This is a genomic window from Fibrobacter sp. UWH5 (genome assembly GCF_900142505.1).
In the GTDB taxonomy this organism is placed as follows: Bacteria; Fibrobacterota; Fibrobacteria; order Fibrobacterales; family Fibrobacteraceae; genus Fibrobacter.
The window spans coordinates 1-57,671 of record NZ_FRBB01000009.1 but is presented as its reverse complement, the minus strand read 5'-3'; the positions used below and the strand labels follow the sequence as shown (position 1 = coordinate 57,671).

At 48.2% G+C, this 57,671-nt stretch carries 52 protein-coding genes and 1 tRNA gene (1 of these 53 running past the window's edge); 14 read left to right on the top strand and 39 right to left on the bottom strand.

The genetic code is table 11. The features are described 5' to 3' along the window. The 6 genes from BUB38_RS09080 to BUB38_RS09055 all read right to left on the bottom strand — a co-directional run. Positions 1 to 156 carry the 5' end (the start) of a hypothetical protein gene (locus BUB38_RS09080; protein WP_073159769.1) on the bottom strand. 315 nt of this gene lie to the left of the window's left edge, so only the first 156 of its 471 coding nucleotides appear in the window; its start codon is at positions 154 to 156; the stop codon falls past the left edge of the window. Positions 157 to 212: 56 nt separating this feature from the next. After that, a complete protein-coding gene (locus BUB38_RS09075; protein WP_249269377.1) occupies positions 213 to 1,394 on the bottom strand; it encodes a glycosyltransferase family 2 protein in 1,182 nt (393 codons plus the stop codon). Then, complete coding sequence (locus BUB38_RS09070; protein ID WP_088658847.1) at positions 1,379 to 1,843, bottom strand: thioredoxin family protein; 465 nt, start codon at positions 1,841 to 1,843, stop codon at positions 1,379 to 1,381. Before BUB38_RS09070 ends, BUB38_RS09075 begins: the two co-directional genes overlap by 16 nt. Beyond that, positions 1,843 to 2,148, bottom strand: coding sequence for a hypothetical protein (locus BUB38_RS09065; RefSeq protein WP_139258366.1), 306 nt, complete (start codon positions 2,146 to 2,148; stop codon positions 1,843 to 1,845). Before BUB38_RS09065 ends, BUB38_RS09070 begins: the two co-directional genes overlap by 1 nt. A gap of 167 nt (positions 2,149 to 2,315) precedes the next feature. Further along, positions 2,316 to 3,242, bottom strand: coding sequence for a signal recognition particle-docking protein FtsY (ftsY, locus tag BUB38_RS09060; RefSeq protein WP_073159763.1), 927 nt, complete (start codon positions 3,240 to 3,242; stop codon positions 2,316 to 2,318). Between the two features lie 21 nt (positions 3,243 to 3,263). Next, positions 3,264 to 3,845, bottom strand: a complete 582-nt coding sequence (locus BUB38_RS09055; protein ID WP_073159761.1) for an ATP-dependent Clp protease proteolytic subunit — start codon at positions 3,843 to 3,845, stop codon at positions 3,264 to 3,266. A gap of 527 nt (positions 3,846 to 4,372) precedes the next feature. Here BUB38_RS09055 and BUB38_RS09050 point away from each other — a divergent pair. The 4 genes from BUB38_RS09050 to BUB38_RS09035 all read left to right on the top strand — a co-directional run bounded on the left by BUB38_RS09050 (position 4,373) and on the right by BUB38_RS09035 (position 7,279). Continuing rightward, positions 4,373 to 5,128, top strand: coding sequence for a type I 3-dehydroquinate dehydratase (locus tag BUB38_RS09050; protein WP_073159759.1), 756 nt, complete (start codon positions 4,373 to 4,375; stop codon positions 5,126 to 5,128). Positions 5,129 to 5,240: 112 nt separating this feature from the next. Continuing rightward, positions 5,241 to 5,705, top strand: a complete 465-nt coding sequence (locus BUB38_RS09045) for a PTS sugar transporter subunit IIA (protein ID WP_073159757.1) — start codon at positions 5,241 to 5,243, stop codon at positions 5,703 to 5,705. 62 nt (positions 5,706 to 5,767) lie between these two features. Then, positions 5,768 to 5,842 (top strand) — tRNA-Val (locus tag BUB38_RS09040). Positions 5,843 to 5,977: 135 nt separating this feature from the next. Next, on the top strand, positions 5,978 to 7,279 hold the full coding sequence (locus BUB38_RS09035; RefSeq protein ID WP_073159755.1) for a TolC family protein: 1,302 nt from the start codon (positions 5,978 to 5,980) through the stop codon (positions 7,277 to 7,279). On the opposite strand, the gene BUB38_RS09030 is transcribed toward BUB38_RS09035, so the two are convergent. Further along, a complete protein-coding gene (locus BUB38_RS09030; protein WP_073159753.1) occupies positions 7,280 to 10,264 on the bottom strand; it encodes a diguanylate cyclase domain-containing protein in 2,985 nt (994 codons plus the stop codon). A 108-nt stretch (positions 10,265 to 10,372) separates the two neighbouring features. Further along, entirely contained in the window at positions 10,373 to 11,707 is a 1,335-nt protein-coding gene (locus BUB38_RS09025; protein WP_073159751.1) for an MATE family efflux transporter, read from the bottom strand. A gap of 234 nt (positions 11,708 to 11,941) precedes the next feature. Here BUB38_RS09025 and BUB38_RS09020 point away from each other — a divergent pair, with 234 nt between their 5' ends. Together BUB38_RS09020 and BUB38_RS09015 are read left to right on the top strand one after the other, a co-directional pair. Further along, complete coding sequence (locus tag BUB38_RS09020; RefSeq protein WP_073159749.1) at positions 11,942 to 12,319, top strand: Hsp20/alpha crystallin family protein; 378 nt, start codon at positions 11,942 to 11,944, stop codon at positions 12,317 to 12,319. Positions 12,320 to 12,654: 335 nt separating this feature from the next. Next, positions 12,655 to 14,013: a hypothetical protein gene (locus BUB38_RS09015; RefSeq protein WP_073159747.1), complete on the top strand. Its 1,359-nt coding sequence runs from the start codon at positions 12,655 to 12,657 to the stop codon at positions 14,011 to 14,013. Positions 14,014 to 14,091: 78 nt separating this feature from the next. Here BUB38_RS09015 and BUB38_RS09010 read toward each other — a convergent pair whose 3' ends face one another. Both BUB38_RS09010 and glmM read right to left on the bottom strand, forming a co-directional pair. Further along, a complete protein-coding gene (locus BUB38_RS09010; protein WP_073159871.1) occupies positions 14,092 to 15,186 on the bottom strand; it encodes an MBL fold metallo-hydrolase in 1,095 nt (364 codons plus the stop codon). 203 nt (positions 15,187 to 15,389) lie between these two features. Then, the gene (gene glmM / locus BUB38_RS09005; protein ID WP_073159744.1) at positions 15,390 to 16,730 is read right to left on the bottom strand and encodes a phosphoglucosamine mutase; all 1,341 of its coding nucleotides are present in this window, start codon (positions 16,728 to 16,730) and stop codon (positions 15,390 to 15,392) included. Positions 16,731 to 16,852: 122 nt separating this feature from the next. On the opposite strand from glmM, the gene BUB38_RS09000 reads away from it, so the two are divergent. Both BUB38_RS09000 and BUB38_RS08995 read left to right on the top strand, forming a co-directional pair. Beyond that, positions 16,853 to 17,974 carry a GGDEF domain-containing protein gene (locus BUB38_RS09000; protein WP_083542051.1) on the top strand — a complete coding sequence of 374 codons (1,122 nt, stop codon included), beginning with the start codon at positions 16,853 to 16,855 and terminating at the stop codon, positions 17,972 to 17,974. After that, a complete protein-coding gene (locus BUB38_RS08995) occupies positions 17,971 to 18,915 on the top strand; it encodes a DHH family phosphoesterase (RefSeq protein ID WP_073159740.1) in 945 nt (314 codons plus the stop codon). Before BUB38_RS09000 ends, BUB38_RS08995 begins: the two co-directional genes overlap by 4 nt. A 54-nt stretch (positions 18,916 to 18,969) precedes the next feature. On the opposite strand, the gene BUB38_RS08990 is transcribed toward BUB38_RS08995, so the two are convergent. Beyond that, positions 18,970 to 20,961, bottom strand: a complete 1,992-nt coding sequence (locus BUB38_RS08990; protein WP_083539767.1) for a cellulase family glycosylhydrolase — start codon at positions 20,959 to 20,961, stop codon at positions 18,970 to 18,972. Between the two features lie 204 nt (positions 20,962 to 21,165). Between BUB38_RS08990 and BUB38_RS08985 the strand changes: the two genes are divergently transcribed. Further along, positions 21,166 to 22,305, top strand: a complete 1,140-nt coding sequence (locus tag BUB38_RS08985; RefSeq protein ID WP_083538194.1) for a diguanylate cyclase domain-containing protein — start codon at positions 21,166 to 21,168, stop codon at positions 22,303 to 22,305. A gap of 68 nt (positions 22,306 to 22,373) precedes the next feature. Further along, entirely contained in the window at positions 22,374 to 23,432 is a 1,059-nt protein-coding gene (locus BUB38_RS08980) for a GGDEF domain-containing protein (protein WP_073159738.1), read from the top strand. Positions 23,433 to 23,458: 26 nt separating this feature from the next. Here the strand turns inward: BUB38_RS08980 and BUB38_RS08975 are convergent, their stop codons facing one another. The 13 genes from BUB38_RS08975 to BUB38_RS08915 form a co-directional block, all read right to left on the bottom strand. Next, positions 23,459 to 24,511 carry a tetratricopeptide repeat protein gene (locus BUB38_RS08975; RefSeq protein ID WP_254794918.1) on the bottom strand — a complete coding sequence of 351 codons (1,053 nt, stop codon included), beginning with the start codon at positions 24,509 to 24,511 and terminating at the stop codon, positions 23,459 to 23,461. Next, a complete protein-coding gene (locus BUB38_RS08970) occupies positions 24,504 to 25,151 on the bottom strand; it encodes an energy transducer TonB (protein ID WP_249269373.1) in 648 nt (215 codons plus the stop codon). The genes BUB38_RS08975 and BUB38_RS08970 overlap by 8 nt, the downstream gene beginning before the upstream one ends. A 142-nt stretch (positions 25,152 to 25,293) precedes the next feature. Then, positions 25,294 to 25,698: an ExbD/TolR family protein gene (locus BUB38_RS08965; RefSeq protein WP_073159736.1), complete on the bottom strand. Its 405-nt coding sequence runs from the start codon at positions 25,696 to 25,698 to the stop codon at positions 25,294 to 25,296. A gap of 53 nt (positions 25,699 to 25,751) precedes the next feature. Further along, a complete protein-coding gene (locus BUB38_RS08960; protein WP_175547664.1) occupies positions 25,752 to 26,390 on the bottom strand; it encodes an FISUMP domain-containing protein in 639 nt (212 codons plus the stop codon). Between the two features lie 11 nt (positions 26,391 to 26,401). Continuing rightward, complete coding sequence (locus tag BUB38_RS08955) at positions 26,402 to 27,055, bottom strand: MotA/TolQ/ExbB proton channel family protein (RefSeq protein ID WP_073159731.1); 654 nt, start codon at positions 27,053 to 27,055, stop codon at positions 26,402 to 26,404. Between the two features lie 2 nt (positions 27,056 to 27,057). Next, a complete protein-coding gene (locus tag BUB38_RS08950) occupies positions 27,058 to 28,593 on the bottom strand; it encodes a MotA/TolQ/ExbB proton channel family protein (protein ID WP_073159729.1) in 1,536 nt (511 codons plus the stop codon). After that, on the bottom strand, positions 28,593 to 29,444 hold the full coding sequence (locus BUB38_RS08945) for a DUF3450 family protein (RefSeq protein WP_073159861.1): 852 nt from the start codon (positions 29,442 to 29,444) through the stop codon (positions 28,593 to 28,595). The genes BUB38_RS08950 and BUB38_RS08945 overlap by 1 nt, the downstream gene beginning before the upstream one ends. 42 nt (positions 29,445 to 29,486) lie before the next feature. After that, positions 29,487 to 31,091, bottom strand: a complete 1,605-nt coding sequence (locus BUB38_RS08940) for a hypothetical protein (protein ID WP_073159727.1) — start codon at positions 31,089 to 31,091, stop codon at positions 29,487 to 29,489. Positions 31,092 to 31,134: 43 nt separating this feature from the next. Beyond that, positions 31,135 to 33,591 (bottom strand): TonB-dependent receptor plug domain-containing protein, encoded by a 2,457-nt coding sequence (locus BUB38_RS08935; RefSeq protein WP_254794922.1) that lies wholly within the window; start codon positions 33,589 to 33,591, stop codon positions 31,135 to 31,137. Positions 33,592 to 33,735: 144 nt separating this feature from the next. Continuing rightward, a complete protein-coding gene (locus BUB38_RS08930) occupies positions 33,736 to 34,953 on the bottom strand; it encodes an HD-GYP domain-containing protein (protein ID WP_083542049.1) in 1,218 nt (405 codons plus the stop codon). 145 nt (positions 34,954 to 35,098) lie between these two features. Next, positions 35,099 to 37,396: a caspase family protein gene (locus BUB38_RS08925; RefSeq protein WP_139258364.1), complete on the bottom strand. Its 2,298-nt coding sequence runs from the start codon at positions 37,394 to 37,396 to the stop codon at positions 35,099 to 35,101. A 12-nt stretch (positions 37,397 to 37,408) separates the two neighbouring features. Further along, on the bottom strand, positions 37,409 to 38,194 hold the full coding sequence (locus BUB38_RS08920; RefSeq protein ID WP_073236058.1) for a hypothetical protein: 786 nt from the start codon (positions 38,192 to 38,194) through the stop codon (positions 37,409 to 37,411). Continuing rightward, entirely contained in the window at positions 38,194 to 38,697 is a 504-nt protein-coding gene (locus BUB38_RS08915) for an RNA polymerase sigma factor (protein WP_073159717.1), read from the bottom strand. The genes BUB38_RS08920 and BUB38_RS08915 overlap by 1 nt, the downstream gene beginning before the upstream one ends. A gap of 201 nt (positions 38,698 to 38,898) precedes the next feature. On the opposite strand from BUB38_RS08915, the gene BUB38_RS08910 reads away from it, so the two are divergent. Beyond that, positions 38,899 to 40,554 (top strand): putative bifunctional diguanylate cyclase/phosphodiesterase, encoded by a 1,656-nt coding sequence (locus tag BUB38_RS08910; protein ID WP_073159715.1) that lies wholly within the window; start codon positions 38,899 to 38,901, stop codon positions 40,552 to 40,554. Continuing rightward, positions 40,554 to 40,910: an Hpt domain-containing protein gene (locus BUB38_RS08905; protein WP_073159713.1), complete on the top strand. Its 357-nt coding sequence runs from the start codon at positions 40,554 to 40,556 to the stop codon at positions 40,908 to 40,910. Before BUB38_RS08910 ends, BUB38_RS08905 begins: the two co-directional genes overlap by 1 nt. An 87-nt stretch (positions 40,911 to 40,997) precedes the next feature. On the opposite strand, the gene BUB38_RS08900 is transcribed toward BUB38_RS08905, so the two are convergent. Then, a complete protein-coding gene (locus BUB38_RS08900; RefSeq protein WP_073159711.1) occupies positions 40,998 to 41,321 on the bottom strand; it encodes a hypothetical protein in 324 nt (107 codons plus the stop codon). Between the two features lie 45 nt (positions 41,322 to 41,366). Further along, the gene (locus BUB38_RS08895; protein WP_073159709.1) at positions 41,367 to 42,116 is read right to left on the bottom strand and encodes a hypothetical protein; all 750 of its coding nucleotides are present in this window, start codon (positions 42,114 to 42,116) and stop codon (positions 41,367 to 41,369) included. A 130-nt stretch (positions 42,117 to 42,246) separates the two neighbouring features. Between BUB38_RS08895 and uvrC the strand changes: the two genes are divergently transcribed. Beyond that, complete coding sequence (gene uvrC, locus BUB38_RS08890) at positions 42,247 to 44,127, top strand: excinuclease ABC subunit UvrC (RefSeq protein ID WP_073159707.1); 1,881 nt, start codon at positions 42,247 to 42,249, stop codon at positions 44,125 to 44,127. Positions 44,128 to 44,132: 5 nt separating this feature from the next. Here the strand turns inward: uvrC and BUB38_RS08885 are convergent, their stop codons facing one another. Beyond that, on the bottom strand, positions 44,133 to 46,838 hold the full coding sequence (locus BUB38_RS08885; RefSeq protein ID WP_073159704.1) for a TIGR02171 family lipoprotein: 2,706 nt from the start codon (positions 46,836 to 46,838) through the stop codon (positions 44,133 to 44,135). Positions 46,839 to 47,429: 591 nt separating this feature from the next. Here BUB38_RS08885 and BUB38_RS08880 point away from each other — a divergent pair. Next, the gene (locus BUB38_RS08880; RefSeq protein WP_083542059.1) at positions 47,430 to 48,074 is read left to right on the top strand and encodes a formate/nitrite transporter family protein; all 645 of its coding nucleotides are present in this window, start codon (positions 47,430 to 47,432) and stop codon (positions 48,072 to 48,074) included. Between the two features lie 91 nt (positions 48,075 to 48,165). Here BUB38_RS08880 and BUB38_RS08875 read toward each other — a convergent pair whose 3' ends face one another. The 12 genes from BUB38_RS08875 to BUB38_RS08825 all read right to left on the bottom strand — a co-directional run bounded on the left by BUB38_RS08875 (position 48,166) and on the right by BUB38_RS08825 (position 57,442). Further along, the gene (locus BUB38_RS08875; RefSeq protein ID WP_073159700.1) at positions 48,166 to 49,161 is read right to left on the bottom strand and encodes a bile acid:sodium symporter family protein; all 996 of its coding nucleotides are present in this window, start codon (positions 49,159 to 49,161) and stop codon (positions 48,166 to 48,168) included. A 25-nt stretch (positions 49,162 to 49,186) separates the two neighbouring features. Then, complete coding sequence (locus BUB38_RS08870; protein WP_217650872.1) at positions 49,187 to 50,116, bottom strand: ADP-ribosylglycohydrolase family protein; 930 nt, start codon at positions 50,114 to 50,116, stop codon at positions 49,187 to 49,189. Between the two features lie 187 nt (positions 50,117 to 50,303). Next, complete coding sequence (locus BUB38_RS08865; protein ID WP_139258362.1) at positions 50,304 to 51,062, bottom strand: MBL fold metallo-hydrolase; 759 nt, start codon at positions 51,060 to 51,062, stop codon at positions 50,304 to 50,306. 110 nt (positions 51,063 to 51,172) lie between these two features. After that, positions 51,173 to 51,370 carry a hypothetical protein gene (locus tag BUB38_RS08860; RefSeq protein ID WP_073159696.1) on the bottom strand — a complete coding sequence of 66 codons (198 nt, stop codon included), beginning with the start codon at positions 51,368 to 51,370 and terminating at the stop codon, positions 51,173 to 51,175. 14 nt (positions 51,371 to 51,384) lie between these two features. After that, a complete protein-coding gene (locus BUB38_RS08855) occupies positions 51,385 to 51,780 on the bottom strand; it encodes an ATP-binding protein (protein ID WP_254794916.1) in 396 nt (131 codons plus the stop codon). Between the two features lie 14 nt (positions 51,781 to 51,794). Next, positions 51,795 to 52,076 (bottom strand): hypothetical protein, encoded by a 282-nt coding sequence (locus BUB38_RS08850; RefSeq protein ID WP_073159692.1) that lies wholly within the window; start codon positions 52,074 to 52,076, stop codon positions 51,795 to 51,797. Next, positions 52,069 to 53,181, bottom strand: coding sequence for a PDDEXK nuclease domain-containing protein (locus tag BUB38_RS08845; protein ID WP_073159690.1), 1,113 nt, complete (start codon positions 53,179 to 53,181; stop codon positions 52,069 to 52,071). The genes BUB38_RS08850 and BUB38_RS08845 overlap by 8 nt, the downstream gene beginning before the upstream one ends. Positions 53,182 to 53,473: 292 nt before the next feature. Continuing rightward, positions 53,474 to 53,650 carry a hypothetical protein gene (locus BUB38_RS16340; protein ID WP_175547663.1) on the bottom strand — a complete coding sequence of 59 codons (177 nt, stop codon included), beginning with the start codon at positions 53,648 to 53,650 and terminating at the stop codon, positions 53,474 to 53,476. 79 nt (positions 53,651 to 53,729) lie between these two features. Beyond that, complete coding sequence (locus BUB38_RS08840) at positions 53,730 to 54,512, bottom strand: hypothetical protein (protein ID WP_073159688.1); 783 nt, start codon at positions 54,510 to 54,512, stop codon at positions 53,730 to 53,732. Beyond that, positions 54,500 to 55,042: a hypothetical protein gene (locus tag BUB38_RS08835; RefSeq protein ID WP_073159686.1), complete on the bottom strand. Its 543-nt coding sequence runs from the start codon at positions 55,040 to 55,042 to the stop codon at positions 54,500 to 54,502. Before BUB38_RS08835 ends, BUB38_RS08840 begins: the two co-directional genes overlap by 13 nt. An 80-nt stretch (positions 55,043 to 55,122) precedes the next feature. Next, on the bottom strand, positions 55,123 to 56,565 hold the full coding sequence (locus BUB38_RS08830; protein ID WP_139258360.1) for a hypothetical protein: 1,443 nt from the start codon (positions 56,563 to 56,565) through the stop codon (positions 55,123 to 55,125). Between the two features lie 124 nt (positions 56,566 to 56,689). Beyond that, positions 56,690 to 57,442, bottom strand: coding sequence for an abortive infection family protein (locus BUB38_RS08825; RefSeq protein WP_073159682.1), 753 nt, complete (start codon positions 57,440 to 57,442; stop codon positions 56,690 to 56,692). Between the last annotated feature and the right edge of the window lie 229 nt (positions 57,443 to 57,671).

Below are 57,671 nucleotides of genomic sequence, written 5' to 3'. Positions count from 1 at the left end.
GAAATGGCCGTAAATGTTCAGGTTAAAACTGGTAATGTCGCTCCAGGCGTTTACCACACCGCCCTGCACATCCATGGTAAAGGCTCGGGCAGGAGTTGCGCCAAATCCGGCAACCAGTGTGAGCGCCAAGGCAAGACTCGCAAGCAGACGTTTCATACAAATTCCTTCTCGTTTTAAAATCAGACGTTCCGATCTAGCGATTCCACAAAAAACTAGGCTTCATCATCGCTTCGGGCTTCGCGTGCCCAGCCGCCACTTTTCTCGCGACCAAAGGCCATAAAGAATCCCTTAAGCATGGCGAAGTTCATCAAGAGGAAATAGTATCCGCTAGGAACAATCTTGAAGATCGCCACAAGAAGTCCAAGGACAAAGGCACCAAAGAAAATCTGGTACACCAGGCCGCTGGTCAGCAGAAGAACGTTGGAGATAAACAGCAAGATAAAGATGTGCGCAGAGAACCAACGCAGAATTTTATGAGAAAAAAAGAGGTAGGCGGTCAGGGGTCGGAACGGGTTCAGCAAAGGCAAGTAGGAGAACAGGAAGTTGAAATTGGCGCGGCCGATACGGACCTTGCGGCGGTATTCACCTGTAGATTCCTTGGAGGTCTGTTCCGTGCCGATAGCACTAGAAACGAAGGTGCAATAGTAACCCTTCTGCAAGACCTTGGTGGCAATAAAGAAGTCATCCATGACGCTCTTCTTCACCGGCAGTTCCGTATAAAGTTTACGGCGGATGGCATAGAGAGCGCCGTTGCCGCCAATCAGACGGTCCAGCACACCTTCGAACTTCTTGATTTCAGATTCCAGATCCCAGTAGGAGCTTTCGCCGCGGCCAAGAACGCTTCCGCTCTTGTCAGAAAGAATCAGGTGACCGCAGGCGCAGCCGATCTTTTCATCCTGGAAGGCGCGGACAAGTTTACGGACTACGTTAGGGAAAAACATGGTGTTGGCATCGCAAAGCAAGAGGATGTCATTCTTGGCGATTCCGTTAAGACGGTTCAGCATGGCGGCCTTGCCTGCATTCTTGGGAGCCTTCACCAAAGTGATTCCCTGGTCGGCATAGCGGGCGACAATTTCTGCAGTGCGGTCCGCAGAACCGTCATCGCCGATCAGAACTTCCAGCTTTTCCTTGGGGTAATCAATCTCAAGAATGTTCTGGATCTTGCGTTCGATAACAGCCTCTTCGTTGTAGGCAGAAATCAGGATAGACACCGTAGGCAGCTCACCGTCAGAGGCATCGCAGGACTTCTTGCGCTTGAAAAGCTCGCTGACAAAAGGAAGCGTTACAGGGAACAGCAGATAGCAGTGGATCAACAGCACCAGCATCGTCCAAAAGACAATCTGAACACCAAAGAGGAAATTTTCACCCATCAATTCGCTCATCGGGATATCCATTCCTTTTCTTTTTCTAGAAACTTGAGAAGCAATTCAAGCATCTCCTGGGGCGACATGGAATCCGTCACCGTCAGAATGCTCATGCCTTTCGGAGCCACCAACACAAAGGCGGGCAATGCGTTCAGCTCCCACACATCAAAATAACAACGTTGCACGGTATTCTTCTGACCGTCGCACATAATGGAATCCTGGGAATCCGCATCAAGCTTCACCGGGTAGAAGTACCGGTTCAGCGCATCAGCCACCATAGGATTCATATACACGTTCTTGTCCATGACACGACAGGGAACGCACCAGTCCGCATATAAGTCCACGAACACCAGCTTGGGTTTGGACTTAGCCAGCGCGAAGGCCTCGCTGTACCCCATCCAATGGACCAGGCTCTTAGGTTCCTGCGGGTCGGCAAAGGCGCAGACCGCGGCAAACAAGATCAAGAACAGGAGTCGCATCAGTCATCACCTCCCTTAGGCTTCCTTTGCTGAAGCATAGGATTCGCGGGCTTAACCGGAGGAGAATGGGGAACCGATTTGGAAGCCCTGACATTATCTTCCTTGCGGTCCGCCAACAAAGTGTCTAACTGAGCCACCACGGCCTTCTGGAATACGACCCACTGCCTTTCATCGTCCAGCAGTTTTTCGGTCTCGGCCAGGAACTGTTCGCGGGTATAGCCATGCTTCTTGATGATTTCCTGACGCAGAATACGGGCCGACGGAGAATCTGCCCCAAACGTCATTTCCACCACGCGCATTTCCACAAAGGCGTCCACAAAATTCGAATTATACGATTCTTCTTTTTGGCATGACGTCAGAAAGGGTAACGCAAACAATAAAACAACGGCGCCAAGGCGCCTAGCAAAAAACGCAAAAGAAGGGGCGGCAAGACGCCCCTCCTCAAAACATGCTTTTTTGCAAGACAAAAACATTAGCCTTCGCTCTTTTCGTCCAGTGCGTTTTCGAAGAGTCCGTCTACGTATTCACGCTTGTTGAACTCCACCAGCTGGTCGATGCGTTCGCCCATGCCAATCCAGCGGATAGGAATCTGCAGGGAGCTGGCGATAGAAAGCACGGCGCCACCGCGGGCGGTACCATCCAACTTGGTCACCACCAGGCCCGTCAGCGGGAAACTCTGGTTGAAGATCTTGGTCTGGTTGATGGTGTTCTGTCCGGTATTGCCGTCGATGACCAGCCACATGTCGTGGGGCATATCCGGATTTACCTTCTTGATGACGCGGACAATCTTCTTCAGTTCTTCCATCAGGTAGTCTTTATTGTGCAGACGTCCAGCCGTATCGATCAGAACCACGTCGCAACCGCGGGCCTGGGCAGCCTGGCAGGCGTCATAGGCAACCGCAGCCGGGTCAGAGCCTTCCTGATGCTTCACGAATTCCGCACCGGAACGTTCGGCCCAGGTTTCCAGCTGGTCGATGGCAGCAGCACGGAAGGTATCGCAGGCAGCGATCATCACCTTCTTGCCTTCGCCAATAAGACGAGCCGCAAGCTTGCCGATGGTCGTGGTCTTTCCGGCGCCGTTCACGCCAATCACCAGAACCACATGGGGCTTACCCTTCAGTTCGAACTTGGGAGGATCCTTCAGAAGGCGTTCCGCCTCGTTACGCATAATATCAAGGACCTGCTCCGTAGTCAGGGACTTGCCCAGGGCGTTTTCGCGGAGGGCGTCGGTCAGGAGGAATGCCGCCTCCACGCCAACGTCGGCCTTGATCAGATGTTCTTCAAGATCTTCCAGGGTGTCGTCGGTAATCTTACCGGCGCCAACAATACCCTTCAACTCCCCGATCAGGGCGTCGCGGGTCTTGGCAAGACCATTCTTAATGGCTGAAAAAAATCCCATAGTTTTCTCGCGGGCAATAAATTAAAGCTTGCTTTCGACGATATCAACCAGGCCGTACTTCTTGGCCTCTTCGGCACTCATGAAGTTGTCGCGTTCTGTATCGCGGTCGATTTCTTCGATGGTGTGGCCAGAAGTTTCTGCAAGAATCTTGCCGGTGATGTTACGGATGCGCAGCATTTCTTCGGCCTGAATCTGGATATCGCTTGCGGGGGCAACGATTTCGCCGTGGATCAGGGGCTGGTGAATCATGATGCGGGCATTGGGCCATGCATAGCGCTTGCCCTTGGCACCGGAAGTCAGCAACACGGCACCCATAGAGGCAGCCTGGCCACAGCAAACGGTAACCACATCGCTCTGGATGGCGTTCATGCAGTCATAAATAGCGAGACCACTAGAAATAACGCCACCGGGGCTGTTGATATAAAGAGTAATATCGTCGTGATTCAGGGAATCCAGGTAAAGAAGCTGCTTCACGATACGTTCGGCACTTTCATCATCCACGCCGCCCCAAAGGAAAATGCGACGGTTGTTGGCCAAGTATTCCTCGGCCTTCTTCATCATGTCCGGAGTCTGGGCTTCTTTCTTTTCGTTACAATCTGCCATAAATAGCATCCTTTAATGCAATCTTTTTGTTCAAGGTTAATATTAGCAATTTATATATCGTCAGATTTTTAAGAACTGTCAAAAAGGAGTGAATAGTGAAGGGAGGGTGTCATTCTGAACTCGTTTCAGGATCCCACTGTTTTTAATTATGAATTACGAGATATGAATTGCAAATTATAAAGTTAGGCACCACCGACGCGATTATCTAGCCATGAACACATGGGTATGTGTGTGCAATAGTGAATCCGCTATAAATTACGATTATGAACCTCATAATTCATATCTCGTATCTGATATCTAGATCCTTCGCTTCGCTCAGGATGACAGCCAAGCGCCTGTAGCCTGTTGCCTCATACCTGACACCTAATTCCGGCACCACCGACGCGATTATTAAACTCATGGCTCAAAGCTGAACGCTCATGGCTGAACAAGTCGCCTCCGGCGCGATTATCTAGCTCACCGCTCACAACTCATCGCTCATCACTAAAGGCGCCCCCTCCCCCCGCTCCTTTGCTATATTTACGCCCATGACCAGTTCAACCAAGTATCTTGTCGGCCTCATTGGCCCCGCCGCCCTAGAAGCCGCAGAAAAAGACGCCAACCATCCGGTTCGCAAGGATTTTGACCGCTGCACCGCCGTAGAAATCCGTTACGATTTCTTTGAAGAAAGCCAGTGGCCAGGCCTCTCCACCCGCGTCCGCAAGGTAGCTCCCGGCAAGCTGCAGATCGGCACCATCCGTCTCAAGCACGACGGCGGCACCTTCCCCGATGCCCGCGTGGTAGACCGCATGGAACTGTGGAGCAAGATTCTGGATGCCGCCGAAGTCCCCGAATGGCTGGACCTGGAACGAGACTACCTGGCCAACTACAGCAAGCTGCACGACATGGCCGCCCTCCGCAGGGTCAAGCTGCTCATTTCGGAACACAACTTCGAAAGGGTTCCTAGCGACGCCGAACTGGAAGAATACGCCAAGGAACTGTTGCAGTTCAAGGCACCCGGTCTGAAGATCGCCGCCATGAGCAATTCCGAAAACGACTGCGACCGCCTCTACAAGTTCATCAAGAAGAATTTCAAGAAATTCGAACTTTTCGCCGCCTTCGGCATGGGCGAAACCGGCAAGGTCAGCCGCCTCTGGAGCCTAAAAGAGGGCGCAAATCTGACCTACGGCGCCATCGGAAAGGCCGAAGCACCCGGCCAAATTGATGTCTTGACCATGAAAAACGCCCTGGAAAGCGAAACTGCACTCAACTCGCAGACAGAATTATTGGCTTTTTTACGTTAAAAACGGCAATTTTTAATATTTTCTGACTACATCTGCATTTGGGGACTCCCCAAATGCGATTTTTTTTCTAAAATATCTATTTATAGACATTTACAAAAGGACTAAGGACAATATGCGTCTTTCCGAAAGATTTGTTGACAATTGCATCTTGATCAATTCCGCCAGCACCACCAAGGAAGCTATCCTGAACGAGCTGGTGGACACGCTCTGCAGTGCCTACAAACTGGATCACCGCAACGAAATTTTCGATGCAGTATGGAACCGCGAGCAGAGCCGTTCTACCGGTATCGGTTGCGGACTGGCCGTACCCCACGCCAAGATTGACTACGTGGACCGCATGTGCATGGTGGCAGCCACCATCGAAAACGGTCTGGACTTCGCTTCTTTCGATGGCGAACCGGTCTACCTGATCATCCTCATTGTCAGCCCGGGCAACACCGTTGGCCCCCACCTGAAGGCCCTGTCCTCCGTCAGCCGTCTGCTAGCCGATGGCGGCGTCCGTAAGGATTTGATTGCCTCCAAGACCCCGGCTGAATTCCTGACCATCCTCAAGGCCGCCGAAGATAAGTACCTGTAAGGCAAAACTCATCTTGTCCCTTGACAACCCCAAAAGTTGTTTATATATTTGGCTCACACTTCGGACGGTTAGCTCAGTTGGTTTAGAGCGCTGCTTTCACACGGCAGAGGTCATTGGTTCAAATCCAATACCGTCCACTGAAAAAAGACCTGGCAATACGCCGGGTCTTTTTCTTATTGCCACCATAGCCACACCACTTTTTCTATTTTGTATTCGCCGTTCGCCACGATTGCCCGAGGCAACGAAACCGCCACCTCAGGCATCCAAAGGTCATGATCAACTCGAAAGCATTTTTCTACGGATTTATCGCCAGTGCAACCGCGCTCTGGGCAGCAAACGGCACATGGACCCTCGAAGAATGCCTTGATCAGGCCAAAAAGGCAAGCCTCTCCCTGGAAGCAGCCAAGCTCAGGGAACAGTCCGCCGACATTTCTGTAAGGCAGGCCCAGGCTAGCGGCGGCCCCACTGTCAGCGCAAGCATCGGCAACTCCATTTACGACCGCCCCCTGGCCGCCCACCCCCAGGACCACTACCGTTTTTCTGTAGGCGTTTCCGGCTCCTATACCCTCTGGGATGGCGGATCCTCCAAGCTGAACACCGAAGCGTCTCAGCTGTCCAAGGAAGCCACAGTCCTCGCCACCAAGCAGACCGAGCGTTCCATTCAAGAAAGTGTGCTGAACGCCTACATGAGCCTGCTGGCCGCCCAGGAAAACCTGCGCACCGCCGACGCCTCCGTCGAACTGGCCCAAGCCGAATTTGAAAATTACGGTAAGCTGTACGAAGCGGGCTCCGTCACCAAGAAGGATTTGACCCAGTCCCAGTCCAGCGTTTTGCAGAAACAAGTTTCCCAGCTGACCGCCCAGCTGAATGTCAGCACCGCCAAGACCACCCTGCGCCAGCTTATGGAAGTGGACGCCAGCGACAGCATGAACGTGGTGGCCCTAGAGGCTAACGTTTCTACCCCCGACTCCCTAGAGGCTCTTCCGCCCTACGAACAATTACAGGCAGACGCACGTATTGCGAACCCGGGTCTAAAATCAGACAGTATTTCCGTGAAGGCCGCCAAGAAGAACACCGAAGTGGCCGGCAAGAATAGCTCCATTACCGTCACTCTGGGCGCAAGCTCCACAACAGGATTTACAGGTTTTGAGTCAGACCAGTACGGCAAACAGATGAAGGAAGGCTGGACAAACACGCTTTCCCTGAACATCAATATTCCCATCATCGATAACGGCTCCACCGAAAACAAGGTGCTGCAGGCCCAGGTGAACGAAGCCTCTTCCCAGGTAGCCCTCCAGGAATCCGCAAAAAATCTGGAGAACAACATCGAGAAGCTGTACATCAACGCCATGAGTGCCGATATGCAGTGGAAGGCCGCCAGCCTCCAGGTCGATGCCGAAACAGAAGCCCTGGCCGTCGCCGAAGAACAGCGCAACGCAGGCGCCCTCACTTATACCGATTATCTTTCCCAGAAAAACAACTTGGAAAAAGCCAAGGTCACCTTGACCAACGCCAAGTACACAAGCCTTCTGGCCCGCAAGCTCCTGGAACTTTACCAGGGCAAGCTGGACTAATTACTGGCGAACAGAAAGTCTGGAACGACCGTTTTCCTTAGACTTGTACAGAAGCCTATCAGCAGACTGATACAGTTCATTGAAGGTGTTCATCTCTTCGTTAGAGATAATGGCACCCATAGAAAGGCTGGTTCCCTTTGCAGCCATCTTCAAGGTCATGTTGATCTTATCGAAAATCTGCTGGGCGCGTTCATACATAAATTCATCGGAGCTTTCTTTCTTAAAGAACAGGGCTGCCGCAAATTCATCGCCGCCCATACGTCCGGCAATGTCATCTCGACGCAAGGAAGAAAGCAAGGTCTGACCGATAAGATTCAGGAACTCGTCACCGGCGACATGGCCATAGGTGTCGTTGTATTCCTTGAATTTGTCTACATCCAGCATCAACAGCATCACCTTGCACTTGCCTTCCAGCAACTTGAATTCCGTATCACTCTTGAAGGCGTTTCGGGTCAACAGGCCGGTCAGGGAATCCCTGCGGTAAGCATTTTCCCACTGAGCCTGCTGACGGCGAACCTTGTTACGTTCCATGTCAGCCATGATACGCAAAGTATAGGTGTCCGCCACATCGGCCACAATGACCTCGGCACGACCGGACCTGGTGGCAGAATCAAAATAACGACGACCGTAGCACAGCACGTAAATAACAGAACCGTCCTTACGCATGATACGATGTTCAAAGAACGCACTGGGATTCTTGCCAAGCGCTTCTGTAATCTGGCAGACATATTCGGTACGGTCTTCAGGCGGCAGCAAGTCCGTCTGGTTCATGCGATTCTTTTGAATATCCAACGCATTAAATCCAGTTAGACGTTCAAAGTCCTTGTCAAAATCAATAATGTTATTCTGCTCGTCCAGGGTATAGCGGACATAGCGCAGGTTATGCACACTATGGAAGGAATTGGCAGAACTTGCACCTTGAGTCAATTCATCCCTGACCACTTCACGGACTTCTTCGGAAACCGCCTCGGCCACTTCCGAAGCCTTGGAAGGCAGCGCCTCGATCATCTGGATGAATTCAGAAACAATGTTGGGGTCGAACTGAGTACCGGCGCAGCGCTTCAGTTCCTCGATAGCCACATCCTGAGGCAGGGCCTTACGATAGGCACGGGTATTCACCATGGCATCAAAGGCATCCACCACCGCAATAATTCTAGAAAGCAGGGGGATCGATTCGCGGGCCAGACCATCCGGGTAACCGGCACCATCCCAACGTTCATGATGGTGCAAAATCATATCGGCGATACCGCAAAGTTCCGGAGAACTCTGGGCAATCTGATAACCCTTCACCGGATGAGTTCGCAGAGTATCCCATTCTTCGGCAGTCAGCTTGCCGGGCTTGTTCAAAATTTCAAGGGGAACACCGATCTTGCCAATATCATGCAGGAGGCACAGCAGGGAAAGGTCGCTCAACTGCACGTCGTTCAGGCCGATACGGCGGCCAAGTTCCGCGCCCATCAGCTGAGTTCTGCGGACATGTTCCTCGGTATCGTTGTCACTTTCCTGCAGGGCCTGCACCAGGGAATTCAGGATTACGGAATGGTTGGATTCCTTACACAGCAGTTTTTTCTGCTTAAGTCCCTTTATGGCAAGACCTATGCCTTCCAGCATATTGTCGGAACTTCTACATACGCTGACACCATACTGGATTTTAGGTTCAAACTTTTCTTCCAGCGCCTTCAAGGAGTCAACAACTATTTCTTCGGACCCACCGGCGCAGAATGCAATGAGAATAGCATCTTGACCGCGAACAAAATAGGCATCATCCGGGAAATAGTTACGCATCAAGTCTGCCAGTTCCTTAATGCAACGGTCACCGGCATGCCGGCCCTTAGAGCCGTTAATAAACGACAAGCCCATAATGTCGCAGGCAAGAACAACCAGGTCTCCGCGAGCAACGTCCTTGTTTTCTTCGGAACAGAAAACGAAATCATCCCAGTTATGGAAACCGGTCAGAGGATCCGTCGCGAGAACCGCATTGGAGAACATGAACAGTCGGCCGATGATGCGGCCACGCTTATTACGCAACGTTCTAAAGTCGCAACGCAGAGGCTTCTTGCCGGCATCTGTTTCGGCATAGCACTGTACCACGTAATTCTCGTAATTGTCCTTGATGTTCACGCCGCACATATCGGTGAATTCACGCAGCGGCAGCATATCCCTAAATTTAAGCCTAGGGAACTGCTTATACACCATATCGTTGTAGAGAATCAGACGGTTTTCGTAATCAAACAGCATGAGCCCCTGGTCGATATTCTCGAAGACACTCATCTTGAACAGATTTGTCATGCCCTTGATAGAATACTGGAAGCAGGCCCAATAGAACGCATAGGCGCCAATGCTATAGCCAAGAATGGAATAATCAAGGAAGTTGTACTTGGAAAGACCCGGCAGGAACAGGAATACGGCATTGATCGCCACAATGGAAACTACACCTGCGACGGCATAAAGGAACTGCCTCTTATATTCCAGGGGAACACTGACCAACTTATAAAGCAAGAAGTAAACGCAAGTCGCCACCATGGCGTAGCAGAAAAACAGATGCACGTAGAAAAGGCCATGCATGTTATAGCTGTACTTGGCGAATTCCGTTGCACGGGGAACATAGCTTATGGCGATTTCACAGAAGGGATTAATGGCAAAGACAATGATATCGACAAGAATAATGAAATGGGCGGCCATGAAATGCCCCCTACCAACAGCCGAGTTCCTAAACTTGCAAAAATCACGAATGAACATCACGAGGCAGAGCAGCATGATGTCGATACACACGAAATAGACGCTGGACAGGCAGGAATATACGAAGTAATCGTCAACAAGAACGCTAACCAGATAGCTCAAGTCCACAAAGGCGCAGCCAACACAGGTCGCACCCAAGGCCTTCCCCTGAACGCCACCCTTTCTAAAAGAGACAATGGCCAGGAGAGAATCCAACACCGCAATAAACAGCGAGGCAACAATATATCCAATCAGGAAATTAGACAAAAAAACTCCGCAAAACAAAAATCACCCAATTTATAAGTATAAAAATAAAATCTCGTGGCCAAAAATGCGTTTACCACAATGGGAAATTTTTGTGTTTTAATTCTGTTTCTAGCGGCGGCGACGTTCTAACCAAGCGTAGACTGTGACACAAATCACAACCGATAGGAAGGACCCCGACAAAGTGGCGATTCCCATAGGGAACAGGGTATCCGGATACCAGACCGAAGCGAGGTAGGCTCCGGGCACCCTGAGAGTCACAATGGACACGGCATTGTGAATAAACGAAACAAACGAAAGCCCGCAGGCACAGAAGTATCCGCTGAAGCAGAAATGAATTCCCGCCACCATGCAGTCAAAAACGTAAGCGTGCAGATACTGGGCCCCAAACTTTACAACCTGGAGGTCATCGGTAAATAGGGCAAGGACCGGTTCCGAAACGAACTGGAAGAGGATTCCGCAGACCAGGCCAAAACCGGCAGCGATACCGATGCCGCAATACAACGTCTGTCGGGCACGATCATAACGGTCGGCACCGATGCACTGGGCGCTAATGGCAGAAACCGTAGAGAGCATGGCCGACGGCACCAAAAACAGGAAGCAGATTATCTTTTCGACGACCCCCACCGCCGCGGCAATTTCAAGGCCGCGGGAGTTGGCAATCAGCGTAATAAACAGGAACGAAATCTGGATAAAGCCTTCCTGGCAGGCCACGGGGAATCCGATTTTCAGCAAGGACCACATAAGCGCCTTGTTCAGGCGGAAATCCCGTCGGCACAGCCCCACCCCAAAACGTACCCGTTCAAGCCGGATAGCCGCAAGGGTAACGACCACACAGAACAGCTGGGAAAGCACCGTGGCAAGCGCAGCCCCGGTCGGCCCCATTCCCAGAGGCCCGACAAAAAGGTAATCCAGCGCAATATTCACCACGCAGGAAGCCGTCACAAAATACATGGGGCTCTTGGTATCGCCTAGACCGCGGAAAGCGGCGGCAATGACATTATAGGCCGTAATAAAGGGAACGCCCAGAAAACATATAACCAGGTAACGGACTGTTCCGGACACAGCCTCTGCAGGCGTCGAAAGCAACGAGACAATCTGGGGAGCCGTCGCCAGGAGCACCGCCGTAAACAGGATGGCCACCACAGCAAAGATCACCACCGTATTTCCGAGAATCCGGCTAAGGCTCCTATGACGCTTCGCCCCCACGGCTTGCCCCATAAGGACCGTCGCCCCCATGGTAAGCCCAATAAGAATTACCGTCACGAAATGCATGACCTGACTGCCAACAGCCACAGCCGTAATCCCCGCCGCATCGGTAAACTGACCGATAATGAACAGGTCCGCCATGCCGTAAAGGGTCTGCAAAAAGTTCGCAATCAAGAACGGGACCGAGAAAAGTCCGATGTTCTTTAGGATATTTCCTTCGTATAGATTGCGCGGCATAGGGGGTAATTTAGAAATTAAACGACCGATGTTGCAGGGTTGAAACACCATACGTTTCGGGATGAAATGAGTTTTATGGGGAACGCAGACAAAAAACGCATACTATAAAAAATTCGCCCAAAAGAACCGCTTTTTAAAAAGTTGGCACGGCCTTTGCAATAGGCAGGGTGTAAAAACAAAAAGAAACCCACGGCGAGTGCCGAAGGGCAAAAAAATTAAAAAAGAGGTAAAATCATGATCAATGCAAACGTTATCCCCACCGCTTTCTATGGCATCCAGAACTTCCTGGACAGCTTGAACGCCGCCAACGCCCAGGGCGAATGCAACTACTCTCCCAAGGCAGACTACTACGAAGTCGAGAATGGTTTCATGCTGGAAGTGGAACTGCCGGGCGTCAAGAAGGAAGACATCGACATCCAGGTAGAAAAGAACATCATCACCGTCAAGGCTTCCCGCACCCGCAAGGAAACCAAGACCACCTACGAACGTAGCTTCCGCCTGGCCGACGATATCGACTGCGAAAACATCAAGGTCGCCCTGGAAAACGGCATCCTGGCATTCTCCCTGGTGAAAAAGCAGCAGGCCGCCGCCCGCAAGCTCACCGTGGCCTAGGCCATAAAAAACAGCTCTTTATCTTCATTCGTACTCCTCCAATCCACCAAGAGGTTCCTCCCCAGAGGAACCTCTTTATGCGTTAAATTGGCCTTTTTGCGTTTTTTTTCGCGATATTTCGCCCTTTACAACATTTAACAACACCATTTATTCCGAATTGGAACATTTGCGAAGTTTTGGGCATAGATTTAAGTTGGTTTGGGGCGCTTTGCGCTTGGACATATTGTCCATAAAAAGGAAGTGTTCCTTATAGGAATAATCCACCTTTTTGAATAGATATAAATAGAGCGTATTACGGGCATTGAGTTCGTTGTACGATTTATAAAGGAGTAGTTATGAAAAAGAAGTTCGGTCTGGCCTGCGCAACATTGGTCGCCATGTCCCTAATGGCCTGCAGCGAAGACTCTACCAACACCATCACAAACACCGAAAGTCTGCTGGCCTCCAGCGCCTCCGTCGGTGAAGAACTGGGTGGCGATCCGGCCTTGAACCCCGATGTCAACCCGGACGTCCCCGGCGAAGAAGTTGGCTCCGGCAACGAAAATGTCGATCCCGGCATCCCCGGTGAAGAAGTTAATCCCGGTGAAAATGTCAATCCTGGCGTTCCCGGCGAAGAAGTTGTGCCCGGTGGAGAAGTTGTTCCTGGCGAGCCCGGCGAAGAGGTGAACCCCGGCATCCCTGGCGAGGAACCCAACCCGACAAGCTCCAATAGCGATCCCACTCCCGCCAGCTCCGATAGCGAACCTGTAATCGAAAGTTCCAGCGAAGTCGCCCTGGGCCCCACCGAAAAGACTTATGCATTTGGCTATGCCCTAAAGAACGCTCCGCGCCCCTCCAAAGGCTGCGGCAAGAATTCTACCTTGGTGAAGACCAAGAGCGTTGAAAACGGCGACCGTTTCGAAATGAACATCAACGGCGAAAACCGCGAATATTTCATTACCCTGCCGTCTAACTACGACAACAAAAAGCCATACAAGTTGCTCTTCGCAATGCATTGCATGGGCTCCAATGCAGAAGATTTCGTTCATCACTTCGCAGATCAGGACCATCCGTCTCCCTACTACGGTCAGCAGAAACTGGACACCGAAGGAAACTACATCTTCGTAGCTCCCCGCGGTGACACCGATGGCATGCCCTGGAGCATGTACAGCGACAAGGACCACAAGTTCTTCGACAAGCTCCTCACCACCATGGAAGACAACTACTGTATCGATACCTCCCGCGTGTTTGTCACCGGCTTTAGCTTCGGTTCCATGTACAGCTACTCCCTGGCAGAAGAATTCCAGGAAAGAGTCCGTGCTGTGGTTACCTACGCTGTGGCAGACTACAACATTTACGAACCCCACAATAGCGGAACTGAAAAGCAGCTGCCCATCGCCTGGATGAATGTTCACGGCAAGAACGACGGCACCTGCCCCTACAACACCGCCCTCACAAGCGCACTGCCCCGCGTTCTCAAGAAGAACGGCAAGGCATCTGACGGTGATAGCAAATTCACTGACGCCAGTTCCGAAAAACCCCAGGAAGTGGGCGGTTCCGGCCATCTCTGCTACGACTTCAAGAACGTTGATGAACGTTTCCCTGTGAAGTGGTGCAGCTGGAACGGTTCCCATCAGTGGACTGCTTTCGACAATGGCAGCTGGCAGAACACCTGGGTACCTGAAGAAGTCCACAAGTTCTTTGAACAGTTCTAAAGAATCTTAAATCCTCTCTCATTTAAAAAAGATTCCCTGTTTGTTGCAGGGAATCCTTTTTTTATTCAATCCTTTCGATTATTCAAGATAGAGGACTTCGCCCATCTGGGGCATCAGAACAGGTTTGCCGGATTCGCTGGCAGCCTGCTTCGCGTTTTCCAGAGGTTCCCGGTAATCGTGTTTCGACAGGGCGAATCGGGAATGATGAACGGTCAGATAGCGGTTGGCGTTCAGTTCCTTCATTTCCTGACCTAGATATTTAGGCATGGTATGTATGAAGGCCCAGTCAGGATTGTACTGACCGTTTTCAAGAACAGCCAAGTCGATATCCTTGAACTTTTCGCCTATAGTCTTGAAATGGGAACCGTAACCGGAGTCACCGCTGATCCATACGTTACGTTTAGGCGTCTTGAAATAGAAAGAAGACCAGAGGGTTCTATTCTGATGGAGTTCGCGACCGGAGAAATGTCGGGCCGGCGTAGAGACGACCTTAAAAATGCGGTCATTACCAGAGACGTCCTTTTCCTGATGCAAGACGGAATCTTCCCACCAGTCTAGTTCAATCAGCTTTTCCTTTGGATAACCCCAATATTCAAAATGTTCACCCACCCCAAGGCCAGTAATGACCTTGCCTACTTTAGGTTCCAACTCGACAACGGCCTCGTAATCCAGGTGATCCCAGTGATCATGGCTAATGACCAGATAATCGATGAAGGGGAAATCCTTGGGTTTATACACATCGGTACCCTTGAACATCTTATTGACAAAGCTAACCGGGGAGCCCGCATACAGAACAGGGTCTACCAGGACTTTCTTGCCAGAAAGGTTCATCAGGTAACTGGAATGCCCGAACCATACCAACCAATCCTTGTCGGCAGGGAGCGCCTTCAAGTCCGTGCGGATAACGGTCAACGAATCACCCTTGGCAGGGGCGATCTGCACGCCGGAATTGTCAAAGAGGAATTCCTTCCATACCTGCAGTTTGCTTTTCTTGTAAATCAAGTTGACGGTGGTATCAAGATTCACAAACTGTTCGCCGTTGTAATTCGGCGACTGTTTGATACGGGCAAGGCGTTCCCCCTGAGGCAGGCGGCCAAAACTTTTCTGACTTAAGAACAACACACCGGCATCCCCCAGCAAGAATAGGATTGAAAGGATAATCGCAGTAACCATATATTTCTTTTTCTTGAAAATCTTCATTAAGTATAAAATATAAGACCTAGAGCAAGCTCTAGGTCAATATATAATTCTTTAATTTTGAAAAAAAATTTAATGAGTTTTTCGAAAAACTCAGATAAGCAAGTTAGACTAGGCGCGAACCCCGAAGCCGTAGTTTCCTACGGCGAGAAAGGGTGAGCAACGACGTATAACGCAGCTTAGATGAGTTTTTCAACTTTACTGCAGAGGGCTTCAGCCTCTTCCGCCGTGGGGGCTTCGGCAATCACGCGGATCACAGGTTCAGTGTTGCTTGCGCGAACATGAACCCAGGACTTTTCAGAACCCAGCCAGAGGCCGTCGCGTTCATCCATGGTCCAGCCGGCGAATTCAGCCTTCACCTTGGGCAGGATTTCAGCAACGCTCTTGTTGCCCAGTTCAAACTTTTTCTTGGGCATGGAGTAAGCCGGATTTTCTGCAACGAACTTTTCGGGACCGCCATCGTGGTGAGCCATCCAGCTCAAGACCAGGGCTGCAGCCACCAGGGAATCGCGACCATAATGGAGGGCCGGCAGAATCACGCCGCCGTTACCTTCACCACCGATAACGCAACCGTTTTCGATCATCTGCAGGCTAACATTGATTTCACCCACCTTGGCACGGCTGAATTCACAACCGTACTTGGTAGCCACATCTTCGTTCATGCGGCTGGTAGAGAGGTTCACACAGACGGAGCCCTTCTTCTGGGAAAGGACTTCTTCGGTAGCAATGGCGAGAGTGTATTCTTCACCGATGCTGCGGCCAAGGCCATCCACCAGGGCGCAGCGGTCTGCATCCGGGTCTACGGCAAAGCCAACAGCACATCCGTTTGCCTTTACAGCTTCACGAAGGTCGCCCAGATTTTCGGGCAGAGGTTCTGCACCGCGGGGGAAAGTTCCGTCAGGTTCGCAGTGTACGCGAACCACTTCGCAACCCAACTGTTCCAGCAAGCGGGGCACGATGTAAGAACCGGCACCGTTCACGGCATCAACGGCCACCTTGAACTTCTTGGCCTTGATGGCTTCAACGTCCACAAAGGGGATGCCCAGGGTACCATCGATGTGGATACCGTCTGCATCGGGAGCCACTTCGTACTTGCCCATGGTGCGGTAGTCAGGGTAGCTGAACTGATTGGCGTCGGCCAATTCAAACAGTTTCTTCACATCATCGGGACCCAGGAATAGGCCCTTGTTGTTCAGGAACTTCAGGGCGTTCCATTCCAGGGGATTGTGGCTAGCGGTAATGATGATACCTGCATCGGCCTTAAAATGGGTAGTCAAAATTTCCACGGAAGGAGTCGTAGAAAGGCCAACATCGACCACGTCTACACCGGAAAGACGGCAAATTCCAGCCACATACTGCACAATGGCATCGCCAGTGGGACGGCTATCGCGACCGATGACAATACGCTTGGCCTGGGTAATTTCCAAAAAAGCACGAACATGGCTCTGCAAAACCTGGGGGGTAAGGGTATCGCCCACAATACCGCGAATACCCGAAATAGAACGCATCAACTTAGACATATTAAACTCCAATTTGGAACTGCAGAAAATATAAATTTTTCATACAAAAATCAGTCCATCAAGTAAACAACAGATTAGATATTATTATAATTTTAGAAAGGGTTGGGAAAAAAGGGTACTTAATGGAATCACCTATTGACATCCGAATGGCGCTAGGAACCGATATTATCGGTATGGTTCTGGTGATTATCATGATCATCGGCAACATTTGGCGTCTCCGTTTGAAAAGCAAGGAAAGTAAGCTGCTGATTGCCATGCTTGCTACCTGTTTTTCGTGCTGTCTTGCAGACCTGCTCTCCTTTGCAACAGACGGCATGGGAGGCCCCCACGCCAGATCAATCGTCTTCCACATGAATAGTTGGCTTTACGCCTCCAACTTCCTTTGCGCCCTCAGCTGGTTTGTCTTCCTCCAGGAACACTTCAAGGTGGAACTGGGTAGCCTGCAACGCAAGAGCATGCTGATTACCATCATCACTCTTCCCGCCATGCTGGTGGTCAATACGATCCATCCTTTTATCTATGATGTTGATGCCCAGGGTGTCTATATCCGCAAATTCGGCTACTGGATCTATATCTGCGTCAACTACAGTATCATTCTAAATTCCCTGTCCATCTACTACCTCAATTATAGGCAAGATGGCACCATCCGCTTCTTCCCCATTTGGCTTTATGCAATTCCCATCTTTGTGGCAACCGTAATCCAGTCCCTTTTCTACGGCGTATCTATCATGGCGCCCAGTTTCGCAGTCGCTATCGCAGGCGCCTTTACAAGCCTGCAGAATGAACGAGTCTTCCGCGATCACCTGACCGGTCTCTTCAACCGTCCGTTCCTAGATTACGTACTAAATCTGTATTCCCAGAAGGGACGCAAGGCGACAGGCATTATGATCAGCCTCTGCGAATTTGAAGAGATCAACGACAGATTGGGGCACAAGGGCGGAGACGAAGTCTTATGCAAAACTGCAGAAATCATCCATGACTCTGTCGGACAGTGGGGATCTATCCTACGTTATGCCGGCGACGAATTCATCATCATGGTGGATTCTCAGGAAGAAATGCATATTTCAAACTGCATTGAAAAACTCAAGATGAACTTCGACAAGTTCAACCGAGAAAACACGACGCCCTACAAGATCAAGGCCGCCATCGGCTTTAAGAAACACGAAGCCAGCAAGGAAACCGTAGACGACTTCCTGGACGGTCTGAAGATTTCTGTAAAGGCAGCAAAAAAGGAACTGACATGACCATCGACGAAATGCTTTCCCAGGCGAATACCGTAGCCATTTTTGGACATGTTCGCCCAGACGGAGACTGCATTGGCTCAACCCTCGGCCTCTTCAATTACATCAAGGACAACTATCCGCAAATCAGCGCCACGGTTTTTGTCGAAGGTTTTCCGGAAAGCTATCGCCTTTTAAGCGGGTCCGACCAGACGCTGCCAGAATACGACGGCCGTGACGTGGATTTGGCATTCCTGCTGGACACCCCCAGTTTTGAACGTTGTGGAGCCAAGGGCGCAGAGTGCCTAGCCAAGGCCAAGTTTACCTGCAACATTGACCACCACATTAGTAACCCGCTAAACCTCTGCAACGTGAACATCGTGGAACCCGAAGCCAGTTCCGCCAGCGAGGTTCTGTTCTATCAGCTAGACAAGAATAAGATCAGCAAGAACGCCGCCAACTGCATGTACCTCGGTGTCGTCCACGATACCGGAGCCTTCAAATTCAGCTGCACCAGCAAGCGCACCATGAACGCCGTTGGAGACTTCATCGACAAGGGTTGCGACTTTGCAAAGATTGTCAACGAGACTTATTATACCCGTAGCTACAAGCAAACCCTGATTACAGGTTTCGCCCTAGAAAAATCCAAACTGGCCTTGGACGGTAAAGTCGTTTACTCTTACGTCACTCCCGCCGACATGGAACGCTACGATGTGAAGCCCTTTGAAATGGGAACCGTAGTAGACACCCTCCGCGAAGTCAGTGGAACCGAAGTCACCGTCTTCCTCTACCCCGTCAACGGCAAATACAAGATCAGTCTTCGTTCCAATTACTATGTCGATGTCAACAAGGTCGTCAGCACCTTTGGCGGTGGCGGCCATGTCCGCGCTGCAGGTGGCGACACAGAATTGCCTCCCGAAGAAGCAATCAACCAAATCATCGACCTGATCAAGGAACAGCTTTAAACCAAAATGGCCCCGCATTACTGCGGGGCCGGTGGGTTGTAGGAGTGAAACTTCTTACTTCTTTACTGATATCCGCAGAGCCTTGCCTCTAGCGGATTTCATAATATAGACTCCGGACTTACGAGCCTGCAGACTGGCAGTAGCGTAAGCCTCGCCCAGATTTGCAGCCATGAATTGTCCAACTCGGTTGCCCTGCATATCGAACAGGGTGTAAGCCTCTCTACCATTATCCAGACGCAGGTTCATTTCCTTCAGGCTTTCAATGGAATCTTGTTCCACAATTTCCTGGGGAATTTCGCCCAGCATAAACCAGTCAATATTGGCGTAGCTTCCGGTAATGGCCAACTTGATTATATGTTCCCCGACAGTTAGCGTAACCTTTCCGGCGTCCACATTTTCATAGACATCCCACTTGTTGTCTGCAGTTTGAGGAATGGCGACGGTATCAGTCACAGCCTTGCCATCGACAAAGAGCTGCACACTTCCGCTGGTGCCGCCGGCAGCGGCACGGATCGTTAGCGGGTATTCGCCATCGGCATCCACATCCACCGTATATTCCAGCCATTCACCGGCAATGGTATAACCGACAACATAATTTCCTTCTTCAATTTCTTCCAGGTCTACACCGTCTTCGCGATAGACGTTGCCCTTGTTCTCGTCATCGGCATCATAATAGGAAGTATTGTTTTCGCCAGAGCCGTTCACATCGTAGTTTTCAGCCTGGATCTTTCCGGGGAGCTTGATAGCCTCGGAGCCAAAAGGCTTCTGGGGAATAATGGGTGTCACGTAAATACGGTAGGCGTTATAGACATTGGTAATCTTGATGGGAACCGTAATCTTTCCGTTGCTTACGGTATATTCCTTGCTGGATTCCGGAGTCGTCGAGGGAACGGCGGTATCCTTATCTTTCCAGGTCACATATTCCACAGCCACATTCACCTTGCTTCCGAAAGCGGCAGGGACACCGGCAATATCCACGGTTACATCGCCGAGGGTATTTCCACCTACAACGATGCTGGCAAAATTTTTCTTCACGTCGACAGCGGCAAATCCATCCACACCATCGCTCTTGTCGTTAGGAGGAGTCACCTTGGCCATATAGCCACTCATGTCGCCATACCACTTGTACAGATGCCAGCCACCACCGCGTTCGTTCTTGGCGGTAAGCAAGCTTCCCAGACGACCCGGCAAGTTGGTGAACCACCAGGAAATCATGGCACTTTCTACACCATGGCGTTCAAACTTCGCGATGAAGGGAACAGAAACACCCGGGCATCCTTCTTCCAGATGTTCATTGGAAGAGTATTCATTGATACTGATTGCACGAGGAGTAACGTTATACTTTTTTTCCAGATTGCGGTAATTCTCGATCGCTCCAGCCAAGCCTTCAGAACCCCACTGATGCCAGCTAATCACATCGGGCATACAGTTGTTGGCGGAACAGTACTTCACGAATTCTTCCATCTTGGAAGCGTTATACCAAGAGTAAGAAGGTCCCACAATCCTTTCTTTGGGATCCAGCTGACGGAGCAAATCATAAGTCTGCTTCCACAAACCCGAATTAAAGTCAATGGTAGTGGATTTCCAGGTATCGTTAGGTTCGTTCCAGATTTCGTAACCGTCAAAATTCTGAACTTCAGAGGCCTTCTTGTCGTTCACCACGGCGGTCACTTCCTGCTTCCAGGAATTCATATCCTTGAACCGATAGGGCCAACCAGGCAAAATGTCCGCCAGGCGGATCTGCACCTTTCCCGTGGTGTTCTTAATACGGGGAGACACCAGGAACGCGCCTCCAATGGGCTGCTGACGTCCCTGTCCGCTGCGGGCAGGAGCCAGGAAGACGTTGGGCTTCAGGGGAGCCACATCCTTGTCGATATCCAGCGGATATGTTTCAGTTAGACCGTAAAGGGAGCCCGTGGCCACATGGGTCACGGGTCTTATGCTATCCCCCAAATTCACAGAAAGAGAAGTAGCCGCACTTGCCACCCCCATGCCGGCGAAAGCCACAACCGCCAACGCACCCTTTACAGAAAAACGCAATCCCATACATCCTCTTTTTTTACGTTTCGTTATAGTCTAAACATAAATTTCAAGTCCCCCTATAACCATTACCTCTCCAAAAACACTTTTGCAGTTTTTGCAAAAACCAAACCTCACATCCATCTTTACATTTTTTTGCAAAAGTGCAACATTTAAACAATTTGATATTATATTTTTCTTACAACAGGACGGTTTTTTACGGAAAAAGGTTTGAATCTTACAGCAATCTATGTCGCCAATAGCTTCGGCATCATGCTTATCGGCATTCTGCTTATAAGCAATTGGAGCCGTCTGCGCGAAAAAAACATAGAAAGCTGTTGTCTGCTCCTAATGATGATTTCGGCATTCATGGGTTGCGTCATCGACCCCTTCGTTTTCGCATGCGATGGCCAGCCTGGAACATTAAACCGTTTTGTCGTACAGGCGGGCAATTCCCTGCTTTACGCAGCCGACATGTTCGGCTCCTTCTTCTGGTTAATATTCCTGAAAAGCCATCTCAAAATCAAGCTCTCCCTGACCCACAAGTACATTCTCAATTGCGCCCTGATGCTGGGTATAGCCATTATCCTGGTTAACTTTTTCCTCCCGATTATTTTCGAAATATCGGATTCCAACACCTATATCCGTCGGGCAGGTTACTGGTTCTTCTGTGTCATTGACTATGGATTCATGATTGACAGCATCGTCCTTTACCTGATCTGCAGGCATCGCGGCGGTTACATGAAAAACTTCCCCATCATAGTCTACCTACTCCCCCTCCTGGCAGGTAATGTGGCTCAGTCCCTGATTTACGGCATTTCAACCATCTCTTCCTGTTTTACCATTTCTATTGCAGGCCTCATGGCCAGCCTCCAGCGCGAACGCATTTACAGGGATAAATTGACCGGCATCTATAACTTTGCCTACCTAGACGTACTCGAAGGGCAATATATAGGCAACACCCGCCATAACGTATCGGGAATCATGATCAACCTGAACGGGTTCAAGAAAATGAACAAGGAACTGGGACGATCGACCGCAAACAATGCCCTCAAGGACGCAGCCAAGATTATAGCCCATTCCATCGGTGAATTAGGAACAGTGGTCAGATATGCCAGCGATGAATTCATCGCCATCGTGAACACGCAAGACGAAATGGCCATCAACATGTGTATTGCCAGCATCAAGTCCGCTTTCAGCGAATTTAACAGGGATCCCAGAAACTCCTATAAAATGTCCGCCTGTTTCAGCAGCTGCAACATCAACCCGGAAAACGACATTTCCGCATTCCTTGATGAAATCAGCAAACGTATGCTAGAAGAAAAGGCTGACTTCTACAGTCAAGGTGAAAATAATCGCCGGCGAGCATAGTCCAACTTGGAACTTATTTATTTCTGCAAACCATCAAAAAAAAAGTTTGGTTATTTAGTTTTTCCTAGATGCGTTTACTGCCAATAGATATCGACCCCCAGGAATTTTATAAGTCCAAGTACTTGTTCTACCACAGGTTCACTTTTTGGGTTGCAATCATCGCATCCTTCTGCATGGTAACCTACTTCGTTTCGGACTGTCAGATTTTCGGATACACAGCCTGGGAAGTTCTGCCCATGCGCTTGTTCCCTCTGGTCATAGCAGCAGGACTCGCCATCCTTAGCCGAAAGACCACCAACTACAAAATTATGACCGTCGCCACCTACCTGACGGTCCTTTCGGTGTTGTGGTGTACAATCTGGGTCGTCTATTACCTTCCCGACAAGACTCATTTTGGTGAAGGTTCCGTCATCAACCAGTTCCTGTTTTTTGCAGTTGGATTTGCGGCCCCCTGGCACTATGTAGTCGCCGTCAGCGGGATTGTACTCGTTTCTATTCTGGGCACAGACTGCATTATCCACTACCCCAATTTTGACATCCTTATTTCCCTGAATCTCCCCTGCCTTATAGGAACGACGGTAGCCCACTTCTTTATGCAGAAACTCTACATCAAGCATTTCAGGGCTCAGAAGATGCTCGAGTACATTTCTATGTACGACCAGCTTACCGGAGCCAACAGCCGAAATGCCATCCAGAATCTGATCAAGGAAGAAAACAACCAGTTCATCGATGACTTGACAAGACCCCTATGCGTCGCCATGTTCGACATCGATTTTTTCAAGGCCGTCAATGATAACTACGGTCACGCCAAGGGCGACATCGTCCTAAAGGATTTTACCGCGATCGTAAAGAAGAACATGAGACAGGGCGATTATTTCATCCGATGGGGTGGCGAAGAATTTGTGCTGCTGATGCCCAACACCTCCATTAAACACGCCATGAGTCTCGTCGAGGGAATTCGCAAAAAAGTATCCCAGGCTAAAAGCAAGGTTTGCCCCATCACCATTTCGGCAGGGGTTTCCCGATACGACGGAATGGATTACAAGAAAGCCATTGACCAGGCGGACCAAGCCCTTTATAAAGCTAAGGCCGCCGGCAGGAACAACGTGGTTCTATTCGAAGAATAGAATTATTGGTTGAATTTTTGGTTGATTTATTGGCTGGACGTCAGATCCAGAATGTCAACCTGAATTGTGGCATCGTCAGGATAATACTTAAGAGCGAGATTCAGAATTCGAAGGGCTTCGTCATCCCGTTTCTGGGCGTGGGCGTCATAAGCCAGATTCTTGAAACCATAAACCGCTTCGGCGTTGCCATGTTTCGCTGCAATCTCATAAGCAGATTCTGCACGTTCCAGGAACTTGGCGTCATAAGCCAGGTTCCCGAGGAAGATGGCCGCATCCACAAAATCCGGCTTGATCTGCAAGACATTATTCAGAATATCCATGGCCACAAACTGCTTGTTGTCTTCAACAAGGACGTCGGCAAGCTTATACATGGTATTCACATCGTCGGGACGAATGGAAAGGGCTTCGCGGTAAGCGCCCGCGCTCTGCTCATAATTTTTCTGCAGGCGGAAAACATCACCCAGGTAAACCAGGAAGTCCATTTCTTCCGGGTGGGAAGTATAGCCTTCGCGAATCACGGCAACAGCGCGATCAAAATCGTCTACAGCAATGTTCGCTTCTGATAGCTGGTACACAATGCTAATGTCGGACTTGTCCAAGGCATAGGCTTTTTCTACTGCCTTCAAGGCGCCAATCTTATCGCCCGTCTTGCTGTAGGCTTCGCCAAGATAAAGCCAGCCGCTAATGTTATTAGGTTCCAGCTTTAACGCACGATGATAAGCGGCCACGCATTCTGGGAACTGCTTCAATCTAAAGTAAACGCTGGCCATATTAAACAGTGCCGGAGCGAAAGTTCCATTGGAATAGTCTACCGCCTTACGGTAGCTTGCTGCAGCCTCGGGATACTTTTCGGACTGATAATAGGAATTGGCAATATTGAAACTTACCGCAACGGGATCAGCCCCGCGGTCAGCCGCCTTGCGATACAATGTGATGGCCTGCTTAAAACGGCCTTCACGATAAAGAGCATTGGCGCGATCCATAACATCCGATGCAGACTGTGCCGCAAATGCAGGAATCGCTAGAACAAATGCGAAAAGAATAATCAGGCCCTTCAAGGCTCGTTTAGTCCTAATCATGGAACTTCACCTCAAACGGTTGTTCCATTCCGCAGAAAGGCACCGCCTTACCATCTTTTTCTGCAGGTTCAAAAGTCATACGGTTCAAGGCATCCTTACCAGCCTGGCCAAGGCCAGATCCCGCCGGAGATTCCTCCACAATGCGGATATCATAGGCACGCCCGCTGGCATCGACGCAGAAAGTCAAACGCAGGCTGGCGTCAATTTCGCGATCACGAATCTGGGCGGGGACTTCAAACTGGGGCATAGATCTGCTATTAGGTTTCTTGTCGACATCGCCAGACTGATTGGCCATGGCGCCACCGCGAAAATCAGAGACCAGTTCCTCGCTAATGGCCGCACCGCCACCGCCTCCAGCAACCCCAAGATTCATGGCCATGCGGGGGCCCGCCTTGGGGGAACGGGAATTGGACTTCTGACGGTTAGGTTTGCGGGCTGGCTTTTTCTGTTCCTGTTTCTTCTGGACTTCTTCGGGTTTCTTTACGGCAACTTCTGTTTTTACGAATTTCTTCTGGGCATTCATCTTTCCAGAAATGAACAAGTTTGCGACCGTCACCGAAAACACCAGCAGAAGGCTGCTGAGTACCGCAACAATCAGCACAGAAAAACGTTTAACCAGTTTTAGAACAAACTTTATCATAAGGCGAAAGGCAAATATGAGTTACGAGATATGAGATATTTAGGGTCTCGTGCATTCATGGGATTCTGAAACAAGTTCAGAATGACTGTCCACACAGCTTACGTCTTTCGTATCTCGTAATTCGTATCTCGTAATTCATTGTTTAGTCCGCTTGTGCAGCGATTGACACTTTTTTCACTCCACTTAAATTACAGGCGTCGATTACTTGAACCAGCACCCCAGTTTCCGCACCTTTATCCGCAATAATCACGGCTTCACGATCAGGCGTCTTTGCAAGAGTCTGCTTTAGAATATCCTGCAGGCTGGCCAAATCCACCTGACGTTCGTTAATGTGGATTGTACCTTCGCGGGTAATGGCCACCAGGATGTTTTCCTTTTCCAGCTGCGAGGCACTCTGGGCTTCGGGCTTTGTCACATCCACGCCAGTTTCGCGAGTAAAGCTAGAAGTCACCACAAAGAAAATCAGCAAGATGAACACAATGTCCATCAAAGGGCCCATATCGATGCCCATATCCTTTTGCTTTCGGCGAGGTAAATTAAAATCCATTTTTTAACTCTTACTCTAAAGGTATGCTTTGTTTTTTTTGCGAACCCAAAATCCTACATCTTCACACAGCGAACCGCAAAGGCATCTGATTTTTCGGCACGGTTGATGCTGCTGGCATACTCCCCTTTTTTAAGGGTAAATACATCTTTCGCCTTTCCGTTCGTTTCGCTCCAGAAATAAGCCCGCGTTCCAACCTCAGAAAATTTGGAGACGTGCAAGTCGTAACGTCCCAGCGCCAAGGCAGAGAACCCAATTTCGTCAGAGCCCTGCTTTTCAAATTCGTGCCATAGACAGAATCCCGGATTTTTCTTGCAGGCCTTCTGCATGGCCGCAAAATCCTTAGCCTTGGGTATCCTCCAGCCTTCAGGGCACAAGGTCGACAATTCCTCGATGGTGTAATAACGGCCCACCTTGTCGCAGCCGCCATATTCCTGATTGCAGAAACTTTTTTCGGAAGCGAACCTCAGATTATCCTTCATCCAGACAGCGTCGTCAATTTTCACATAGCGGTACACCTGGTTATCGCGGGCATCTACGAAGGATTCCCCATTTACGATTTCCATGGAAATTTCAACCGCGGGTTCAGCCGTCACTTCGTTTTTTCCCGCCTTATATTCTTCAGCGGATTCCTTAGAAGAGCAGCTCATTGAAACAAGGCCCAGGGCGAGCAAAACAAAAAATTTGAATTTCATAATCAGCCTCATTATTCCCGACCAGAGGTCCAGTTTTCAATAATCGTAGCGCCAAGTTCTAACTGTTGAGTCAGGTATTCAATACGTTCGTCCAGGCGCTGTTTTAACAAGGTCAGCGGAAACGCAATGAGCAAGCCGCTCTGTGTAGAAATTAGAGCTTCAGAAATACCGTCTGCCATAAGGACCGGATTCTGGTTTCCGTAAAGGGTAATAACTTCAAAGGTAGACACCATGCCGGTAACGGTTCCAAGCAAACCCAACAACGGAGCCGCAGCCGCCATCACCGAAACAATGTGAGTTCCCTGCTGCATATAGCGCACGGTCTTGATCATGCGCACTTGCATGTAGTCCTGACAATCTGCCGGAGTATCGATAGCCACCTTCAAGGCCAAATGAAGTTCACGGGCCACAATTCCGCCACGTTTCTTCAAATGCCTACGGGCGGTTAAACCGCGGCCGCTTACACTTTCATGCAAGTCCTTGCGAAGGCGATCCACAACCTTGTGGACATCCTTACGGAAGATATCTCGGCCAATGCGAATCCAGGCAGAATACAGAAAATAGAACCCGATGGCACCGCACAGCAGAATAGGGAGCATCACGACGCCGCCGGCGCCATAAGTGCTCTGCAAAGCTTCTATGAATATGTACCAACTGTTATTCAATTCTATGCCTTGGGGAAAATCTTATTCAACAAGGTCGTACTCTGCACATAAAGTTCGCTGGTCACCTTCTCGATTTTTTCACTGAGAAGGCCATGCAGAATCATCACGGGAATGGCAATAATCAAACCGGTTTCTGTCGTAACAAGGGCTTCAGAAATACCTCCAGCCAAAACGCGGGCATCATTAGTTCCCACTTCCGTAATCACGTTGAACAAGGTGATAATACCGGTCACAGTACCCAGCAAGCCCAACAGCGGGGCGATGGAACCCATGGCGGCAAGCAATCCCATTCTGCGTTCCAGTTTCGGCTGTTCACGAAGCAAGGCTTCCTGCAAGGCACGCTCCGCCGTTTCGCGGGAATCCCTGGCGCGATTCACCACCGCAAACATAACCATGGAAAGGCTATTCATATGCTTCAGGCAATAATTGGCGGCATCATCATAACGCTTTTCATCAACCAGGGAATGCACCTTCTTCACAAAACGGCGACCGACGCGACCACGGACTGTGAGCATGATAAAACGTTCCAGGCACAGGAGCAAGGCGAAAGCGGCCACCAGCATCAAGGGGTACATCACAATGCCACCCTTCTTGAAGAAAGCCTGCAGTTCCTCTTTCCAGGTCAATTCCTTGGTATCGGTAATGGAATTCTTTACAGCCTTATTCTGGAGAACATCCAGCGGGACGCTGACCACGGCCGGAGCGGAACCGGCTTCGTTTACAGCACCACGAATACCTGCAGAAAGTTCCATGGGCAAGGTTGAATTCCATTCGAAAATCTTACCCTGCAGAGCACCGGAACGGAGCAGGGCCTGAACTTCGCCAAGACCATCGGCAGATCCGTCTGTAGCCACTTCGCCCAGAAACACCGTACCCAGACGCAGGCGGTTCACGTTAACATCGGGGCGGCTTCCCACCTGGGATTTTTCGTTACCGTAAGACTGAGTGTAGGTCAGTTCATGTCGACCCAGAACATCTTCCAGGTAGGCACGCATGGCGGCAAGCGTATTGGGATTCTTGGCATCCGCATCATTCTGGGCTTTCTTCAGGCGCAACAGACGATCGTTCATTCCCACCGGATAATCACCCGTCACTTCGCCCAGGGATTTTTCAACGGCCAGTTTCACCTGGGTATTGAAATTATCGTAAGCCCCTTCATCGGACTTTGCCTTTTCTTCCGCATCCGTAGTCAGATCCTTGCTGGCCTGAACTTCTTCGTTGACGCGGCCTAAATCCGTAGAAAGCTTGGAATAGCGGCCATCCAATTCTCGGGTTTCAGTTTGATGTTCTTCTGTCAGCTGAGTTTCATTATATCGCTTACGCCAATGTTCAGCTTCCAGTTTTTCAAGGGAATCGGCCTTCTGCAAACGAATGCGGGTAAGGGCATCCACTTCACGCTGCAAGTTCTTGAATTCCTCACGTTTCAGGGAATCCAAAATCAAGGCACTATCGACGGCGGCAGACTTCTTGTCGCTGGACCAAGGCCAGGCAAAAGCAGAGGAAACGCACAACAAGGCAATCAGAACCAAGTTCTTCATTACTTGCCCTCCTTCACAATAGAGAGGCTTACGGGCAGCGTTACCATCTGAGGCGGCTTCTTGGCCTGTTTCACATCGATGGCAAACTTTACTGCGGCACGTTCTTCCAAATTCAGGTCTTCATTCCATTCGTATTCTACAGAAGCACAGCCCTTGCCCGCATCGCCGGCACACTTGCGAACCAGGGAACCGAAAACCGTTGCATTTTCATCGGCGTAGACCATCCACTGATTTCCGATACGCAAAATCTGTGCGTTGATCAGTTCACCATTTTTACGGGTCAGCGGAGAATTGATGATGGCCACTTCATCACCAAACTTGGTCTCTTCGGCAATGAGCGCCTTGAGGCGGGAGAAAGATTCTTCGGCAGAAGCGTTTCCACTTTCTATATCGCGGGTCAGGGACTTTACACGGTCTAGGCGAACGTCACGATTCCAAGGCAAAGTCTGCCCCACCTGAAATTCCAGCTGCTTGCTGAGTGAAGCCAACGTGGTCATGAGCGCCTTGCGCTTGGCGGCCACATTGTCGCTACGGTTCTTGGCACGAGCCTGCTTGTTGCGTTCATCATTCAGCTGAGCGGCAACAGCCTTGATCTTGGTATTCAAGGAATCGATTTCAGCCTTACGACGTTCCGAGTCCGACCTATAGCGATCCTGCAAAGTCTTATAGCGTTTTTCGTCTGCCTTCAGCATGGAATCCGTAGCGGAAATCTGCGAATTCAATTTTGCGATTTCGCTGTTAAGGGTTTCCTTCTGCAGTTGCAGATCCCGAATGTCGGAATCCACGTCGGCGAAGACGTTACCGGCAAACACCGCAACGAACATTAAAAAAGCCAGTGTTTTTATTTTCATATTCATACTCGTTCTCTTAAACACTTCAAATTACAAATTCTGTTACCGCTTGCACTGTGCATCCTTGGGGTGTTCCTTGCACCAATTGTCCACCACCCTTTTCAAAATCGGAGACTGGATTTCTTCAAGATAATAACGGCTAACCAAGGCGGTTCCGCACTGAGGATATTCAGAAATATTCCAGTCACGGTCAGAACACCATTCCCAAAGGGATTCCTTGCACTTATTTTTTTCCAGATTTATCTGGCACTGTTCAAGCAGACTATCGCAACTGGCCACACGGTTGCTTACAAAATCGCTGTTTGCGCAGAACATGAACAAAGCCTTATCATTGATGGAACCCTTCTGAGAAACAATCTTATCACGGTTTCCACGGCCCCACCACCATTCATCATCGTTCTTGGCAATTTCATCGATGTAGTCATTCCACGCCACCTTAAAATCATAAGTGTCAGACAATTCAATTCTGACCTTTTCGGCAACAGAAACACAATGGCTCTTGATTGCGAGGAGATTTACCTTTACACCATCATCCGTCTGCTCTTTCTCAACACAAACCGATTCCTCTATCAAGCGGCACCACTTCGTTTCAAACGGAACATGTTCCGCCATGCCACCTTCCTGCAGGCAATCCCAGCCACGCATATGCGTGTACGTCACATATTTTTCTGCAGACACTTCCATCAGCAAGGAATCCTTCAGCATGCCGCTAAACACGCCCGTTCCTCCGTTCACGTTGCTCTTGGGCACCACACGGGAATCACTGATGGCCTCCAGCACCGTATTCACATAATCCGAATAAGCCTGATCGGTAGCATAGAAATAAATGGTAGACTTGCCGACAGGAACAGTCATTCCGGGATACTCCATTGTGTCCAACGAATTTCGTCCGGCCACCATCATACGGGTCATAAAGCCCATGCTAGCCGTACTTTCTTCAGGCTTCTTTGTTGAAACGCCGCCATAACCAGTGGAGTCGGGATCCAAGAACGAACCCAGCATATTGTTTATGGTGGTATTCATGGACTCTCCACCTTCCATCTTATCGTAGGACATGGTCATAAGAACACCACGGACACTTTCGTCATACTCCATGGGAATTTTATAGGTCTTCACATCATTAGGAAATCCCAGGAATTCAAAAGGCAAGTAGCTGTAATCATTTTTGACAAAGGCGGCATCATCCTTGACACTAGGCGGAATGACGCCCTTAGCATGAATCTTGGTAGGAATATTCGTTTCAGCCTTCATCTTGGAAGTCACCTTGTGGCCTGCGCTATCCCACTTGAAGGTTGCATTCATAGTGTAGGATTTGCCAGGAATACCTGCATAACCCACTTCATCCATACCAAAGCAATTAGGCTTTCCTTTGGATTCCAGAGATTGCAACTGGGCTACAGAATCCCCTTCTGCACGGCCAAAATTTCCTGACACCGTCACACTGGCACTATCATAGAAAGCGAAATTTTCCGCAGAGGTTTCGTCCAATTCATACACCTTGGAAAAGCAGACATAGGGCGATTCATCGGCTACGATATAGCCGAAAGTATAGATACCGCGGTACACTTCCGTCTCTTCCGGATAGTAAGTCCAAGGCCCCTGAAAATCACAGGCAGTGAATAGTAGGAAGTAAACAGTAGGAAGCAAAACACGAGTTAAGGCTTTTCTTGTCCGAGAAGCCTCACACCTATTAGAAGTAATACTCATAATTGATCATGATCGGCAAAAAGGGGAACTGAGAAATCGAGCTATACTCCGGCGGGTTCTTGTTGGTATCGTAGTAGGAATAGAACATGTTTTCGTGGTCCGTCAAATTGATAATGGTCCAGCTGAAGTTCCACTTGTTTTCACGTCCAATATCGATGGCCTTTACGTCAATACGGAAGTAGGGCGTCTGGCGGCCTGCATTGCGGGAACCAGGGATAACCTGGATATTATCGGTATACTTCTGATCTTCCATTTTCTGCTGGTAGAAATAGCCTAGATATTCACTGATAGGCATGCCTGCAGAATACTTCATGACCACAGAAGACCTAAAGTAACGTCCCTTAACCTTGTGAGGCTTTAATCCATCTTCACCCCTCCAGTTAATACCCGCATCCAGCTTTAAGGCATAGGGCTGGTGCCAACTGGGGAAATAGGGTTTAGTACCGTCATTGCTTTTAAGAACGCTGAGACTCTGGCTCCAGTTAATGCCACCGAAGATCGCACCCTTTTCACGACGGAGTGAAAGTTCGTAGCCCATGGAATAACCTTCGGCCGTTCCGAAATTATCCGCCATCAAAAAGTCCGCAGAAGCGGTTTCATCTGTTGAATCCTGAACCATCATGAAGGTGTTCAAGTTGTTCTGCGTCTTGAAATAGGCGCCTGCAATAAAATCAAGTTCATCTGCAATCTGGGCCTGTTTGTATTCCACCGCAAAGAGGTTGGATCGAGCGGGCTTCAAGTGCTTACCCTTGCTGGTAGTTACCGACGGGTAGTAGAATTCGTTAAGAGCTTCGCCGTCACCGAACATAATGGAGTTCATATACTGCAGGTAGTGTCCAGCATAAAATTCCAAAGTCTTCCGATCATCGATGTTCCACACCAGAGACAGGCGAGGTTCAATTCCAAAATCCTTGGACAGGTCCTGATAATTCAGACGCAACCCATAAGTAAACAGCCAGTCCTCATTCAGGCGCCAGGCATCCTGCCCATAAAGAACATGGTGCAAAGGCTTCTGGACATCTTCCACCCTCATACTGGAAATGTATTCATAGAACTTATCCCAGTCATATTCCAGTTCATAGCCAAAGGTTAGAACATGATTATCGATTCCGCGGAAATTGAGCCACTGCTTTGCCGCAAAGGTATAAAGGTCCTGACCGATATTAATCAAGTCCGTCAATTTCATTGTCTGGTAAAAACGGCTGTACGCCAAAGTGGCATTATAATCCCAATCGCCAAAGCGGTGGTAGAAATTAATGGGAACAGCCACATTACCCCAGTCCACATAAAGGGGATCAAATTCAAGAACGTCCTTGCCGGTGTAGAAGCTGAACTTCAATCGGGTATCCTGATCGAAATCATACATGAACGTTCCCTGCAAATCGGTAAACTCGTAATCGATGGCCAAATCCAGAACACCCAGGGCGCGGCACAAATCCAGCATATAGCCGATGTAAGTGGTACGGCCAGCGATCACCCAACGGGCATCACCCACATGGCCTTCGGTATGGAGCTGGGCGGCAAAAGTGCTAATCTTAACGCTGCTACGGCTGAACCATTCCTCCGTAGTATCGCTACCTCCGGCGCGACCATCCATTTTCAAAACGGAACTCAGACGGTTGCCGTACTGGGCAGGGAATCCACTCTTGTAGAACTGCACACCGTCAATGGTTTCCACCAGGAAGGTACTGAACAATCCGAAGAAATGGGTTGGAGAATACACCACCGCGTTATCATACAGGAACAGGTTCTGGTCGGCGGCCCCACCGCGCACATAAATTTTCGTACTGAAGTCAGAACTGGCAACCACACCGGGCAACTGCTGGATACTGCGGATCACATCCGCTTCGCCTAGGCCGGGCATGCGCTTGATACTCTTGGCGCTAACAACGGACTCACCAGGTTTGCGCTTGGGGCGACGACGTAACTGCACCACCACCTTCTTCATTTCGGTCACCTTGCCGTTGCTTCCTGCAGCCAAAAGGGCATCCACATCTACATCTTTTTCCTGAGGATCGTTCTGTAGCGAGTCGTTTCGCGGTTCCACGGAATCTGCTGCAGCCACAGCAGTCTTGGAATCGTCACCATCAGCCGTACCAGTAGTTCCCTCATTAGCCTCGGCAACAGATTCCGTCAACCCGGCATCGCCAATGACTGAGCTAAAAACACTATCCTGGCCATGGTAGACCAACTCATAGCATTTTTCCTTTTCGGCGCCACTGGTGTCGGAATTGGTAACGCAAACATTCCACAGGGTATCTTCGGGAAGCATCACCTGGAAATTTTCACCCACGACCGTTTGCAGGGCTTCGCCAGTTTCAAGAATTTCCACATTCAGTTTTTCACCGGGAGCAAAGGAAGAATCCTGAACCATGCCGTAAAACAGAATCCCTTTCTGTGCAGCAAGAGACGCCCCCTCACCAGCGGCTTCCTGCGCCACTGCCAAGACAGGCAACAAAAACATTGCAAGGTATAAAAGAAGTTTTTTCAAATCGTCTCTCGCGCTTGTCTACCAATTTAGAAATTAGCAATTACTATTCTAAACCGTTAAACACCAGAAAGAACGATAAGTGTCACCTAATAATTAGGCAATTTCATCCATGGTCTGACGGATAGGATCCTTCATCCCCAAAAATACGTCAACAAGGATAGGCTCAAAATCCGTTCCGCGGCCCTTTTCAATAATGGAAAAACATTCATCAAGAGGGATTGCATCGCGGTAACAGCGTTTCTGCGAAACTGCATCGAATACGTCGGCAACAGCCATAATGCGAGCAGCCAGGGGAATATCCAGTCCCTTTCGGCCTTCCGGGTAACCGCGACCATTCCATTTTTCGTGATGGAACTGAGCCACGTCATAAACGATCTGCCTATACCCGGCATTACCAATATGGGAGAAGGTCTGACGAATAATTCGGCCACCCTGTTCCGCATGGGTTTTCATAATGGCATATTCCTCGTCGGTCAGCTTTCCCGGCTTCTGCAAAATATGATCGGGAATGGCAATTTTTCCAATATCGTGCATAGGAGCCGCATTCACCAAGTCGTGAATAAAGTCGTGGTTAATAATATCCTTGTACACACCACGACGGTGCAGTTCCTTCACCAGCAATTCCACATAACGGCTAGTGCGCTTGACATGACCACCCGTATTTTCGTCACGGTTTTCAACCAGGTTAGCAAAACCCATCACCATGTCCGTATTCAGTTCCTTGATTCTCGCCGTATCTGCAATCTGTCGATCCACCAGCTTTGTGGTACGGGCAGAAATAAAATAGATCAAGCTACCGATACTAAAAATGCAGAGGGTTCTAGGCAAAATGCTGAACAGCACCAGACGTTTAAAGACCAGGAAGTTCTGGTCGGGAACGCAACCCACATAGAAACCGGCAAATTGCCCCACAATGGAAACGCCCACCGTCAGGAACCAAATATGCAAAGTCAGCTTCCTAGAAAAGTAAAGGCAGGCCAGGGCGATAGGAAACGCATACACCACCACCGCATGGAACGAAAGGGTGGTTTCGATAACCAGCAAGAACAGGCTGGACAGAATCACATACAGATACTTTAAATTCGGGTTGGCATTATCCACAAAACGGTTAATGACCGTAGGAGCCAAAAGCAGCAGGGCACTCAAACCAAAGGCAGAAAGCATCACCTTCTGGTCGATAATGAATACCCTGCAAAGGTTCAGGATCAACACCAGAGAGAAAATGCAAAGAGTCATCCGAAGCACTCTAGCCACAATTCTATTAGCTTCGGCCTCGTTCTGACGTACTATAAAATCACTATGCTTAGCCATACCATACCTAAACTAAAACTAAATGATAGGCAGAATTTACATTTCTTTACGTATGTTTTTTGTAAGAAAATAAAAAAGTCTCTCGAAAAGAGGGACTTTTTTGCATTTTTCACGTTTTTTGAGGATTTTTGAAGATTTTGAGGATTTAGAATCGCCCAAATGTTATACCGGCATACATTCCAGGCCAGAATTTCGCCTTATGACCGTGATAATTCCAGTCGTCATGCCACTTTCCCTTGGGTTCCACGAGGATTCTTTCGCCATAACCCTCCGTGGCCAGATTCAAAGTTGCGCCGGCGGAAAGTCCGATTCCCTGAATCAGCCTGGCGGTTCCGCCAAGACGGATACGATGGTGGAAATTTCCCTTATAGTCCTCTTCCTCACGGTCTTCGCCGTACTTATCCGTAACGTGGAGGAACATGTACTCCAGTTCAAGATGAGTACCGTACTGGCCGAACTGGGTTCCGAGACCGATGCCGTTCTCATAGACATCCTCGAATTCATCAAAACCTTTCTGAAGGGCTCGGGAGAATTCAAGTGCCGTAAACAGGTAGGCCGTACCAAAATGAACGGACATGGCGGGGGCATTCATCTCGTTGATGGATCCGGTAAAACTCCATACACCATTTCCAACGATATTGATAAGACCGATAGGAGTCTTTTCGGCGTGACCCACCACGTTGATGACACCCCACTGGCGGCCCGTCGCCTTACCGGCTACATTGATAACAGCAATCTGGGTATCGTCAACCTTCTTTGCCACGTTGATGGCGCTAACCTGAACATGGGCATCCCTAGCGACATTTATCGCACTCACCTGAACGTTAGTCGTTCCTACAATGTTGATGGCACCCACCTGGGTTGCACTTACGGTATCCCTGGCGATATTAATTGAGCTAACCTGAACTCGTGCGCTCCTTGCTACGTTAACGGCACCTACCTGAACCGCATTGGGACTTGTATTCGTTATGACATTCACAGGACCGATTTGCGGACCATCCATATGTCCCGCATAATTAAAGCCACCGGAAAGTTGCAACCCCTGGAAATTTTTCTTGCCGATATTGAATATCGGGGAAACCTGCATACCGTGCATATCATTTTTAGCCAGGTTTCCAATCAGGCTTGCCTGAGCGCCAATCATAATATCATCCGACTTCGACAGGAACACACCCATCATCAGGCCCTTACGAGGTTCGTGGGCTTTATCCGCCGCATTAAACGTTGTTCTAAATCTGCTATTATGATCCAGGGAATCAAAGCGGGCTTCCATATTCTCATCAACAACAGAAGACTTGATTTCGCCACGAGCCACCGTCTTTTCGGCGGATACAGCCTTAAAGTCTCGAACGGTCACTTTCTGCTGTTTTCCATTGGTAAGTTCAACATTCGTTTCATTCAGGTCAGCATTCCTTTCTAGACGAACCGTGTACTTTCCTGCAGGAAGACCAAGGCTCATCGATCTACCGGACTTCTTATAAAGTTCAGCTACCAGTTCGTTCGAGGCGTCACGAATAAAAACTCGACCTTCTATACCTTCATCCAAAATCATACCGGCACTAGTACTGCGCAGGTCCGTCATCACCACATCACCCGTACCCGTCAGATTCATGTCTCGACTGGGGTGCTGAGCTCCACCCATGGTGGTCTCCGTCTTCTGCAAAGTTTCGTTAAAGGCAAACTGGTAAGCCTCGGACAATGTCACCTTGCCATCGCCGCTCAAGTCTCCCGCACCGCGTAGACCGCTCACCAGGGAATGGGTAAAAAAGGAACCCCTCAACTTATCGCTTTCCTGGCTAGCTTCATCCTGGGTACTGCTGGTAATAAAGGCATAGCCCTTCATGTCGCTACTCTGGTCTACCATGAAGGCAGGAACAGCCACACCTCCCTTGGCTCGGGTAATGGCACCGGAACCACAGGCATCGATGACAGCAATCTTCACATCGGCATTCAGGGCATCTACACGTTTGCGGAATTCCTGCCAGCTGTAAGTTTCTTCACCTAGATGCAGTCCCTTTTCGTCGGCATGGCCACTGTAATAGACAAGCACTTCCTCACGGCCGCTTTTCCCCTTGCCCTTCGCCAGGATTTTGTCAACATTGTCAAAGTGGGCATTCAAAAAAGCCACACTAGGTTCCTGGATCAGGTAGACATTCTTCTGACTGACTCCACCCATATCCTTAAGCACCGCCGCGAAAGATTTGGCATCGGATTCCGCATAGCGAAGAACAGGTCGTCCCTTACCGCCATTGTTGGCGCTAATGGCAATCACATAGCGATCGATGGTCGTCGAAGGCAACCCCGGAGCAGCTGCGGCAGCAGCATGAATGCGACCCACCATAAGGAACAACATGGCAAAGGAAAGCAGGCAAAGACCAATCATACTTTTCCATGGTCCCGCACCAACCACACTATCAAAAACTTTAATCAACACCTTTTTCATTTTCAACCCCCGCTACTTTTCCAATTTGCTTACCGTAAATTCAACAACCTTAATGCCTTCCTGCTTCAAGGATGCATCAATATCATTTCCATCAATGGCAAACGTATTCCTGGACGTCATCAAAAAGAACTTTTCAAAATGAGGAGCGTCATCTAGTTTATACGCAAAAGGCAAAGTCACCATTTTACCCGGTTCCAGAGCGATGGATCCGGATCCATTACCCAAGTGCACCGTCAAGACGCCGTTACCGTCCATGCTAAAGAGAATGCCGTAACACTTCTCAGGGACCGAGTAGCGGAGTTGCAATTCATCGCCTTCGCTAGCGGCACCCAGATTTTCCATCTGGACAGCGGTTTCACCATTTTTCTTCCAGACTTCCATCCGAGCTTCCAGCCCCTTGATGCGGGTTCCATCATCAACCGAAACCATAGCGACTTCAGAAGTTGAACCGTCAACACCCTTCACGCCAAGATTCCTTTCGCCACCCGATACAAAAACTGCAGCAAAAATGCCCAGGGCGATAACCATGACGGCGGCAACCTTCAAAAACAGACTGGGAGCCACCATGCGAGAATCACCGGACATTCCCCTATCGATTTCATCAAGTCGGGGTGACAAATTGCTAAAGGGATTGTCCGCCAAAATTTTGGCATTTTCGTCACGCATTGCCTGCAGACGAGCACGGAAAATTTCATCAGTCGCTTCACGACGACGCAGTTCCTGCATTTCATCAGAAGGCAGGTCCCCTGTCAAATACTGTTCCAATTTCAAATCGGATACATTCATTTTCGTTTTCATTATTTGACCTCCAAATTCTTAACCTTGGATTGCAGTGTGCGTAAACGTTTACGAACTCCGCTTACAGAAAGTCCAACAGCTTCGGCCGTCTCTTCCAGAGTCATTCCATCCACAAAGTGAAGTACGGCCATGGTACGGGTAGACTCGGGCTCCTTCGAAAAAATCTTTTTCAGGACACTGCCGGCTTCGTAGGCATCCACCTCATCGTCTAAAGACGCCAACTGCAGAAGCAAGTCTTCACTGCAGGTATTTACGCCACGGCGGGCCTTATCACGGATCCGATTCAGGCATAACCTGGTTGCCGTATTCCACAGCAGACTAGATGGAGAGGACAAATCCAGCGAGTCACGACGTTCGTAAATCCGCAAAAATACGTTCTGCATCATGTCACTAGCCTCCGCATCATCTTTCAACAAGGCGACGCATCGGCGAAACACCATTGGCCCATAGCTTTCATAAAGCCTGGAAAAAGCCATCTTGCTTGCGATTTCTTGCCTATTCATACCCGTGTAACACTACTGGAGATCAAAAATGTCACCCAAATTTAGAAGTTTTGCCCCTCTATACACGAAAACAATGTGATAATCCTCATTTTGTTATTTTTTTCTCACAAAACTTGTTTTTTTTGGTTAGATTTATTGAGAGCGAAGGGAGCCAAGCCCCCCCTGACCAGCCCGTATCTAAATTTTTTACATGAGTACGAAATGGTAAAAAATGAAATTTTGATTGTCGATGACTCCGAAATCAACCGCGAGATGTTGCGGCTGATTCTTGAAGACGAGTACGACATCGTAGAGGCAAGCAACGGCCAAGAAGCCATTGATATAATCGAAAAGGGCGACCACGTATTTCGCTTGGTACTTCTGGATTTGGTCATGCCCGTCCTAAACGGATACGAAACCTTACAGGAATTCAACAAGAGGGGGTGGCAACACAAGCTCCCCGTCATCATCATTTCCGGCGACTCCACCGACGAAGCCCTGTCTAGAGCATACGATCTAGGCGCCGCAGACTTTTTTGCCAAGCCTTACAACCCGCAGATCGTTCTGCGCCGTGTAATGAACGTAATCGCCAGCCGCGAATACTCCTATAGAGATTTACTTACCGGAGCCTATAACCGATCTGGCTTCCTCCAGATGGCCAACAATTTCTTGCAAAAGTGCGAAGACCGTACCAAGTACGCCGTCATGTTCTTTGACGTTAAGAATTTCAAGGCCATTAACTCTGTCCTCGGAACAGAAGGCGGAGACGCAGTCTTAAAGCAGACCTACAGAGGAATGTCGGGCGCCGGCCTGGAACCCATTTTCGTTTCTCGATTCGAGGCAGACCACTTCGTGTGCCTAGTCGAGGCCGACAAGATCGACATCGATGCGATGATGCACGAGAACAACCAGGTTCTGGATTGGACCGGACGCAGCATGCAGTTCCGTTTCCGTACCGGCATCAGCTATATCGACAGCGATGGAGACGTCATCAACTTTGTGGACCGCGCCAAGCTGTCCCTTAGCTACATCGAAGACGAATATCTTAAGCCTTACGCCATCTTCGACGACAAGATGGCCAACAACTATATCAACGCCGCTTCCGTGACTTCAGAATTCGACACCAGTATGGCCAACGAAGAATTCAAGGTCTATTACCAGCCGATCATGGAAGCCGCTACCGGAAAGATCGCTTCTGCAGAGGCCCTTATTCGCTGGATTCACCCCATTCGCGGTTTCGTACGCCCCGACCTGTTCATCCCAGTCCTCGAAAAAGACGGCTTCATCTCTAAGCTGGACCTGTTCGTAGACCGCAAGGTAAACCAGGTCATGCGACGCTGGCATGATCAGGGACTTCCGACCGTGCCCGTTTCCGTGAACCTTTCCTGGATGGACTTCTATGACCAGGACATGATCCAGAATATTCTTGACCATGTGGCACAGCGCGTCACAGCACCTGGTTCCGTACGTTACGAAATTACCGAATCCTCTTTCGCCGCCCTCAAGGAAAATCGCGGAGACGTTTTGAGCGCCCTGCGTGAACAGGGGGCATGGCTCCTGATGGATGACTTCGGCAGCGGTTATTCCTCCCTAGGCATGTTGATGCACTACAAGTTCGATATCCTGAAAATCGACATGAGCTTCGTGCGCCAGCTGGAAAACAATCCCGATGTCAAGCACATCGTCAAGATGATTATCGACATGTGCCATCTTCTTGGAATGAAAGTTGTGGCCGAAGGCGCCGAAACAGAAACCCAGGTCAACATACTCCGCGAGGATAACTGCGACTACATCCAGGGTTACTATTTCAGCAAGCCCCTCCCCGAAGAAGACTTTAAGCAGTTCCTTGCCAAGTGCAAGGCCGAAGGAAAGATATAATGACACTCCAGGAATTGTACGCAAAGATCAACGGCAACTACGCCGAAGCCCAGAACCGACTGATGAAGGAATCCTTCATCGAAAAGTTCGCCTTGATGTATCTGAAAGACGACAGCTTTGTTTCCTTGCAGAACGCCATCAGCGCAGGGTCTATTCCCGACTGCTTCCGTGCCGCACACACTCTGAAAGGTGTTGCAGCCAATCTGGCCTTTACAGAATTGCAGCAGGCAGCCTCTGAACTGACAGAGCAGCTCCGTCCCCAGACGGCTCCCGCCGACGCCGCCATGGTAGAAGTCCTCAAGGTGGCCCACGAAAAGGTTGTAGCCGCATTGAACGAATACAACGCCAGCAAGTAGGCTTTGCAAACGAGCAAGGCGAAAGAACAGTTTAAAAAAACGGGATCCTGATTTTTATCAGGACCCCTTTTTTAATCTTTAATGGGATTAAAGTTCTTCATTTCTGTTAGACCGTTCCATACCTTCGTCAAGCAGAAGGTTCAGGTTCTTGAGATCCTTTTCCATCTGCTCGTAGTAGGCCTTGGCACGGCGAAGCTGCTTTCGCAACTCAAAGATTTCAGACGTCAGTTCCACAGACAGCAAGGCTAGACGCTTGCGGTTATCCATCTGGAACTTTGCCGAACGTTCAAAGCGCTGATCGATAAAATCACCGATCTCCTTAAGTTCCGCATCAGGCAAATCCGTACGGATCTGGATATGTTCCTGAGCAACGGAAACGCTAACTGATCTAAGAGGTGCGATTTCTGCCATTTTACTTCATCCCCACGCCGAATGGATCTTCATCCATCAGCCAGTTTAGTCGAAAAAACTTGTCTGCGAGCCCTCCCCGCTCGCACGACTCTTGGATTCTTCCTTTTCTTCTGCGCCATGAACTTCGATGGTGGGCAGATCCTCTTGAGCAGGAGCCTGTTCCACCTCGTCGGCAACTTCTTCAACAGCTTCGACAGATTCTTCCGCTTCCTGAACGTCGTCAGTTTCTACAGAAGGTTCCTCGATGCTCAAGTCGGTGCCCAGTTCGTTTTCGATGGTGGCCACCAGCTGATTGAACTTTTCCTGGGCGTCAGCGATTTCGTCGGACTGAGCCTGGAGCTGATCCATGAGTTTAGCAATGATGGCGTCCTTTTCTTCCACCTTTGCATTCAGGGCGTTCAGCAATTCAATCTTTTCGTTGATAATGCCATTCAGAGCCGCAATGTCGCGATCCTTTTCGGCAGCAAGATTCTTGAGGTTGGCAATGCTCACCAGCTTTTCGTTCAGAGCCTGTTCCTGTGCATTCACCTGATTGACGCGGGCGTCCAGGGCAGCCTTGGCGTCTGTAAGACTTGCACCCACAGCGGTCAGCTTGGCATTGGTATCGCTAAGGTTAGACTTCAGGGACGCAATGTTGGCGTTTGCGGTATCCAGCAAAATGCTCTTGTCCTGCAGCTGTGCCTTGGCATTTTCCAGTTCCTTACGAACCTTGGCGTTTTCCTGTTTGAGGGTGCGCACAGTCCCCAGGACACCTTCGACCTTCTGGGAAAGCGCATTCATATTTTCAAAATTCATCTTCGCTCCATAAGTTGAAATTCTTTGAAACTTTTCCTATCATAAGATAACTAAATTTTCATTGGAACTTCTAGAAGTTACCGCTGATTTTTATAAAAAATGTACTTGAAAATTTCGGGGAAAAACCTTCATGATTTCGGTTAGTGAACACATCCAGCGCAGACTGAACGAACTGCCCGATCGACCGGGTGTGTACATCATGAAGAATGCCTCCGGTAAGATCATCTACATCGGAAAGGCCAAGGTTTTAAAGAACCGCGTGCGAAGCTACTTCGACGGTAGCGACCATCAGGGCCACCGTGCCGCCACCCTGATGCTCCCCTACATTCGCGACATCGAATGGATCATTACCGAGACCGAAGAAGAAGCACTGATCCTAGAAGCAAATCTTGTTCGTAAACACACGCCCAAGTACAACGTCTTGCTGAAAGATGACAAGCATTTCCCATACTTGGCATTCAGTGTGCGCGAGCCATTCCCCAGGCTGTTCCTGACCCGATCCGTCAGGAAGGACTCCAATCAGTATTACGGACCCTATATGAGTTCCCGCTATGTGGACAAGCTGAAGGATATTTGCGCCAGGCTGTTCAAGATCCGCGAATGCAATATGGAACTGCCGGCACGAACGCCTCAACGCCCCTGCCTGAATTACCATATCGGAAGGTGCAAGGCCCCCTGCGCAGGACTCGTCAGCCGCGAAGATTACTACAAGGACGTCATGCAGGCAAGACTCCTGCTAGAAGGCAAGCGGGATGACCTGCAGGAAATCTGGACTCGTGAGATGAACGAGGCTGCCGCCAACCTGGACTTTGAAATGGCGGCCAAAAAAAGGGACGCCATTCAAGCCCTTCAGTCCACAGGTATCCACGCCAAGACCGACACTTCCGACCCGAGCCTTTCCCTGGATATTCTGACACTGCGCCGCAACGGAAGCCTAGCCGCCGCAGTCATCCTGGAGTACCGTGCAGGCGTTCTTACAGGCAGACGCCACTATCGGCTGAAATGCGAACTTGAAGATGACGAATCCGAAATTTTCCGTCAGATGATTCTCACCTGGTACGCCGAAGCGGAATTCATTCCCGGAGAAATCGCCACAGACATCGCCCTCCCCGAAGATGCGGCTCTTTTGCAAGACGCCCTGACGCAGCAAGCAAAACACAAGGTCTATTTCAACAACCCACAGCGAGGTGAAAAACTGGGCTTCCTGAAATTGGCAGGTGCCAACGCCGACATGATCCTCGTAGAAATGCGGGCCGAAGTACAGAAGTACAGTGAAATCGACCAGAGCGTCTTCGAACTGCAAAAAGTTCTAGGTCTCAAGAAGACTCCTTTCAGAATCGAGTGCGTAGACATTTCTCACTTGAGCGGCACCAACACGGTGGCAAGTCTCGTGGCCTTCAAGAACGGGAAACCAGACAAGTCCAACTACCGCAAGTTCATCATCAAGACCGTAGAGGGTGTAGACGATTTCGCCAGCATGCGTGAAGTCATGACCCGACGTATCCGCCGTCTCGAAGATGAAGGCACACCCATGCCCGACCTGTGGGTATGCGATGGCGGTAAAGGTCAGGTGGACGCCACCATGCAAATTCTGAAGGAGCTGGGACACGATCAGGATTTACCGCTAATCGGTCTCGCCAAACGTCTCGAAGAAATCGTATTCCCCGATGACCGAAAGAGCATCGTGCTGCACAGAACTAGCCCCGCCCTAAAACTCCTGCAGAACGCCCGTGACGAAGCCCACCGTTTCGCCATCACCTACCAGCGCAGCAAACGCAAGAAGGATCTGGAAGTGGAATGGCTAAAGCAGCCTGGCGTCGGCCATGAAACCCGCATCAAGATTCTAAGCAAATACAAGAGTGCAGAAGCCTTTATGGCCGCTCCGCTCGAAGATATAGAAATCCTGTTGGGAAAAGTCCGCGGAAACAAACTCCGCGAACAGATTGCCCAATATTGCGCCGACTTTATTACACCTGACTTTGATAAGGATCCAGAACAGGATCAATCTTAAAGGGACTACTCCAGAGTCTTGAGAAGAGAGTCCAGTCGCGCCGTCAGCTGCTTAGATCCATAGATATTCAGGTGGTCATAATCATACGCCATGGAAGACGGGTAATCATGATCCCCCATCTTATTTTCATCAAACAGGACAAAATACTTTTCAAGTTCATCCAGTTCTTTTAAACGTTTGATGAAATTTTTTGCCGTGCTGCGAAGCATACCATGACGACCATACTGGTCTGTTTTCTTATAGTAGGGGCTGATGGGGAAAACAACACCTATTACATACACTCCATTTTTTTTTGCCATTTTCAAAATATTCAAAAGTTCCTGGTAGTTTCCTTCTGGATTCGGGCTATCCTTATCCCACCCTTGTTCCAGAATTTCAGCAGTACCATCTTCGCCATACCAGCCATTCTGAACATCAGTTGCCGCCTGCCCTCTGTAATAATCAAAGGTCGTCATAATATCTTCATTTTCCACCATGCTTTTCTGGGAAACATCCACAAAACCCTTGAGCAAACCATCCTTCCAGAAGTCATGATTGATATCGTACTTGTACCCCAGAGCTGAGCCCTGGTTTTCTAGAATAGCAACCCCATCTCTATCCCTCCACAAATCAAAATCAATACCTACAACAAGGAACTTAATATTACGGCAATGATTCAGCACATAATTTTCAATTAGATAACGACTGCAATACATATCGCAAGGAATGACAGCCATATTCAAGGCATTTCTCAAAAGACTGGAAGAGAATCCCGCATTCATGTGGGAATTGCCCAAGCCCACAATTTCAAGGGAGTCCTTGTAATTCCAGAACAGCCTTAACTTGTACGAAAGATAGTGGGTAGCCTGATCTTCGCTATAATAAGCGGCCGCACTATCCAAGCTGAGTTTCTGATCCAGTTCTGCATCCAGTTTTTCAGTCCATAGGGAAGGGTGCCATAATTCTACACCTTCAACCAGTTCAGTCACGCTGGAATCTTTTGTATTCACGGCAACAACCTTGGAATGGGCGCCATCCCCGTTAGTCAAAGTTGCAGCGATCAAATTTGACGAGGCCCATTCGGTATGGTCAAATGCATAACCCGAAGGAGCGCCAATAGAATTCACCAGTTCACCGGTACTATCCGCAATCAGGATCCGTTCGTGAACGCCATATTTTTCGCCCACAAAATTCTTGTCGGTCTTGTCCCCAAAATCAAGGAACAGGGTCTGCCCATTTCCGGATTTCGACAAAGATACATTGCAGGCCTGTTTCGAATCAAACCAGACGGTATCAACATCTTTCTTGTGAGCTCGCAAAAGTTTCGATCCAGAAACGGCAAAATTTCCCTGGACGCCACCATGATAGGATCCGTCAAACAGTTTTTTAGGCTTGCCAAATTTTCCACCAGAAAAAGGAACACGCCATGTTGACTTTTTCATAAAGGTAGATTCATCGCTATTATCGCCGGCATCCGAAACGTACACGATAACGGTATCTCCGCTTTCAAGAACATTCCACCTAGGTATGGCCGCCGATTCAACATCCAGTCTTATCGCAGGCTCGCCGCTTGCATTCAGCTTGCGAACATAGACAGAGGATTTTCCAGAAACACCTTCAAGCCCCGTGCAGAACGCCACCCACTTTCCATCTGGCGAAATTTCCGGATGGTAGGAATCAATGGAATCTTTTATTTCAACAACAGAAAGGAACGCATTCGAGTAATCCACATAGGCCAGGTTCCCGCGGCTGTCATCTCGAAAAACCAACTTGGCCCGATACGCCCCCGAAAGTTTTCGAACTGTCGCAGAACTGGCTAGAGGAGCCACAAAGCTATTCTGAGCCAATCCTGTTTCAGACAACCACACCGCATTGGGAATTGCACCGAACGCAAGACGGAAACCCACATAGGACGCCCGGGTCGTCGAAGTCACGACATACACATCCCCGCGGCTGTAGCGGTTAACAAAGGAGGACTCGTTGCGGAAACTTCCGCCCTTCAGAACGCGTTCCCCAAGACTCCCCCCATTGGGAGCCCCCACATAATTTGAGATAGTGGTATCCCTGAACAGGCCCAACCAGTCGTTCACCCATTCGGACACGTTACCCTCCATATCGCAGACCATGGATTTTTTCTTGGAGCATACTTTTTTAGGAGAATCAACGTCATCATCTGCAGTCCAACTGTTACGGACATTCCAATCCATGTTCGCGGCAAAAATCCATTCCGCTTCGGTAGGCAATCGGTAGGCATTCACTTCCGGATGAAAAATCAAACCTTCTATACCATTGCAATGACCTTCGCCGTCATAGGAGGCCTTGACATAGGTGTATGCCGTATCCAGCTTTTCGTTCTTGCTCTTGGCATTGGCATAAAGAACCGCATCATAATAATTGACATTGGAAACAGGCAGACTATCCTTTTGGCAATTTACCGACTTGTCAAAGGATTTGTATTCGCCGCAAGTGACCTCATGATCTTGGATGGAGTAATCATAATCAAAGGAGACCGTCATTTTCGGACGTTCATTAGCCTTGGCCGTACCGACATCAGTTCCAAGAACAGTTGATTTCCCTGAAGAAAGAACCCTTACAAAACCAGGGCGTTCAGAATCCTCTTCCCCCAACGGGCTAGAACTTCCACCGTCATCGCACCCCAACAGAAGCGAAACAGAGAAAAGCACCTGAAAAACAGGGAAAAACGCAAATTTTGAAAACCTAAATTCTGCCATATCCACAAAAATAGGTTTTTCAGCCACTCCAGATAATCATATTCTACAATGGGTCCTCCAAATAAGAAAAAATTATATCTTAAAATGGCTTGTCCCGTGCATCCTAATTAGGTATATTACGCCTAGGCATCCTCACGGATCAACGCCCGATCTAACAGTATATTAAAAGCTCGTCGCTCTTACGGTACAGTTTAGGCCCACGGCTCCCTGACTTGGCTTGACCATGCTTCAAAGCTTAAAAAGGTGGGAAAAACGAAATCCTGAGGCACTGCTATCTTTTTTAGAATAGTAGTATCGAGTGTTTCGCCGTGGAACGGATGCCATACTTTTTTTAGACAAGGGAAGGCTTCGTCTTTACTTGACTAGGGAAGGCTTCGCCCTCCCTAAAACCCTCCTGGGCAATCGCGAAAGCGATTGCGATCGCAGGTTAACATCGAGGGCTGATTTAAGGGAAGGCTTTGCCCTCCCTAAAACCCGGGCAATCGCAAAAGCGATTGCGATTTTGGATTGAAGCCGAGGGGTAATTTTGACGGTCCCGCTTTCCTTGGAGCGGGACTTTTTTAGGGTGCAGTTTTTTCTATGTTTTGGGGTATGATTAAGTCTATTTTTGCCGGCCTGATGATTAGCGTGGGATGCGTCAGCTTCCTTTCTGTCGACAACAAGATTGCAGGAACATTCCTGTTCTCCCTGGGTCTTTACACCATCATCCTGCTAAAGTTCGACTTGTTCACCGGCAAGGTGGGTTACCTTTCTACAAATCGCAACCTGGCTTACCTAAAGTATCTGGGCAAGGTCTGGCTGGGCAACCTGATCGGCACTACCGTCGGGGCAGCCACCGTTGCGGCCACACGCCTTACCATCAGCACAAGCGCTCTGGTTGCGGTCAAGCACAACGACAATTTGCTGAGCCTTCTGATCTTGGGAGTCTTCTGCGGTATGCTCATGTTCATCGCCGTCGAAGGCTACAAGCGCTGCAGCAACCCGCTGATTGTCGTATTGCCTGTCATGGGATTTATCCTTTGCGGTTTTGAACACTGTATTGCCGACATGTTCTACTTTGCCTTCGCGATTATCAAGGGCATTGCAGGCGGTATCGCGGGCGGGAACGTTGCGACCTTCGGCGGTGTTAGTGAAATTGGCAGCACCGTGCTTCGTCTCGCCGTTATCACCATAGGTAACCTGATCGGCGGATGCCTGGTGTGCTACGCCAGCGTGAACATCAACAAAGAAGCTTAGTAAACAACCTAAATTTTATACAGGAAAGGCCCGCATTTTCGCGAGCCTTTTTTTTAAAGATTGCATTTTTACACTGCAATTTTTATAAAAATTATCTGGAATTTTTCCTGTCCAGTTTTGCAAAGATTCCTGCAAGAACCGTACCGCTAATGGAATGGTAGGCACAGCTGATAGCGCAGGGAACCACACATAGGGCGGCTTCAGGATGGGCCGCAATATTTTCGGGATTGGCAAAAAATCCTGCAGCGAGGACGGTAGCCATTCCCGCATTTTGCACGCCAACTTCAATAGAGATGGTACGCTTCTTGGCGGTGCTGAACTTAAGGACGCGTCCCACGCTATAGCCCAGCACATAGCCCAAAGCATTATGGCAGAACACCACCGCCAGTACCAAAAATAACAGGCTTATACCATTGGACAGCAAATGGGGGCGAACCGTCACGATGACGCCACCCACAATAAGCGCAAGTCCAATGACACTGACACTTGGCATGTTGGCCTGCAGTTCCTTGAATCCGTCGCGATGTCCCAAAAAGTGATTGCAGAGAAAACCGATCATCACGGGGCCGATGGTCACATAGAGAATGTTCAGGAACATGCCCACTGCATTCACGTTGATGCTGGTGTCTGCAAGCCACAAGACCAGCAGCGGCGTCATGACGGGAGCGAGCAAGGTGCTGACGGTCGTCATTCCCACGGAGAAAGCCACATCGCCTTTTGCCAGGTAGCTCATCACATTGCTGGAGACGCCACCGGGGCAGCAGCCCACCAGAATGATACCTACAGCGAGATACGGATCCAGTCCGAAAACTTTCGTAAGGCACAGGGCAACCAGCGGCATGATGGTGTACTGAGCCAAGGCGCCAGCGCAAATGTCCAGCGGGCGCTTCGCCAAGTTCTTGAAATCTTCAATGCGAAGGGTCAAGCCCATGGACAGCATGATGATTCCGAGAATCACGGAAGAAACGTTTCCGCGCACCCAGGCGAAAGTGACAGGAGCAAAGAAGGCAACCACCGCGCAGGCGATTACAAAAAGAGACGTATAGGTGGAAAGAAAACGGGTCACCGCCCTGATTACTTTAAGCATGGCCCAAATATAAAATGGTTCCGTCTTACTTGCAAGCCACGAATTTCTGGAACCGGATTAGCATTTTCAACATTCGTTCATCCAGGCGGTTGACGGTCTCCTGCTGGATTTCTACAGGAATGCCGTAGACAGCTTCGGCCATGGCGCAGGCGATACAGCAGAGGGTATCGCTGTCGCCGCCCAACGAAACAGCCAGGCGGGCTACTTCCTCGAAGGAGTTCCCTTCACGGAAGGCGCAGAAGGCCTGAGGCACCGTATTCTGGCAGGATTCATCCATATGGTAGGTGGGGCGGATCTTGTCGCAGGTCATCTTGCTGATGGGGTATCCGTAGGTACGTTCCACATAGTCGAGGATTTCTTCCTTGGACTTACCTGCACGCCCCAAGAAGATGGCGGCGGCAACGGCCTTTGCGCCCTTGATACCCTCGGGATGATTGTGGGTGACGCGGGCAGAAACCTCGGCAAATTTTTCCACCTCTTCCAAAGTATCGTAAGCCCAGCCCACCGCAGAAACTCGCATGGCGGAACCGTTTCCCCAGCTGTTGTAGGGCTTTGGATTCCTGTCTACCAGCCAGTAACGGAAATTTCCACCGTAGCCTGCATAGGGGAATGCCTGCCCCCACTTTTGCATGGAAGCGACCATAGCCTTTTCGGTCTTTTCAAGGTCGGGTTGACCGCCCACGAATCCAGCCATTACCGCTTCCGCCACAGCCACCGTCATGACGCTATCATCGGTCCATTCTGACGCACGATTGAACAGCGGGAATTCCGTGGTCTTGATGTTGTTGCAGTCAAATTCGTAGGGCGCCCCGATGGTATCGCCAGCGATAGCCCCCAGAAGGCAGGTGTCCTTTTTTAAACTTAACTTCGGCGCTTTATTTTCCATTTCGCCCCAGCAAATGTTACTCGCAGCCTTGCGGAAAACTTCCTTCATTTTCTTTTCATGTTCTGTCATAAAGACTCCTTTTTCCTTCCTATCGTCACAAAAATTGCATTTGTCAACTGGGACAAAAAAACGTATAACAATAACGCAAATTTTATAAAAGCCACTCTTTTTCTTATCAAAAAAAATAGGCTATTGGAAAAAAGAAAAGGTCGCCCCAGAGGCGACAAAATACATCCACTTTGTTCTAGTCCGATTATTAAGGAACTTCAATCACATTCTTATGGGATTGCCGCATGGCATAAAAATTTTCTAGAAGCTGCAGGACCGTTTCCTTTTCCCGCGGGGAGAAACGGCGATGACTCATGACAAAATGCTGGGCAGAACAGCCCTTCAAAAATTGAATCTGCTGGTAAAGCAACTGCACGTTGTAAAAATCGGGACCGTTATGATTTACCGTAGGGTAAGTGGAATCTCCCAGGAAAGCGATAGCGCCACGGGACTGCTCGCCGCAACAATCGCAATCGGGTACATCGTCGTCTACAGTGAGCATCAGGGAACCTTTGGCGTGACTGCTGGGAATTGGCTCAATGCAAATCTTTAAACCATCTTCAAACTGCAAGGGCGACTCAACAACCTGAGTGCCGCTGCGGGCGCGAATGTTTTCATCGCAATGGCGGAAGGTCTCGCGTCCAACGAAAAGGTTATCAAAATGAACCCGGGGCAGATTGAAGAAATGGTCCCGATGGAAATGGGAAATGACGATATTTTTCTTGAGGGGCGCGGCATCTTGATGCAAGCGCGGCGCAGTTCCCTCAAGAAGTTCTCCCACAGAAACATCGCAAGGCAAATTGTTCACAAAATCTGCGGCCTCATCCGAGGCGCCAACATCAAAAATCCACCAAGCGGTTTCCCCACGGATGGCATAAACATCCGCACTCAACGGCCCCTTTTCGCTAGGGTTCGATGCTGGCAGATGAAGGATTCTTGATTGCAAATCGCGGAACATGATTCTCAAATGTAACTATTTAGAATGCGCAGCAAACTTTTTGGAGATTTTTTGTCACCAAAGACATCCTTTTAGAAATTTAGTGACACAAAACACAGAACACATCCAGCCACGGCTATTTAAACCGGGGCTTCAAGAAAGTGTGTGGGTAGCCCAGCACTCCAAACCAGCAACAAATGCCAGATTTGCAACATGCAATTCAGCATGTCGTTCATGAAATAGTGCGCGTTGCGGTAAGCGATAAGCCCACCATCGCGATACCTGCGGACGGTGCTGTCGAACTGGGCGTTGAGATCTTCAAGTTTTAGTGGTTGCATAGTTATTATCGGAGTCACTTTTTCAAAGAATATGTCCTATTCTTGTTCGCTCCGTTGGAGACAATTTTGCCTTCTTCTACAAGTTCTGTGATATAGTCCTTGGTACGAGAAATCTTCAAACCAATAACATCTGCAATTTCTTGAGACCGGGCTTCTTCGTGTTCAGCAAGGTATTCGACAATCATTTTCTTGAAATTTATCGCCGATTTATCGCCGATTTTTGAATTCTGTCGGCGATAAAAGTTCACTCGAAATATGTCTCCGATTTCGGTGAATTCAGGGAGAGCTACGCCGTATTCCTGACACATCGTATTAATTCGCTGGAAACCGGACCCCCATCCTTCGAGAACATGAACCTTTTCCAAAGTGCGGGCAAGAGTCTTGTTACGGACGGACGAGCGGCCACTCAAGGCCTCTTCCAAAGTCAGCGTTCCGTAAAGAGTGCCTGGCGAAGAAATCTCCACACGTTCGTTGCCTTGTCATGCGAACGACCTGCAAGCAGGTGCAAGTTTTCCAAATCAGCCTTTGTGATTTTTCGTTTGGAACGTTTTGAAAAATCCTTGCATAGAAAATCTATATCGGCATCGGTCGCCTTGAGCGAACGATACGGAAGTTCATCGTAAGAGATGTTTTTTCCGCGATTTTCAAGTTCACTAAGGGCCGCCAAATCAGCGTTGCGAATGGTTGCCGAGGAGACATTAGCCATCCTTAGGTCTGTCAATTAACCCCGATTCCAATTCGTTGATTGTCGGAATTAAGCCTTCAACTTTTGCAGGGTATAATTTTTCAAGTTCAAAATCTGAAATACCTATTGGCTGGTTGCTCGATTCCAACGCATATTGGGCTAACAAGCGATCTTTACTCTTACAAATAAGCAGACCAATTGTAGGGTTATCCTCTTCACGCTTTAAAATGTGATTTGCGGAAACAACATATCCACCTAATTGACCTACATCTTGAAAATCGAATTCACCCATCTTAACTTCGATGACGACATAACATCTAAGAGTAAGGTGATAGAATAGCAAATCAATAAATTTTTCTTTTTTTCCGACCTGCAGCCTGTACTCCTTGCCCACATAGGCAAAACCAGACCCCAGCTCTATCAAGAAATTAGTGATATTGGAAAGTAAAGCCGACTTTAACTGTTTTTCGTTATACTCCTTTGTCACGCCGGCAAAAGCGAAACTATAAGGGTCCTTTGTAATTTCTTTCGCAAGATCGCTAGTTGGAGATGGTAATGTCTTCGAAAAATTGGTAATCGCCTTGCCCTGTCGCTCATATAGGTTTGAATCGATCCAATTCATAAGCGAAGAACGGCTCCACCCATTTTCAACAATCTGCCCTACAAAGAAAAGCGCTTTGGGCGGATTGTCAGAGAATTTATCAATGAGCAAACGATGGTGGCCCCATGGTACTTTAGGCAATTCTTCCGCAACTTGCGGAAATATTTGCGGATACAATTCTTCCGCAACTTGCGGAAACAATTTCTTGGGATCCGAATAAAGCTGATAAAATCGCTTTGCATATCTCAAATTCCCTTCTGTCAGCCCCTCCGCATCTGGCAACAACTTTCTTAAATCGCGGCTAAGAGTGGCATAAAATTTGGTGCCATACTTATTATCAATCTGCTTTTCGAGGATGTCTTTCCCAACGCTATAATAAAATTTCAACTGCTCCGAATTGATGTGAACAGAAGCCTTGATCAAATAGCTTTTATATCTTGATGACAACTGTTTGACCCATTCAAGATAATCCTTATCGAGAATGGTTAAAGATTGTTTTTGCCCGTTTTCACTTTTTCTACTCATGCAAGACCTCTCGCCCTAAATATACTCACAATCAGATGTCACAAAATGTCAAACCGGCGTTTTTCCGAAAAAAAACATTTTCTCGTCTAAAATTTTGCCGTTTTTCGTTCAATTTCGCCAATTTTCGTCTAAAGTTCGTCTAAGGTTCGTCTTTAAAATTGCCATTTAGACGAGCGGGGGCAATAGATTGAAGCGATACTTATTTTCCGAGACTTTTCAATTCCTTCCTATCTTTATTCTTCCAGAAGGTGAGACCGTTTCGGGCGCCTCCGGCAACGAACGCAGCCGCCATTCACGGGACCACGGGGTGGCTCCCCTTGCCGCCAGAAGTCCGAATCAAACTTTTCGGCAGCAAGATGGAATAGTCGCCGAAGAGAAGCTTGAAGTTCTTAACGACAACCTTCTCGACCTCTTCTTCGGTCTTGAATTGAACCTTGGAATAGAATGTACCAGTGGGAGTGAAGAGCATGGGGGAGACCTTACATAAAAAGTTCTTTATTTGAGTTCGTTATTATCCATTTCCATTATTCAAAAATTTTTCATTCTAGTTAGCACTCAATTATTCTCATTGCCCAACCATTAGACCAATCTTCTCGTTCCTCATTTTTCCAAACAATTTCCTTCCCCTCCTTATAAGCAATAAATGCCGCATTTCTATTTTTTTGCTCTCTTGGAACATTGAAATTTAGAAAAGCCATTCTACCATCCGCTCGCTCACTCATATACTTCAGTCTATTTTTATACTTACCATACATAGCTTTTAATGGAGTATGCGTTGGATTGAAAAGGATATCGTATTTCACACTTCGAATGCTACCACCACCAAATTGATAACGTAATCCATCAACTCTATTATTATCATTTTGACAATTATGAAGGATATTTAATTCGCCACAAATTAGAATTAGAAATTTTTTTTGATTCAAACTCACTGTACGTTCATTTGATTGTATCTGTCGCCATAATTCTTCATATAACGACTTTGGCGCTTTACTCGTGGCCAATAGTTGACATACAGGACCCAATTTTTTCTTTCCTTTTTCAAAAGCATATAATCCATATGGCGGTACTTTATTTTTCAAAATACGTTCATTATTCATTTCGAAAATAATTGAAAACTTCTTAAAAAATAGGCCAACTTTATTTACAATCTTCTCTACACTTTTGTCAGATTGTGTTTTTTTATCAAATAATGTTGAACCTGAAAATAACAAATACGTCACATTATTATTCAAGGCAAAAGTTCGTATTTGCTTGAATAAATTCCAACGAGTTGCATTATTAATCGTATTCCACGAATTCTGAAATGAGACCAAACCTATTTTCGCCATATACACTCCGATTTGAGCAATCGTTTAAATTTTGCTACATCTTTTTTATTTTTATGGTCTAAATCGCACCACTTATATTCACCTAAAGGAATGCGAATAACTTTTTTCACCTCTTCCGGACATATTTTCGGAAGAAAATCGCGAACAGAATCATACCAAGCACGCTGTTGGTTTCTATACTTGGGGTCAGGGTCCTTAGACCTTATCTTTTTGCACATTCGCTTGTATGATTTTACATCATATGAAAACTCAAAACCTTTTGGATAGTTTTTCAATGCTGTATACCGCTCTTCCGTAAAATGCTGCGACTCATCTATTTCTATTAAAAGTTTTTTTGATGGTATATATAAGTCAGATTCACATAGATTTTTCACCCTAACAAAACGTTTATTCCTTCCACAACTCTGCAGCGCCTTATATATCTTGCTCAATGATTGATACACTTTCTTCCCTTCATAATCTGCCAATCGGACGGAAGCAGTTTCAAATTTGGGTTTAAACTCAATTTCATCATAGATTCTGAAGAACATTGCATAAATTACACTTTTACATTTATTGCACCGACAATCATGTGGCATATGACATCTCCTTATGAAAATCTATGACCTGATTATTTAATCCTGTAAGTTTCCAAACATTCAAACAGTAGCCTTTTCAAGCCTTCATTGTTCAAATGTTCCTGAACCGCATCATACTTGATCCTATATCGTTCACAGCCAACGGCCTGGCCAGAAGAGCATGGAAAACGAAATGTTTTACAGAAAATCGGTTTGCTATCATCATCCCAACTATACGAATTATCGCCACTATACTTACAGAGAAAACAATTCCTCACATCTTGTTTCTTTAATTTAAAAACAGAAATGGCTGCTTTAAATTGATCCTTGTAAGTAGGAAAACCTAATTCTTGTTCCAATCTTGATGTTGGGATAAGGATATATTCGACGATAGCTTGTTTTTGCTCTAAAATTTTTTTCTTAATGTCCGTAATTCTGTGTTCGCTCAATGGCATACAGCGACCATTTTTGTAAACTACTATGGCGTTAAAAAATTGTCTCTTGCAATCTAATTCATTTTTCTTTTCAAAATTTAAGAAGCGGACTTTAGAGCCCTCCTGAACCACAGAGCATTCTTGCCACGGATATGTATCAGAATCTAGATTGATTGCATACTGAACAACACGCCCATCATCACCATATTCGCAGGTTTCCGACAATCTTAATCCAAACTGAAATCGTATTTTCGCCTTTTTCCCATTCGTAATGATTAAATCTTGCGAGAAGTTTTCAGCTTTATCCTCTTTTATAAACGTATTGAACATCTCTGCTAAATCAAATCGGTCAAATCCTGTAGGCTTAACGCAACGCCCTTTTTCTAAATGAGGGCAGTTTTTTGATTCACATATTTTTGTGCACGAATAAACGAGTTCAACTGATTGTTCATTCTGCTGATAATAGCGAAAGTAATCTAAAAAGTGCTGTCGCGCTTTATCAAGACTTTTTAAACAGATTGGTTTTTCTGCAAGCTTTTTTGAATTAGGAATGTTAAAGCATTCTGTGAATGTGTTGTCTATTTTTATATCGCCATCGTTCAATTCAGGTTTTAAGCACTTTAAATCAGCTTCCTCAGAAAGGCTTATTTCTACAATAGGAATATTTGATTTAATTTTTTCTTCAGACGACGGATGATTTACAAATATTTCAATATAAACTTTTTCGCCATCATCATTAGTTAGCAAGATATCTGGCGTCAAACCTGTATCAGGATCATATTTTTCTACCTCATAATGATTGAAGTGGGGAAAAAGTTCAAATTCTTCGTATTCCCCTACGTTTTCAACGCAATGGTCTTTTCCTAAAGGACAGTCAGGATTTACACATATTTTCGTTTGAAGAAAATCAACCAACAATCTTTTATTTATTTTCTTCGCCAATTCAAACAAATCGACAAACATCTTTTTCCCGACTTGATGCAAATATGTTTCGGGATTGCATATACAACCTGGAGTATGCCTAAAATGACGTTCTCGCTGTTTTCCAAGAACAGCCGTCAATCCATTATTGCATCCAAAACAAGTAAAGCAATGAACCTTTCAATACGCATCAGTCACCTCACTGATGTTTTTTAAAGAGCCATCATCACTTAATGCATTCTGCCAGGTAATCATAGGCTAAACATTATTTCCTATTTTCCACAACAGCCAAAATAAAATCAGCAACGATTCTTGAAGAATTCACAAATAATCTCGCATGATAATCTTTTATATTTATGCGCCGGTTCCCAAGGCCATGAGCATCACTTCCCTTATTTCGCATTTGAGAAATTGAATCTACAATTTTATTCAGACCGGACAATAGATTATTTATTCGAACATCAGTTTCTGCATCTTGGTGCATACTATAAAGTTTCTTAACTTGTTTATACAAATCATCTATTTTCCCATTATCATTAGGTTTCTGATTTTGTTGTTCAATTGCAAAACAAAAGACTTCTTCTACCAATGTTCTTGATTTAGTAATTGCACTGTCATAATCGCCATTCTCTATATCATTCAACGCTCGATTTGACAAACTGACAATATAATCACGAGAGACTTCTTTTATTGCAGGAGTCTCCGGAGATAAATCTTCTACATCAGAGTCAAATGATATCTGATACTCAACATTCACTATTTCTGGAGCATGATCTCTATATGGATAAACAGATATTACTGCATCAAAGATTCTTTTTTTATCAACCGCACTTAATGCATTTAGCAAATCTGTTTCTTTGGGTGGAGATTTGATGAAATATGTGCTTATCGTAGAGAATAAATAATGTCCATAAGTACTTGATTCCGAAAGTTCCCCTTCGGAATGAATTAGTAAATCCGCAAGATTTGCGTGGTTCCTACTTATCAGAACTCTTCGAATTTTTTGAATGTTGTCCATTTCATTCCCCAAATACCTTAGCTAGTCTTTTTGCTTTAAATTATTTAAAAAACAGAGGCATCATCAATATGTGTGGTAGCATTTAGGCAGCCTTGCTAGATGATTCTCTCGATTCCGATTCCCATTCGTAGGCTATCTTTACATCTACATAGGAACAGCTCAACATTATCAGCGACAGCATGTTGTTCATATTCCTGAAGCCATAGGCAGTCCGTATCAGTAGCTTTAT

Excerpts from the sequence above, each read along its gene's own strand:
- BUB38_RS08845 (WP_073159690.1), bottom strand. The coding sequence starts at position 53,181 with ATGAGTAGAAAAAGTGAAAACGGGCAAAAACAATCTTTAACCATTCTC.
- BUB38_RS08875 (WP_073159700.1), bottom strand. The coding sequence starts at position 49,161 with ATGCTTAAAGTAATCAGGGCGGTGACCCGTTTTCTTTCCACCTATACG.
- BUB38_RS08980 (WP_073159738.1), top strand. The coding sequence starts at position 22,374 with ATGCGTTTACTGCCAATAGATATCGACCCCCAGGAATTTTATAAGTCC.
- BUB38_RS08905 (WP_073159713.1), top strand. The coding sequence starts at position 40,554 with ATGACACTCCAGGAATTGTACGCAAAGATCAACGGCAACTACGCCGAA.
- BUB38_RS08885 (WP_073159704.1), bottom strand. The coding sequence starts at position 46,838 with ATGGCAGAATTTAGGTTTTCAAAATTTGCGTTTTTCCCTGTTTTTCAG.
- BUB38_RS09035 (WP_073159755.1), top strand. The coding sequence starts at position 5,978 with ATGATCAACTCGAAAGCATTTTTCTACGGATTTATCGCCAGTGCAACC.
- BUB38_RS08920 (WP_073236058.1), bottom strand. The coding sequence starts at position 38,194 with ATGAAAACGAAAATGAATGTATCCGATTTGAAATTGGAACAGTATTTG.
- BUB38_RS08860 (WP_073159696.1), bottom strand. The coding sequence starts at position 51,370 with ATGCAACCACTAAAACTTGAAGATCTCAACGCCCAGTTCGACAGCACC.
- BUB38_RS08915 (WP_073159717.1), bottom strand. The coding sequence starts at position 38,697 with ATGAATAGGCAAGAAATCGCAAGCAAGATGGCTTTTTCCAGGCTTTAT.
- BUB38_RS09050 (WP_073159759.1), top strand. The coding sequence starts at position 4,373 with ATGACCAGTTCAACCAAGTATCTTGTCGGCCTCATTGGCCCCGCCGCC.
- BUB38_RS09075 (WP_249269377.1), bottom strand. The coding sequence starts at position 1,394 with ATGGATATCCCGATGAGCGAATTGATGGGTGAAAATTTCCTCTTTGGT.
- BUB38_RS08960 (WP_175547664.1), bottom strand. The coding sequence starts at position 26,390 with ATGAAATTCAAATTTTTTGTTTTGCTCGCCCTGGGCCTTGTTTCAATG.
- BUB38_RS09000 (WP_083542051.1), top strand. The coding sequence starts at position 16,853 with ATGGAATCACCTATTGACATCCGAATGGCGCTAGGAACCGATATTATC.
- BUB38_RS09020 (WP_073159749.1), top strand. The coding sequence starts at position 11,942 with ATGATCAATGCAAACGTTATCCCCACCGCTTTCTATGGCATCCAGAAC.
- BUB38_RS08925 (WP_139258364.1), bottom strand. The coding sequence starts at position 37,396 with ATGAAAAAGGTGTTGATTAAAGTTTTTGATAGTGTGGTTGGTGCGGGA.
- BUB38_RS09045 (WP_073159757.1), top strand. The coding sequence starts at position 5,241 with ATGCGTCTTTCCGAAAGATTTGTTGACAATTGCATCTTGATCAATTCC.
- uvrC (WP_073159707.1), top strand. The coding sequence starts at position 42,247 with ATGATTTCGGTTAGTGAACACATCCAGCGCAGACTGAACGAACTGCCC.
- BUB38_RS09025 (WP_073159751.1), bottom strand. The coding sequence starts at position 11,707 with ATGCCGCGCAATCTATACGAAGGAAATATCCTAAAGAACATCGGACTT.
- BUB38_RS09055 (WP_073159761.1), bottom strand. The coding sequence starts at position 3,845 with ATGGCAGATTGTAACGAAAAGAAAGAAGCCCAGACTCCGGACATGATG.
- BUB38_RS09015 (WP_073159747.1), top strand. The coding sequence starts at position 12,655 with ATGAAAAAGAAGTTCGGTCTGGCCTGCGCAACATTGGTCGCCATGTCC.
- BUB38_RS08975 (WP_254794918.1), bottom strand. The coding sequence starts at position 24,511 with ATGATTAGGACTAAACGAGCCTTGAAGGGCCTGATTATTCTTTTCGCA.
- BUB38_RS08870 (WP_217650872.1), bottom strand. The coding sequence starts at position 50,116 with ATGACAGAACATGAAAAGAAAATGAAGGAAGTTTTCCGCAAGGCTGCG.
- BUB38_RS08910 (WP_073159715.1), top strand. The coding sequence starts at position 38,899 with ATGGTAAAAAATGAAATTTTGATTGTCGATGACTCCGAAATCAACCGC.
- BUB38_RS08930 (WP_083542049.1), bottom strand. The coding sequence starts at position 34,953 with ATGGCTAAGCATAGTGATTTTATAGTACGTCAGAACGAGGCCGAAGCT.
- BUB38_RS09010 (WP_073159871.1), bottom strand. The coding sequence starts at position 15,186 with ATGGTTACTGCGATTATCCTTTCAATCCTATTCTTGCTGGGGGATGCC.
- BUB38_RS08945 (WP_073159861.1), bottom strand. The coding sequence starts at position 29,444 with ATGAAAATAAAAACACTGGCTTTTTTAATGTTCGTTGCGGTGTTTGCC.
- BUB38_RS08990 (WP_083539767.1), bottom strand. The coding sequence starts at position 20,961 with ATGGGATTGCGTTTTTCTGTAAAGGGTGCGTTGGCGGTTGTGGCTTTC.
- BUB38_RS08840 (WP_073159688.1), bottom strand. The coding sequence starts at position 54,512 with ATGGCGAAAATAGGTTTGGTCTCATTTCAGAATTCGTGGAATACGATT.
- BUB38_RS08970 (WP_249269373.1), bottom strand. The coding sequence starts at position 25,151 with ATGATAAAGTTTGTTCTAAAACTGGTTAAACGTTTTTCTGTGCTGATT.
- BUB38_RS08965 (WP_073159736.1), bottom strand. The coding sequence starts at position 25,698 with ATGGATTTTAATTTACCTCGCCGAAAGCAAAAGGATATGGGCATCGAT.
- ftsY (WP_073159763.1), bottom strand. The coding sequence starts at position 3,242 with ATGGGATTTTTTTCAGCCATTAAGAATGGTCTTGCCAAGACCCGCGAC.
- BUB38_RS16340 (WP_175547663.1), bottom strand. The coding sequence starts at position 53,650 with ATGCTCTTCACTCCCACTGGTACATTCTATTCCAAGGTTCAATTCAAG.
- BUB38_RS08900 (WP_073159711.1), bottom strand. The coding sequence starts at position 41,321 with ATGGCAGAAATCGCACCTCTTAGATCAGTTAGCGTTTCCGTTGCTCAG.
- BUB38_RS08950 (WP_073159729.1), bottom strand. The coding sequence starts at position 28,593 with ATGAAGAACTTGGTTCTGATTGCCTTGTTGTGCGTTTCCTCTGCTTTT.
- BUB38_RS08850 (WP_073159692.1), bottom strand. The coding sequence starts at position 52,076 with ATGGCTAATGTCTCCTCGGCAACCATTCGCAACGCTGATTTGGCGGCC.
- BUB38_RS08880 (WP_083542059.1), top strand. The coding sequence starts at position 47,430 with ATGATTAAGTCTATTTTTGCCGGCCTGATGATTAGCGTGGGATGCGTC.
- glmM (WP_073159744.1), bottom strand. The coding sequence starts at position 16,730 with ATGTCTAAGTTGATGCGTTCTATTTCGGGTATTCGCGGTATTGTGGGC.
- BUB38_RS09070 (WP_088658847.1), bottom strand. The coding sequence starts at position 1,843 with ATGCGACTCCTGTTCTTGATCTTGTTTGCCGCGGTCTGCGCCTTTGCC.
- BUB38_RS08825 (WP_073159682.1), bottom strand. The coding sequence starts at position 57,442 with ATGGACAACATTCAAAAAATTCGAAGAGTTCTGATAAGTAGGAACCAC.
- BUB38_RS08835 (WP_073159686.1), bottom strand. The coding sequence starts at position 55,042 with ATGTTCTTCAGAATCTATGATGAAATTGAGTTTAAACCCAAATTTGAA.
- BUB38_RS08995 (WP_073159740.1), top strand. The coding sequence starts at position 17,971 with ATGACCATCGACGAAATGCTTTCCCAGGCGAATACCGTAGCCATTTTT.
- BUB38_RS08895 (WP_073159709.1), bottom strand. The coding sequence starts at position 42,116 with ATGAATTTTGAAAATATGAATGCGCTTTCCCAGAAGGTCGAAGGTGTC.